This window comes from Hymenobacter daecheongensis DSM 21074 (assembly GCF_900141805.1).
Taxonomy (GTDB): Bacteria; Bacteroidota; Bacteroidia; order Cytophagales; family Hymenobacteraceae; genus Hymenobacter; species Hymenobacter daecheongensis.
In genome coordinates this window covers 115,343-173,013 of sequence record NZ_FQYN01000009.1, presented here as the reverse complement: position 1 = coordinate 173,013, position 57,671 = coordinate 115,343, and the positions used below count along the sequence as shown (strand labels likewise).

General features: G+C 61.1%; 39 protein-coding genes and 2 tRNA genes (2 of these 41 running past the window's edge). 27 read left to right on the top strand and 14 right to left on the bottom strand.

Annotation, left to right across the window (positions count from 1 at the left end):
• Positions 1 to 1,644 carry the 3' portion of a translation initiation factor IF-2 gene (infB, locus tag BUB62_RS16615; RefSeq protein WP_073112034.1) on the top strand. The gene continues 1,461 nt to the left of window position 1, outside the view, so 1,644 of the gene's 3,105 nt are visible here — the last part of the coding sequence; its start codon lies off the left edge, out of view; its stop codon occupies positions 1,642 to 1,644.
• Positions 1,645 to 2,037: 393 nt separating this feature from the next.
• On the opposite strand, the gene BUB62_RS16610 is transcribed toward infB, so the two are convergent.
• The 3 genes from BUB62_RS16610 to mscL all read right to left on the bottom strand — a co-directional run bounded on the left by BUB62_RS16610 (position 2,038) and on the right by mscL (position 4,041).
• Positions 2,038 to 2,469: a hypothetical protein gene (locus BUB62_RS16610; protein ID WP_073112032.1), complete on the bottom strand. Its 432-nt coding sequence runs from the start codon at positions 2,467 to 2,469 to the stop codon at positions 2,038 to 2,040.
• Between the two features lie 106 nt (positions 2,470 to 2,575).
• Positions 2,576 to 3,544, bottom strand: coding sequence for a DUF3078 domain-containing protein (locus BUB62_RS16605; protein ID WP_073112030.1), 969 nt, complete (start codon positions 3,542 to 3,544; stop codon positions 2,576 to 2,578).
• Positions 3,545 to 3,621: 77 nt separating this feature from the next.
• The gene (mscL, locus tag BUB62_RS16600; protein WP_073112028.1) at positions 3,622 to 4,041 is read right to left on the bottom strand and encodes a large conductance mechanosensitive channel protein MscL; all 420 of its coding nucleotides are present in this window, start codon (positions 4,039 to 4,041) and stop codon (positions 3,622 to 3,624) included.
• A gap of 249 nt (positions 4,042 to 4,290) precedes the next feature.
• On the opposite strand from mscL, the gene BUB62_RS16595 reads away from it, so the two are divergent.
• From BUB62_RS16595 to BUB62_RS16565, 7 genes are all read left to right on the top strand, one after another.
• The gene (locus tag BUB62_RS16595; RefSeq protein WP_073112026.1) at positions 4,291 to 5,079 is read left to right on the top strand and encodes an enoyl-CoA hydratase/isomerase family protein; all 789 of its coding nucleotides are present in this window, start codon (positions 4,291 to 4,293) and stop codon (positions 5,077 to 5,079) included.
• 111 nt (positions 5,080 to 5,190) lie between these two features.
• Positions 5,191 to 6,699, top strand: coding sequence for a lipopolysaccharide biosynthesis protein (locus tag BUB62_RS16590; RefSeq protein WP_073112024.1), 1,509 nt, complete (start codon positions 5,191 to 5,193; stop codon positions 6,697 to 6,699).
• A 91-nt stretch (positions 6,700 to 6,790) separates the two neighbouring features.
• The gene (gene dut / locus BUB62_RS16585) at positions 6,791 to 7,225 is read left to right on the top strand and encodes a dUTP diphosphatase (RefSeq protein WP_073112022.1); all 435 of its coding nucleotides are present in this window, start codon (positions 6,791 to 6,793) and stop codon (positions 7,223 to 7,225) included.
• Positions 7,226 to 7,373: 148 nt separating this feature from the next.
• Positions 7,374 to 8,384, top strand: a complete 1,011-nt coding sequence (locus BUB62_RS16580; RefSeq protein WP_073112021.1) for a sugar phosphate nucleotidyltransferase — start codon at positions 7,374 to 7,376, stop codon at positions 8,382 to 8,384.
• A gap of 120 nt (positions 8,385 to 8,504) precedes the next feature.
• The gene (locus BUB62_RS16575; protein ID WP_234988793.1) at positions 8,505 to 10,298 is read left to right on the top strand and encodes a tetratricopeptide repeat protein; all 1,794 of its coding nucleotides are present in this window, start codon (positions 8,505 to 8,507) and stop codon (positions 10,296 to 10,298) included.
• Positions 10,291 to 11,058, top strand: a complete 768-nt coding sequence (locus BUB62_RS16570; RefSeq protein ID WP_073112019.1) for a lipoprotein insertase outer membrane protein LolB1 — start codon at positions 10,291 to 10,293, stop codon at positions 11,056 to 11,058. Before BUB62_RS16575 ends, BUB62_RS16570 begins: the two co-directional genes overlap by 8 nt.
• On the top strand, positions 11,042 to 12,463 hold the full coding sequence (locus tag BUB62_RS16565; RefSeq protein ID WP_073112018.1) for a murein hydrolase activator EnvC family protein: 1,422 nt from the start codon (positions 11,042 to 11,044) through the stop codon (positions 12,461 to 12,463). Before BUB62_RS16570 ends, BUB62_RS16565 begins: the two co-directional genes overlap by 17 nt.
• A 240-nt stretch (positions 12,464 to 12,703) precedes the next feature.
• Here the strand turns inward: BUB62_RS16565 and BUB62_RS16560 are convergent, their stop codons facing one another.
• Complete coding sequence (locus BUB62_RS16560; RefSeq protein WP_073112016.1) at positions 12,704 to 13,666, bottom strand: GAF domain-containing DNA-binding protein; 963 nt, start codon at positions 13,664 to 13,666, stop codon at positions 12,704 to 12,706.
• 330 nt (positions 13,667 to 13,996) lie between these two features.
• On the opposite strand from BUB62_RS16560, the gene BUB62_RS16555 reads away from it, so the two are divergent.
• The 10 genes from BUB62_RS16555 to BUB62_RS16510 all read left to right on the top strand — a co-directional run bounded on the left by BUB62_RS16555 (position 13,997) and on the right by BUB62_RS16510 (position 31,226).
• Positions 13,997 to 14,218 carry a Sec-independent protein translocase subunit TatA/TatB gene (locus BUB62_RS16555; RefSeq protein WP_073112014.1) on the top strand — a complete coding sequence of 74 codons (222 nt, stop codon included), beginning with the start codon at positions 13,997 to 13,999 and terminating at the stop codon, positions 14,216 to 14,218.
• Between the two features lie 14 nt (positions 14,219 to 14,232).
• On the top strand, positions 14,233 to 14,610 hold the full coding sequence (locus tag BUB62_RS19765; RefSeq protein WP_073112012.1) for a Sec-independent protein translocase subunit TatA/TatB: 378 nt from the start codon (positions 14,233 to 14,235) through the stop codon (positions 14,608 to 14,610).
• A gap of 6 nt (positions 14,611 to 14,616) precedes the next feature.
• Positions 14,617 to 16,053, top strand: coding sequence for an Asp-tRNA(Asn)/Glu-tRNA(Gln) amidotransferase subunit GatA (gene gatA, locus BUB62_RS16545; protein WP_073112010.1), 1,437 nt, complete (start codon positions 14,617 to 14,619; stop codon positions 16,051 to 16,053).
• Positions 16,053 to 18,023 (top strand): LysM peptidoglycan-binding domain-containing protein, encoded by a 1,971-nt coding sequence (locus BUB62_RS16540; RefSeq protein WP_073112008.1) that lies wholly within the window; start codon positions 16,053 to 16,055, stop codon positions 18,021 to 18,023. The genes gatA and BUB62_RS16540 overlap by 1 nt, the downstream gene beginning before the upstream one ends.
• A gap of 157 nt (positions 18,024 to 18,180) precedes the next feature.
• A complete protein-coding gene (locus BUB62_RS16535) occupies positions 18,181 to 20,445 on the top strand; it encodes an NADP-dependent malic enzyme (protein ID WP_073112006.1) in 2,265 nt (754 codons plus the stop codon).
• 331 nt (positions 20,446 to 20,776) lie between these two features.
• Positions 20,777 to 21,382: a Holliday junction branch migration protein RuvA gene (gene ruvA, locus BUB62_RS16530; RefSeq protein WP_073112004.1), complete on the top strand. Its 606-nt coding sequence runs from the start codon at positions 20,777 to 20,779 to the stop codon at positions 21,380 to 21,382.
• A 33-nt stretch (positions 21,383 to 21,415) separates the two neighbouring features.
• Positions 21,416 to 28,912: a T9SS outer membrane translocon Sov/SprA gene (gene sov / locus BUB62_RS16525; RefSeq protein WP_234988792.1), complete on the top strand. Its 7,497-nt coding sequence runs from the start codon at positions 21,416 to 21,418 to the stop codon at positions 28,910 to 28,912.
• Positions 28,913 to 29,078: 166 nt separating this feature from the next.
• Positions 29,079 to 29,459 carry a glycine cleavage system protein GcvH gene (gene gcvH / locus BUB62_RS16520; protein WP_073112002.1) on the top strand — a complete coding sequence of 127 codons (381 nt, stop codon included), beginning with the start codon at positions 29,079 to 29,081 and terminating at the stop codon, positions 29,457 to 29,459.
• A 14-nt stretch (positions 29,460 to 29,473) separates the two neighbouring features.
• Positions 29,474 to 29,881, top strand: coding sequence for a VanZ family protein (locus BUB62_RS16515; RefSeq protein WP_084539145.1), 408 nt, complete (start codon positions 29,474 to 29,476; stop codon positions 29,879 to 29,881).
• Positions 29,882 to 29,903: 22 nt separating this feature from the next.
• Complete coding sequence (locus BUB62_RS16510) at positions 29,904 to 31,226, top strand: M28 family metallopeptidase (protein ID WP_084539144.1); 1,323 nt, start codon at positions 29,904 to 29,906, stop codon at positions 31,224 to 31,226.
• 473 nt (positions 31,227 to 31,699) lie between these two features.
• Here the strand turns inward: BUB62_RS16510 and BUB62_RS16505 are convergent, their stop codons facing one another.
• Together BUB62_RS16505 and BUB62_RS16500 are read right to left on the bottom strand one after the other, a co-directional pair.
• Entirely contained in the window at positions 31,700 to 32,242 is a 543-nt protein-coding gene (locus BUB62_RS16505) for a hypothetical protein (protein WP_073111998.1), read from the bottom strand.
• 310 nt (positions 32,243 to 32,552) lie between these two features.
• Positions 32,553 to 33,443 carry a YicC/YloC family endoribonuclease gene (locus BUB62_RS16500; RefSeq protein ID WP_073111996.1) on the bottom strand — a complete coding sequence of 297 codons (891 nt, stop codon included), beginning with the start codon at positions 33,441 to 33,443 and terminating at the stop codon, positions 32,553 to 32,555.
• 149 nt (positions 33,444 to 33,592) lie between these two features.
• Between BUB62_RS16500 and BUB62_RS16495 the strand changes: the two genes are divergently transcribed.
• Both BUB62_RS16495 and BUB62_RS16490 read left to right on the top strand, forming a co-directional pair.
• Complete coding sequence (locus BUB62_RS16495; protein WP_159437483.1) at positions 33,593 to 36,361, top strand: TonB-dependent receptor; 2,769 nt, start codon at positions 33,593 to 33,595, stop codon at positions 36,359 to 36,361.
• 131 nt (positions 36,362 to 36,492) lie between these two features.
• Complete coding sequence (locus BUB62_RS16490; protein WP_073111992.1) at positions 36,493 to 38,223, top strand: T9SS type A sorting domain-containing protein; 1,731 nt, start codon at positions 36,493 to 36,495, stop codon at positions 38,221 to 38,223.
• 110 nt (positions 38,224 to 38,333) lie between these two features.
• On the opposite strand, the gene BUB62_RS16485 is transcribed toward BUB62_RS16490, so the two are convergent.
• Positions 38,334 to 39,743, bottom strand: coding sequence for a lipopolysaccharide biosynthesis protein (locus BUB62_RS16485; protein WP_073111990.1), 1,410 nt, complete (start codon positions 39,741 to 39,743; stop codon positions 38,334 to 38,336).
• Positions 39,697 to 40,260 (bottom strand): acyltransferase, encoded by a 564-nt coding sequence (locus BUB62_RS16480; protein WP_084539142.1) that lies wholly within the window; start codon positions 40,258 to 40,260, stop codon positions 39,697 to 39,699. The genes BUB62_RS16485 and BUB62_RS16480 overlap by 47 nt, the downstream gene beginning before the upstream one ends.
• A gap of 372 nt (positions 40,261 to 40,632) precedes the next feature.
• Between BUB62_RS16480 and BUB62_RS16475 the strand changes: the two genes are divergently transcribed.
• Positions 40,633 to 43,359 carry a T9SS type A sorting domain-containing protein gene (locus tag BUB62_RS16475; RefSeq protein ID WP_073111986.1) on the top strand — a complete coding sequence of 909 codons (2,727 nt, stop codon included), beginning with the start codon at positions 40,633 to 40,635 and terminating at the stop codon, positions 43,357 to 43,359.
• A gap of 178 nt (positions 43,360 to 43,537) precedes the next feature.
• Here BUB62_RS16475 and BUB62_RS16470 read toward each other — a convergent pair whose 3' ends face one another.
• Positions 43,538 to 44,539, bottom strand: a complete 1,002-nt coding sequence (locus BUB62_RS16470; protein ID WP_073111984.1) for an AAA family ATPase — start codon at positions 44,537 to 44,539, stop codon at positions 43,538 to 43,540.
• Between the two features lie 116 nt (positions 44,540 to 44,655).
• Here BUB62_RS16470 and xrtX point away from each other — a divergent pair, with 116 nt between their 5' ends.
• Positions 44,656 to 45,210 carry an exosortase X gene (xrtX, locus tag BUB62_RS16465; RefSeq protein WP_073111983.1) on the top strand — a complete coding sequence of 185 codons (555 nt, stop codon included), beginning with the start codon at positions 44,656 to 44,658 and terminating at the stop codon, positions 45,208 to 45,210.
• Entirely contained in the window at positions 45,203 to 45,703 is a 501-nt protein-coding gene (locus tag BUB62_RS16460; protein ID WP_143164235.1) for an XrtX-associated membrane protein, read from the top strand. The genes xrtX and BUB62_RS16460 overlap by 8 nt, the downstream gene beginning before the upstream one ends.
• A 57-nt stretch (positions 45,704 to 45,760) precedes the next feature.
• Here the strand turns inward: BUB62_RS16460 and BUB62_RS16455 are convergent, their stop codons facing one another.
• From BUB62_RS16455 to mutS, 5 genes are all read right to left on the bottom strand, one after another.
• Positions 45,761 to 47,293 carry a hypothetical protein gene (locus BUB62_RS16455; protein ID WP_073111979.1) on the bottom strand — a complete coding sequence of 511 codons (1,533 nt, stop codon included), beginning with the start codon at positions 47,291 to 47,293 and terminating at the stop codon, positions 45,761 to 45,763.
• Between the two features lie 133 nt (positions 47,294 to 47,426).
• Positions 47,427 to 47,510, bottom strand: a tRNA-Leu gene (locus BUB62_RS16450).
• The gene (locus tag BUB62_RS19175) at positions 47,496 to 47,975 is read right to left on the bottom strand and encodes an HNH endonuclease signature motif containing protein (protein ID WP_073111977.1); all 480 of its coding nucleotides are present in this window, start codon (positions 47,973 to 47,975) and stop codon (positions 47,496 to 47,498) included. The genes BUB62_RS16450 and BUB62_RS19175 overlap by 15 nt, the downstream gene beginning before the upstream one ends.
• A 134-nt stretch (positions 47,976 to 48,109) precedes the next feature.
• A tRNA-Gly gene (locus tag BUB62_RS16440) sits at positions 48,110 to 48,182 on the bottom strand.
• 195 nt (positions 48,183 to 48,377) lie between these two features.
• On the bottom strand, positions 48,378 to 51,086 hold the full coding sequence (gene mutS / locus BUB62_RS16435; RefSeq protein ID WP_234988795.1) for a DNA mismatch repair protein MutS: 2,709 nt from the start codon (positions 51,084 to 51,086) through the stop codon (positions 48,378 to 48,380).
• 253 nt (positions 51,087 to 51,339) lie between these two features.
• Here mutS and BUB62_RS16430 point away from each other — a divergent pair, with 253 nt between their 5' ends.
• From BUB62_RS16430 to BUB62_RS16415, 4 genes are all read left to right on the top strand, one after another.
• Positions 51,340 to 51,879 (top strand): RNA methyltransferase, encoded by a 540-nt coding sequence (locus tag BUB62_RS16430; protein ID WP_073111975.1) that lies wholly within the window; start codon positions 51,340 to 51,342, stop codon positions 51,877 to 51,879.
• 240 nt (positions 51,880 to 52,119) lie between these two features.
• Positions 52,120 to 53,205, top strand: a complete 1,086-nt coding sequence (locus tag BUB62_RS16425) for an efflux RND transporter periplasmic adaptor subunit (protein ID WP_073111973.1) — start codon at positions 52,120 to 52,122, stop codon at positions 53,203 to 53,205.
• Positions 53,206 to 53,335: 130 nt separating this feature from the next.
• The gene (locus BUB62_RS16420) at positions 53,336 to 56,527 is read left to right on the top strand and encodes an efflux RND transporter permease subunit (protein ID WP_073111972.1); all 3,192 of its coding nucleotides are present in this window, start codon (positions 53,336 to 53,338) and stop codon (positions 56,525 to 56,527) included.
• On the top strand, positions 56,520 to 57,671 hold the 5' portion of the coding sequence (locus tag BUB62_RS16415) for an efflux transporter outer membrane subunit (RefSeq protein ID WP_073111970.1). The gene runs 300 nt beyond the window's last position; 1,152 of the gene's 1,452 nt are visible here — the first part of the coding sequence; the start codon lies at positions 56,520 to 56,522; its stop codon lies beyond the right edge, outside the window. Before BUB62_RS16420 ends, BUB62_RS16415 begins: the two co-directional genes overlap by 8 nt.

Below are 57,671 nucleotides of genomic sequence, written 5' to 3'. Positions count from 1 at the left end.
GTTTCCATCAACCAGCGCCTCGACGCGGAAGCCATTACCGTGGTGGCCGATGAGTTCGGCTTCGACGTAGAATTCCTGTCGGCGGAGGAAGAAGACGGCGACATTGCCATCGAGGACAACGAGGAAGATCTGGTTTCCCGCGCCCCGATTGTGACCATCATGGGTCACGTCGACCACGGCAAAACTTCCTTGCTTGACTATATCCGCAATGCGACGGTGGCCAAAGGCGAAGCCGGCGGTATCACCCAGCACATCGGGGCCTACGACGTGATGACGGCTTCCAACAAGCGCGTTACGTTCCTGGATACTCCGGGTCACGAAGCCTTTACGGCTATGCGGGCCCGCGGTGCCAAGGTCACCGACATTGCCATCATCGTAATTGCGGCTGACGACTCCGTGATGCCGCAGACACGGGAAGCCATCAACCACGCGCAAGCGGCGGGGGTGCCCATCGTTATTGCGATGAACAAGATCGACAAGCCGGGAGCCAACTCCGATAAGATCCGCGAGGAGCTGTCGGCGATGAACATCCTGGTGGAAGAATGGGGCGGCAAATACCAGTCGCAGGAAGTATCGGCCAAGTCGGGACTCGGCGTGGAAGACTTGCTGGAAAAGGTATTGCTGGAAGCCGAATTGCTGGAATTGAAAGCCAACCCCGACCGCAAGGCTGTGGGCACGGTTATCGAAGCCATGCTGGACAAAGGCCGCGGCTACGTGACCACCGTGCTAGTGCAAACCGGCACGCTGAGCGTGGGCGACATCGTGCTGGCGGGTCCGCACTACGGCCGCGTGAAGGCCATGACTGACCACCGCGGCAAGAAGATGAAGCAAGCTGGTCCGGCCACGCCGGTGCAGGTGCTCGGTCTGACCGGCGCACCCCAGGCTGGCGACAAGATTCAGGTGATGGATACGGAGCGCGAAGCCCGCGAATTGGCTACGCAGCGCCAGCAGCTCTCGCGTGAGCAGAGCATGCGCACCAAGAAGCACATCACTCTGGACGAAATTGGTCGTCGTTTGGCTATCGGCTCGTTCAAAGAGTTGAACGTCATCGTGAAAGGCGACGTGGATGGCTCAGTAGAAGCTCTCTCCGACTCGCTGCTGAAGCTGAGCACGCCGGAAGTGAAGGTGAATATTCTCGCCAAAGGCGTGGGGGCCATCTCCGAATCGGACGTACTGCTGGCTTCGGCCTCCGATGCCATCATCATTGGTTTCCAGGTGCGGCCCTCGCAGAGTGCCCGCAAGCTGGCCGAGCAGGAGCAGATCGACATTCGCCTCTACTCGATTATCTACAATGCCATCAACGAGGTGAAGGACGCCATGGAAGGCATGCTGGCCCCAACGGTGCAGGAAATCGTGGTGGCCAATGCCGAGGTGCGGCAGGTGTTCAACATCACCAAGGTGGGCACCATTGCCGGCTGTATGGTCACGGAAGGCTCGTTCGTTCGCCGCACCCGCGTGCGGGTGGTGCGCAACGGCATCGTGGTGTACTCGGGCGAGATTCAGGACCTGAAGCGCTACAAAGACGACGTGTCGGAAGTACGCCAGGGCTATGAGTGCGGTATCTCGGTGAAAGGCTTCAACGACCTGCAGGAAGGTGACAACATCGAAGGCTTTGAAGAGAAGGAAGTGAAGCGGACGCTGTAACGGCAACGCGGATTAAACTGCTAACAAAATGCCCCAACCACAGCTGGTTGGGGCGTTTCGCGTTTAAACGCGGCTGTTTTGGCCCGGTCGGGCAACTCACATCATCATGCTATTGGTTCGGAAAGCGCTATGTACTACTTTTGCATTCGGTCATGAATAATTTTAATTTATACAACAAAAATATATCAGCAGATAGATAATCACTCTGGAAACGCATGTTCTGCCAATGCCTTCCGGGATGAGCTTATAGCCTGATAAAGCAGCAGCCAGGTGATGCCGCTGCCAGTAGAGCTTCTTTAGCAAGCCGGGGGCGAACGGTGGCCTCGGACTGCTAGAGACGCAAAAAGCCCCGAAGCTCTGCTTCGGGGCTTTTTTTATTGGATCTGGAAAGCTTTAGAAAAGCAGAAACCGCTTCTTCTTTTTGTGGGTCAGGGGCTTACCTTTAGGGTCGATGCCGCCGGCGGGGCGACTGAGGCCGCGCTTCTGCAGCGCCGTGCCGCGCTTGTCTTTGAACTTGAGCACTGAAAAGCCACCGCTGCCTTTTTCCAGCTGCCGGGCCGGGCCGGCTGAGCGGCCGAAGCTGGTGTTGGCGGTGCCACCGCCGGCGCGGGCTTCCAGCACTTCCATTTGCTGGTCGCGCTTGGCCTCGTCGGGGTTCATGCTCATGCGCTGCTGCATGCGGGCCATATCCTCGCCCGAGACTTTGCGCGAGCGAGCCTGCTCAGCTTTGCGGCCCTTGCCTTGCTGCCCATTCACCTGGGCCTGGGCGGGCTGCACAAACAGCGCGGGAGCGACCAGCAGCAGTACGGCAATCAGCTTTTTCATGCGAAAACAGAAAGAAGAAACGAAGAGGAGAAAGCCGGCGGAAAAAATCCTACCGCTGGGCGAAGTCGGCCGGAAAACCGGGTGTCGGCGAAGATAGTTCAAATTGCTAAAACTTGTAGGTGAGCCCGATACCCAGGGTTTCCTTGAACTGAATGCGGCGGCCGCGACCATCGGGCACGCCGTCGCCGTTGCGGTCGAGGGGCACCAGTACGTCGTCGTCGTACACCAGATTGGTGGCAATGCTGCTGCTGATGAACTTGTTGACTTTGAAGCTGATGAGGTTTTCCCAGTTCACGTCGATGTTCTGCGGGTTGTGCAGGTAGTTGCTGAACAGGTCGAGCTTGGTCTGAAACACCACGTTTTCCCAGAGCGGCTTGCGGTACTTTATGTTCAGATACGCCCCCAGCTCGCTCCGAAACCGCTGGCCCGAGCCCGCAAGGGGGCGGCCATCGGGGCCGCGCCGGGCGGCCTCTACGCCGAACGCGCCGGCATCGGCCAGCGTCTGGTTGGCTACCACGGTAAACTTGCCGGTGATGGGCGACAGAAACACCGAAAGCTGGTCGTTGGGCTTGTAGTCGATGCCGACGGAGGCCAGAATGAAGGCCGGCGCGAAGAAGGCCGACAGCAGCGAGTCGGGCTTCTCAATGGCTTTGGTGGGCGTGAGCTGGGTTTTGACGTTGACCTGGGCGGCGTAGTAGAGCACCTTGGTAAACTGGTGGCCGTACTTGGCGTTGTATTCGAGCTTATCGTCGTTTTTGCGCATGCGGGCCTTGCCGGCTTTCAGCGTGCCGTAGAGCAGATCCAGGGACGTATCGAAGGTATTGTCGCCGCGGCGGTGGTGGGCAAACACGTTGCCGAGGGCCAGCACCGAGAGCGAGCTTTGGCCGCCCGGAGCCCAGTTCACCAGGCTCACCTGACTCAGGTTGAGCGTGCCCACGCCGCCGCGCCGCCAGCCCTGAGCGGTATCGGGGGCGGCAGCGGTGGTTTCGGAGGTTTGGGCACGGCCGGCCAGCGGCACCAGCAGCAGTATAACCAGAAAGCGCAGACAAAGGGAAAGTGCGTAGCGTTTTTTCATGGGGAAGGGAGTAAAATAAAGCCGGCCCGACCTCCGAAAAGAAGGCCGGGCCGGCTAAACTACTACGCTTGGCGCAACTAGCGGGTGCGCAGCGCGTCGCGGATTTCCATCAGCAGCGCCTGGTCTTTGGTGGGGGCCGGGTCTACTACCACCACTTCCGCCGGTTTTTTGAAACGGTTAGCGAATCTGACGATCAGGAACACGCAGAAGGCAATGATGAAGAAATAGATGACGGCGTTCAGAAACAGGCCGAAGTTGAGCGTGGCCGCGCCGGCCGCTTTGGCCTTCTCCATCGTGTCGTAGCTGTTGCCGTCGAGGGCATAGAACCAGTTCTTGAAATCGAGCCCGCCGGTGGCCAGGCCGATGATGGGCAGCAGAATGTCCTCCGTGAGGGAAGTCACGATTTTGCCGAAAGCGCCTCCGATAATGACACCCACGGCCAGATCGAGGACGTTGCCTTTGGCAACAAATTCTTTGAACTCAGAGGCAAATCCCATGTTCTCGCGGTGGTTTTAGTGAAAAAAAAGATTGACAGCGGGGGTAAATATATACATTCACCGATACGAAAGTCTGCCAGTCCGAACAAAAGTAAGTCAGGCACTTAGGAGCTGGCCGCTGGTTTCGACCAGCAAAGTATTAAACCGGGCTAATACTTATTTGGGGCCGACCAAACGCCCGCGCTGGCCCACCGGCACGGCTGCGGTTTTGCGCTATCTTTGCGCCCGTTCTTTCACGCTCCCGCGCTCATGGCCACTTTCGAAAACCTGCTCTACGCCCCCGACGCCGCCTCCGGCATCCTCACCATCACCCTAAACCGCCCCAGCAAGCTCAACGCGCTGAACGCGGCCACCATCGCCGAAATCCGGCAGGCCATGCAAGCGGCGCTGGACGACCCGCAGGTGCGCGGCATCATCATCACGGGTAGCGGCGAGAAGGCCTTCGTGGCCGGGGCCGACATTTCGGAGCTAGCGGCGCTGAACGACATCAGCGGGCGGCGGGCCGCCGAGCAGGGCCAGGAGGCGTTCTGCCTGATTGAGGAAAGCACCAAGCCCGTCATTGCGGCCGTGAATGGCTTCGCGCTGGGCGGCGGCTGCGAGCTGGCCATGGCCTGCCACCTGCGCGTGGCCTCCGACAACGCCCGCTTCGGCCAGCCCGAGGTGAATCTGGGCCTGATTCCGGGCTACGGCGGCACCCAGCGCCTCACCCAGCTCATTGGCAAAGCCAAAGCCCTGGAGCTGCTGCTCACCGCCGACATCATCAAGGCCGACGAGGCGCTGCGCCTGGGCCTGGTGAACCATGTAGTGCCCCAGGCCGAGCTGCTCGACTTCTGCCGGCAGCTGCTGGCCCGCATTCTCACCAAGGCTCCGCAGGCCGTGGGCATGGTGATTGACTGCGTGAATGCCTACTACGACAAGGAGCGCCACGGCTTCCAGACCGAAGCCAACCTGTTCGGCCGCGCCTTCGGCACCGAAGATTTCCGCGAAGGCACTGCCGCCTTTTTGGAGAAGCGCCCGGCGGCTTTTAAGGGCAATTAAAAGTTGAGAATTAAAAATTAAAAAGGTGGAGAGGGAGGAGTAGCAAACAGCCTGATTTCTCGGGCAGGTGGGCATTTTTTCCTTTTTAATTCTCAATTTTTAATTGAAAACATGAGTATTGCCAAAAAACTGGCGGGCCAGACCGCCGTGTATGGCGTGAGCAGTATTCTGGGCCGCGTGCTGACGTTTCTGCTGGTGCCGCTGTATACGAGCAAGTTTGCGGCCGCCGAGTATGGCGTGGTCACGGAGCTATTTTCGTACGTGGCATTCCTCAACATCCTGTTTACCTACGGGATGGAAACCACTTATTTCCGCTTCGCCCACCAGCCCGGTGCCGACCGGCAGGCGCTCTATAACAAGGTGTTCAGCCTGCTGCTGCTAAGCAGCGCGGTGCTCAGCGGGCTGCTGCTGCTGCTGGCCGGACCCATCACGCGGGTGCTGCACTATCCGCCGGGGCAGGAGCAATACATTGTGTGGCTGGCGCTGGTGATGGGCGTAGACGCGGCCACGGCCATTCCTTTTGCCCGGCTGCGGCTGGAAAACAAGGCTAAAAAGGTGGCCGCGGTGCGGTTTCTGAACATTCTGGTGAACGTGGGCCTGAACCTGTTCTTCATCGTGCTCTGCCGCGACGTGCACGCGGGCCAGTACCTGCCGCATCTGCGCCCGCTGGTGGCGGCCGTGTACAATCCTGATTTAGGCGTGGGCTATGTGTTTCTGGCCAACCTGATAGCCAATACCTTATACATTCCGCTGCTGTGGCGCGAACTGAGCGACTTCCGCTTCCGGCTCGATTTCGGAGTGCTGCGGCCGATGCTGAAGTATGCCTACCCGCTCATGCTGATGGGCCTGGCCGGCATGGTAAACGAGACGCTGGACCGGCCGCTGCTCAAGTACTGGCTGCCCGAGGGCTTCTACCCCGGCCAGTCGAACATGACGGCGGTGGGCATCTACGGGGCCTGCTATAAGTTTGCCATGTTCATGACGCTCGTCATTCAAGCCTTCCGCTACGCGGCCGAGCCGTTCTTCTTTGCTCAATCGACGGAGAAGAACTCGCCGGCCACGTTTGCCCTCATTCTGAAGTGGTTCACGCTGTGCTGCGCGTTTATTTTCGTGTTCGTGAGCCTGAACGCGGAGGATTTCGCGCGGTTTCTGCTGGGCCGGCCCGAGTACCGCGCCGGGCTGGATATCGTGCCCGTGCTACTGCTGGCCAACCTGTTTCTGGGCATGTACTACAACCTGGCGGTGTGGTTCAAGCTCACTGACAAAACCTATTTCGGCACCTACATCAGCTTCGGCGGCGCGGCCCTCACCATTCTGCTCAACTTTTTCCTGATTCCGCTCATCGGCTACATGGGCTGCGCCCTCACCACGCTGGCCTGCTACTTTATGATGGCCGTAGTGTGCTGGGTGCTGGGCAATAAGCATTACCCCATTCCGTACCCGATGGCGCGGCTGGGCCTGTGGCTGGCGCTGGCCGTGGCTGTAGTGGCCGTGGGCTGGCTGCTGCCCGTGCCGGACTATTGGCTGCGGCACGCTTTTCACCTGGGCCTGTGCACAGTCTTCGCCGGCCTCATTTTTCTGGTGGAGCGGCCCCGTAAGGCCGGATTGCCGGTGGCGTGAGGGCGAATCGGCCTTTCCAATCATACTTCGCCTTTCCAAAACCCTATCCCCGCGCGGGTTATCTTTGCTCGCCCAAACTGCCTTGTTGCCGATGCACATTCCCGTCCTGAACCGCTCCCGCCACCCGCTGCCCGAGTATCAGACCGCCCACGCCGCCGGCCTGGATGTACGGGCCAACCTCGCGGAGCCCGTTACGTTGAAGCCCCTGCAGCGCGCCCTCATCCCGACGGGCCTGTTTCTGGAAATTCCGGTGGGCTACGAAATGCAGGTGCGGCCCCGCAGCGGTCTGGCCTATAAGCACGGTATCGGCATCGTCAACAGCCCCGGCACCATCGATGCCGACTACCGGGGCGAGTTGAAGGTGCTGCTGGTTAATCTCTCCGATCAGGAATTCGTAGTGCAGGACGGGGAGCGAATCGCGCAGCTGGTGGTAGCCCGGCACGAAACGGTGCAGTGGCAGCCCGCCGAAACGCTAACTGAAACCCAGCGCGGCACCGGCGGCTACGGCAGCACCGGCGTGCAATGAAATGTTGAATTTTGAGGGTTGAATGTTGAATGAACAAGACGGAAATTTAAAGCAAACAGGGCCGGCAGCTCATCCAACACTTAAAACTCAACACTCAACGTCCAGCGTTTCCCCACATTCAACATCCAACATCTAAAATTCAACATTCATGAAGATTATCGTCCCGATGGCCGGCATGGGCAAGCGCATGCGCCCGCACACGCTCACCGTTCCCAAGCCCCTGATTCCGATTGCCGGTAAGCCCATCGTGCAGCGCCTGGTGGAGGATATTGCCAAGGTATGCGGCGAGCAAGTGGACGAAGTGGCGTTCATCATTGGCCGCTTCGGCGAGGCCGTGGAGAAAAGCTTGGTGGCCATTGCCGAATCGGTAGGCGCGAAGGGCACCATAGTGTACCAGGATGAGCCGCTGGGCACGGCCCACGCCATTTTGTGCGCCAAAGAGTCGCTCAGCGGGCCGCTGGTGGTAGCTTTCGCCGATACGCTGTTCAAGGCTGATTTCGTCCTCGACAGTTCCGCTGCCGGCACCATCTGGGTGCAGCGCGTGGACGACCCCAAGCCGTTCGGCGTGGTGAAACTCGATGCCCAGGGCCAGATTACGGACTTCGTGGAGAAGCCCCAGGAATTCGTTTCCGACCTTGCCATCATCGGCATCTACTACTTCCAGGACGGCCAGTACCTGCGCGACGAGCTGCAGTTCCTGCTCGACAATAACATTATGGACAAAGGCGAGTACCAGCTCACCAACGCCCTGGAAAACATGAAAAACAAGGGCACCACCTTCGTGCCCGGCCGCGTGACGGAGTGGCTCGACTGTGGCAACAAGGACGCGACGGTGTTTACCAATCAGCGCTACCTCGAGTACCTGCAGGAACGCGGCGAGGAGCTGGTGGCCACGTCGGCCAAAGTGACCAACAGCGTGCTGATTCCGCCCGTGTACATCGGTGAAGGCGCCATTATCACCGATTCGGTGGTGGGGCCGCACGTTTCGCTGGGCGCGCAGAGCAACGTGCGCAGCTCGGTGGTGTCTAATTCCATTGTGCAGCAGTCGGCTACGCTGCTGCATGCCAACGTGACCAACTCGATGGTGGGCAACCACGCCACCGTGACCGGCACCCCCAACGACTTGAGCCTGGGCGACTACAACACACTGCGCGTGTGATATTTTTCCGGCTCCGGATGTTAGCAGTAGCGCGGGTATCTGTCCGCAGAGTTGTTTCTTTGGGGTAATTCCTTTTTCAAACGGCGGCTTGTCGTCCGTGCTACTGCTTCCATGAGTCGAGTGAGGGTTCTTTTTTTCTTCGTGCTGAGCCTGCTGCTGGCCGCGCCGGGGTATGCCCAGCAGCCCGTGCCCGAGGCCTCTGCCCCCAAGCCGCTCCGGCTAACCCGGCGCGAGCGGAAGGAGCTGGCGCGGCGGGCCGAGCTGGATATTGCCCGCCAGCAGGTGCGCGTGCTTTCGGAGAAAGACCGTGAGATGAGCGAGGCCTTTTTTGTGGAGGGCGTGAAATTTGTGCTGCTCGAAGACTACAACAAGGCCCTGGAGCGGCTGCTGAAAGCCTACGCCCTGAACCCGACCAACGCGGCCATCAACTACAAGATTGCCGAAACCAACCTGCTGAGCGGCAACCTGAAAGATGCCACCAACTTCGCGCTGGTGGCCGTGAAGCTCGACACCAAAAACGCCTACTATTACCTGCTGCTGGCCCAGATTTACGCATCCCAGAAGCAGTACGACCAGGCCGCCAAAGTCTACGCCAGCCTGATCCGGGACGTGCCCGACTCGGGCTACTACCTTTTCAACCTGGCCGACCTGTATATGGCCCAGGGCAAGCTGAATGAGGCGCTGGCCACGTTTGAGCAGGCTGAGAAGCAGTTTGGGCCCCTGGATGAGGTGTCGTTCAAGAAGCAGCAGATCTACCTCAAGCAGAACAACCTCGACAAGGCCCTGCAGGAAGGCGAGGCGCTGATAAAGGCCAACCCCGACGAGGTGCGCTACGTCATTGCGCAGGCCGAGATGTACGCCTCCAACAACCGCCTGCCCGATGCCATTCGGGTGGCCGAGCAGGCCCTGCGTCAGGACTCCGACAACCCCCAGGCCCGCATGATTCTGGCCGATATTTACCGGCAGCAGGCCAATCCGGCCGAGTCGGAGAAGCAGATCAAGCTGGCCTTTGAGAGCCCCGCCCTGGACATCGACGAGAAGGTGCGCATCCTGCTCGACTACATTAAGCAGCTGCCCAACCCCGCGCTGGGCCAGACGGCCCTGGAGCTGGCCGCCATTACCACCCGCGTGCACCCGAAGGAGGCCAAGGCCTTTTCCATTGCCGGCGACATTCAGACCCTGACCGACCACAAGAAGGACGCGCGCGACTCCTACTTGAAAGCCATCCGGCTGGATAACTCCAAGTTTCAGATCTGGCAGCAGGTGGTGCTCATCGATGCCGAGCTGAACCAGGTAGACTCGCTGCTGCGCCACACCGACCGGGCCCTGGAGCTGTTTCCGAACCAGGCGCCGCTGTGGTACTACAACGGCGTGGCGCTGATGATGAACAAGCAGACGGCCAAGGGCATCAAGGCGCTGGAATACGGCCGCAAGCTGGCCCTCGACAACCCCGAGCTGCTGGTGCAGATTGACACCCAGCTCGGCGATGCCTACCACGAGGTGAAGGAGCACGCCAAGTCGGATGCGGCCTATGATGCGGCGCTGGCCTTCGATGCCAACAACGCGCAGGCCCTGAACAACTACAGCTACTTTTTGTCGCTGAGGGGCGAAAAGCTGGACAAGGCCAAGGAAATGTCGGGCAAGCTGGTGAAGCAGTTCCCCGACAACGACACCTACCTCGACACGTATGCCTGGGTGCTATATAAGCTGAAGGACTACGCCGGGGCGCGTACCAACTTGGAAAAAGCCCTCAAAACTACCTCCGACGGCACCGTAATCGAGCACTACGGCGACGTGCTGTTCCAGCTGGGCGAAACTGATCGGGCGCTGGCGGAGTGGCTGCGGGCCAAGAAAACAGGCGGGGCATCGAATCAGATTGACCGCAAAATCAAAGACAGTAAGCTTTATGAATAAGTGCTTTTTGCTGGTCCTGCTGTGGCTGGGCGTGGTACTGGGGGGCTGTAGCCCCAAAATTGTACCCGCCAATACCGGCCGGATGACCCCAGCCAAAGCCGCCGAAATGGTGAAGGCCACCAACGTGGACTTCCGGTATCTGAAGGCCAAAGGCAAGATAAAAGTGGACATGCCCGGCGTGCAGCAAACCGCCAACCTGAGCCTGCGCATGCGCAAGGACAGCGTGATCTGGCTGTCGGTGTCGTTGGGCATTGAGGGCGTGCGGGCCTACATCACCCGCGACTCCATTCAGGTGCTCAACTACCTGCAGCGCGAATACTACGCCGGCAATTTCGACTATCTGAGCAAGCGCCTGAACGTGCCCGTCACGTTTGAGCAGGTGCAGGCCGCGCTGCTGGGCAATTACATCACGGCCCCGGCCGGCTCCACGCCCACCGTGCTGACGGAAAATGCCAGCCAGAAAGTGCAGTTCAATCAGGCCAGCGTGCTCATTACCCAGCTCATCGAGCTGGCCCGCGGCCGCATGACCCAGCTCTCGGTAGTAGACTCGGCCACGCAGAACCGGTTTTCAGCTGATTATTCCGATTTCCGGGCCCTGGAAAACTCAATGGTGCAGTTTGCCTACGGCACGGTGGTGAAGGCGCAGCCCACCAAGGGCGCAGCCTCCACCCTCACCATCAACTACCGCAACGTCGACGTGGACAAAGAGCGGCTGGCCTTCCCTTTCTCGGTTCCCAAAGGCTATGTGCGCAAAAAGTAGCCGGGCGGTAGCCTCCCTGCTGGTGGTCCTGCTGGTGTTGGTTGGTCAGGGCGAAGCGACGCTGGCCCAGCAGCGCCAGCGCGCTAAAACCACCACCAGCCCCAAAAAGAGCAAGGCCCAGCTGGAGCGCGAGCGGCGGGCCAATCTGCGCCGCATCCGCGAAACCAGCCGCATTCTGGAACAGACCCAGAAGCAGAAACAGGCCTCGCTGGGCCAGCTCAACGCGCTGAAGGAAAAGCTAACGGTGCAGAAAAGCGTCATCAAAACCATTTCCTCCGAGCTGCAATATATCGAGTCGGATGTGCGGCAGACGGCCACGCAGGTGCAGCAAACCCAGCAGAGCCTGGCCCAGTTGAAAGCCGAGTATGCCCGGCTGATTTACGCCTCGTCGAAAACGGCCAATAGCTATAACCGCATCATGTTTCTGTTCGCGGCCGACTCGTTCAACCAGCTCATGCTGCGGCTGCGCTACATCCGGCAGTACTCGGAAGTGCGCCAGAAGCAGGCGGCCCAGATTGCCAGCACCCAGCAGCACCTGAGCCACCAGCTCAGCGGCCTGACGGTGAAAAAGCAGGAAAAAAGCTCAATGCTGACCACGCAGGTGGCCGAAAGCCGCAACCTGCTCACGCTCAAAACCCAGCAGGATCAGGTCGTGACGAAGCTCAGCCAGCAGGAAGAAGGCCTGCGCCGGGAGCTGGCCGAGCGCCAGCAGGCCGTGAGCCGTCTCGATAATCTGATTGCGGACCGCGTGCGGGAAGAAATTGCCCGCGCCGCCCGCGTGGCGCGCGCCAACGCGGCCCGCAAAGCCGCCGCCCGCGCCGCGGCCGCCCGCGAAAGCACGGCCGGCACCACCCCGCGCCGCCCTACCGAAACACCCAACCGCGCCAATGCCGGCACGGCCGCTGCCCCCGCTGCCGAAGCTCCGGCCGAAGAGGCCCCCGCCGAGCGCACCGACCGCGTGACGCTGACCCCGGAAACGGCGGTGCTTTCCTCCTCATTTGCCGACAATCGGGGGCGGCTGCTCTGGCCCGTGGGGCGCGGCTTCATTTCTCAGCGCTTCGGCCGCCACGCGCACCCGGTACTCAAAAACGTCATCGTTGAAAACCGGGGAGTGGATATTCAGACCAGCGCCGGGGAGCCCGTGCGGGCTATTTTTGATGGCAAAGTACTGACCGTGGCCAGCATTGCGGGCATGAACAACATCGTCATGATCCAGCACGGCGAGTATTTCACCGTCTATGCCAAGCTGCGTAGCGTGAGCGTGAGCGAAGGCCAGCAGGTGCGCATGCGCCAGCCCATTGGCACCGTATATACCAGCGCAGAAGGGACCTCGGAGCTGCAGTTTCAGGTGTGGCGCAACAGTTCCAACCTGAACCCGGAAAACTGGCTGAGCCGCAACCGCTAGGCAATAAAAAAGCACCGTACAGCGTACGGTGCCTTTCTGAGCTATGAAAACAAACTTAGCTACTGGCATATGCCCAAAACAGCACAACCCTGAGGCGTACTGCTAAGAATAGGACATTTCCCGATAGCATAATTTAAAGATAGGCTGTAGCCACTCTGATTACTATCAATTTTCGCCGAAAGCCGGCTTTTTCTCGGTGAAAAGGCCGTTTTGTTCCGCTGCCGCCTTTCGGTCTGCTAATCAGACTAGGTTGAGGCGGCTCAGCAGAGTTGCTTTGTAGGAGTTGCCAATCGGAATGGCCGTCAGGTTGCTGGCTGGCTCCCTGGTCCGGCCGTTGTCCACCATGGCTATATCGGTTTCAATGGCCGCTATCCGGTCGAGGCGCACAATGTACTTGCGGTGTACGCGGGCAAAGTCGCGTCGGGGCAGCTTGCTTTCCAAGTCCTTCATGGTGGTATACACAGTGTATCGCTCCTGGCTCGCGTAGATGTTCACATAGTCGCCCAGCGCCTCCACGTAGCGAATATCCGCCGTATTCACGCGCACCAGCTTGTGGTCTTGCTTAACAAAAATCTCGTTGTGGCTGACCGAATACAACGATTCAGCCGTCTCGTTGGCCATGCGCAGCAGCCCTTCAAGCTTGACTTTTTCCTGCTCCAGCAGCAGGCGGGCCCGCCGCAACTCCAGATGCGCTACCACCTCGCGGGCCAGAATGCGCAGCGCCTTCCGCTGGCCTTCCGTGAGGCGGTGCGGCACCGTATCGATAGCGCAGATGGTGCCAATGGCAAAGCCCTCGGGCGTGACGAGCGGCACGCCCGCATAGAACCGAATTTGCGGATCGTTGGCAACAAACGGGTTGTGCCGGAAAAAGGCATCCTTGGATAAGTCCTCTATTTCCATAATATCCTCGGACATCATGCCGTAGTGGCAAAACGACACATGGCGGGGCATACTCCGCACGTCGCCCGTCCCAACCGAAGCCTTGTACCATTGCCGGTCGGCATCAATGATGGATACCATGGAAATCGGCGTGCCGCAAATGAAGGCGGCCAGCTCGACCAGATCGTCGAACACGTCTTCCGGCGGAGTATCCAGAATATGGTAGCTGCGTACGGCCTCCAGGCGCGCGAACTCATCGTCGGACTGGGGCGAGGTATCCCTAACCGGATGATGGATAGCCGACTGGCGCGTTTTTGTAGGCATAAGCAATAAAAAGATAAGCGCGGCTGGATGAAAAGCTGCGGAGCGCAAGGGTAACTTGGGCCTTCAAAGTACGTCTTCCCAAAGGTGGGGCTCCACCCTTATCCGACAGAACGCCTTTCCGGCTCGGCAGGCTGACTTATGCAACCGGTGAACAAGGATAATGTTTGGTTAACAGCTATTTGCATCCAGCCGGAGCAGAAGCGGGGAAAGCCGGTTAGCGCCCCCTACGGAACCGTTTTGAAAATTATCGGGTATCTTTACCAATCCTGATCTGCGCTGCTCCGCGTATACTAGCCTTTGCACTCATAAAACGGCCTCAGGCCATTTCCAATGACACTTGCCTCGCTTTTTCTGATCGGCAACTTCGGCACCACCGAAATTCTGCTGATCTTGTTTGTAATCATTCTGCTGTTCGGGGCCAAGCGCATTCCGGAGCTGGCCAAGGGCCTGGGCAAAGGCATCCGCGAGTTCAAGGATGCCTCCAAAGACGATAAGCCCGAGTTTCATGACCGCCCCGTGAACCCGAACGACCCGAATCAGAACCGCTTGTAATTTCCCTTTCAGCCATGCAGACTCCCCTCTTTCTATTTCTAGGCGACCTTGGCGGCGGCGAAATCATGCTGATCATGGTCGTTATCCTGATCTTCTTCGGCGCCAATAAAATTCCCGAGTTGGCCCGCGGCCTGGGCAAAGGCATCCGTGAGTTCAAGGACGCTTCCAGCGAAATCCGCAGCGAGTTCGAAAACGCCGGCCGCCAGCAGCCCCAGCCGCCTTACTCGGCTACTCCGGCCCAGCAAGTACCGGCCGCGCCAGCTCCCACCGCCACCAATTATGCCCCGGATGCCCATTCCGAGGCTGCTACCCCTCTTGCATCGCCTATGAACGGCGGCACTACGCCGACTCAGCCCGAGCGGCCCCGGTTCGATCAAATGACTAACGAATAGCACCTCTTGAGACGGTTCAATTCTCTTACGGAAGTTCGCAGCGAGCTGACGGCAGGCACCACCACCTGTCGTCAGCTCGTGGAGTATTACCTGGATAACATCCAGCGCAAAAGCCACCTGAATGCTTTTCTGGAAGTATTCGCCGACGAAGCCCGCGCCCAGGCCGAGGCAGTAGACGCCAAGCTGGCGGCCGGCACGGCCGGCAAGCTGGCCGGTATGGTTATCGGGCTAAAGGATGTGCTGGCCTACAAAGACCACGCCCTGCAGAGCAGTAGCCATATTCTGGACGGCTTCCGCTCACTCTATACCGGCTCGGCCGTGCAGCGGCTTTTGGATGAGGACGTCATCATCATCGGGCGGCAGAACTGCGACGAGTTTGCCATGGGTGCTTCCAACGAAACGTCCTATTTCGGGCCGGTTCGCAATGAGATTGATCCGGAGCGTGTATCCGGGGGCTCCTCGGGGGGCTCGGCGGTGGCCGTGCAGGCTGATCTGTGCCTGGCTTCCATCGGCTCCGATACGGGCGGCTCGGTGCGCCAGCCGGCGGCATTTTGCGGCATCGTGGGCTTCAAGCCCACGTATTCGCGCATTTCCCGCTACGGGCTGATTGCCTACGCCTCCTCGTTTGACCAGATTGGCACGCTCACCCGCTCGGTGGAAGACGCAGCCTTGCTGCTCGAAGTAATGGCTGGCGCCGACGATTTTGACAGTACTGCCAGCCAGCAGCCCGTGCCGGCTTATAGCAACCTGCTCACGCCCGCCCCGCACTACCGCATCGGCTACATCCGCGACACGATGGAGCGGCCGGGCCTGAACCCGGAAATAAAATCGGCCGTGGAAGGCATGCTCGACTCATTGCGCGACCAGGGCCACGTGGTAGACGCGGTAGACTTTCCGTATCTGGATTTCATGGTGCCGACCTACTACATTCTGACCACCGCCGAAGCCAGCTCCAACCTGAGCCGCTTCGACGGGGTGAAGTACGGCTACCGCGCCCCGGATGCCACGGATCTGGAATCGTTGTATAAAAAGACCCGCGCCCAGGGCTTCGGCCCCGAGGTGCAGCGCCGTATTCTGCTGGGCACGTTCGTGCTGTCGGCCAATTATTACGACGCTTATTATACCAAAGCCCAGCGCGTCCGGCGTTTGATTAAGGAGAAAACCGACGAGCTGCTGCGCCAGTACGATTTCCTGGTGCTGCCCACCACGCCCACCACGGCGTTCCGCATCGGCGAAAACGAGAAGGATACGCTGGCTATGTACCTGGCGGATATCTTCACGGTACAGGCCTCGCTGGCGGGCGTACCGGCCATTTCGGTGCCGGCCGGCACCGATGCAGCAGGGCTGCCCATTGGCGTGCAGATGCTGAGCGGCGCGTTCCGCGAGGAGCATCTGCTGGCTTTCGCGAAGTCTGTAACGGAAACCCTAACCCCCGCGATGTGATGAAAAGGTCGTTGGCTCAGGTTGCTTTTCTGCTGCTGCTGGCAGCCGGTGCCTGCCCCGTGGCGGCTCAGACCCAGCCCGAGCTGACTACCGACCCGGCCAACGACACCACTCATGTGCAACTGCTGCCGCCACCCGATTCGCTGGCTGCCGCGCCGCTGCCCACCGCCGCCGACTCGGCCCGCCTGGTATGGTTGCAGACGCCGCCCGAAGTAAAGGACCTGGTGGCCGACCGCGTGAACTGCTTCGACACTGACGTGCCGCACGTGTTCAACAACACGGTGATGAGCTTCGTGACCTACTTCACGGTGCGCAACCGGGCCTATACCCAGCGCATTCTGGAGCGGCAAAACCTGTATTTTCCGCTGTTTGAAAAATATCTGGCCAAATACCACCTGCCCCAGGACCTGAAATACCTGGCGGTGGTGGAGTCGGCGCTGCTGCCCACGGCCCGCTCGCGGGTGGGCGCGGTGGGCCTGTGGCAGTTTATGGGCCCTACGGCCGGCGACCTGCGGCTGGTGCGCAACGAGTACATTGATGAGCGCATGAATCCGGAGAAGTCGACGGAGGCGGCGTGCCGGTTTCTGCGAGATTTATACCGGCAGTTTGGCGACTGGGAGCTGGTGCTGGCGGCCTACAACTGGGGTAGCGGCAACGTGCAACGGGCCATCAAGCGCAACGGCACCCGCAATTTCTGGGCGCTCTACCCCTCGCTGCCGAAGGAAACGCGCAACTACGTGCCCACCTTCACGGCCCTGCTCTACACGATGCAGTATGCTAATGAGCACCAGCTGCACTCCGAGGGGCTGAACTACCAATACCCGGAGCCGACCGATACGCTGCTCATTTCCGGTCGTAGCCTGGACCTGCGCAAGTTCGCGGCCCAGTTCGGGCTGGACTCCAGCGCCATTCTCAAGCAGAATCCGGAAATCTGCAAAACCTACCTGCCCGCCAGCATCCGCAACTACGCTCTGACCGTGCCCAAGTGCGTGAGCGTGGAAATGGCCGCGCTGGACCGCACCACTGTGCTGGATTTCTGCCAGGTAGCCCTGCCCCCTCCGGTTCCCCTCGCGCCCCTGGCCCCGGCCCTGCCCGGCACTGATTCGACCGGCACGCAGCTGGCTGCTACCGAAACTGCGGCTCCGGAAAAGGTCCGGCTTCGTCGCCTGCGCCACACCGTGCGGCGCGGCGAAACCGTGGCCGCCGTGGCGGAGCGCTACGAGGTGACACCCGCGCAGATCCGGCGCTGGAACGAGCTGCCGCGCAAAAAGGCGCTGGTGCCTCGTCAGCAGCTGGTGCTGTTTGTGCCGGTTGAAACACCAGAAGCCGCCCCGACCGTAGCCGTAGCCGCCGCGCGCAAGCCGCGCATTCCGGCCAAGCTGCCGCTGCCCGCCGAAAAGGCTGCCGTGACCATGAACACGCCGCCGAAAGCAGCCGCGGATAGCGAAGCCGTGGCTGAACCCGTAGTGGCCAAAGTGCTGACCACCCCGCGCGGGCTGAAAGCCGCACGAGAGGCTGCCGCAACGGCTACGGCCGCCAACAGTGCCGCGCCCGCAGTGGCCGACGACACGCTACCTGCCACCTACACCGTGCGCAAGGGCGACTACCTGACCAAAATTGCCCGGGAGCGAGGTCTGACGGTTACTCAGCTGATGGCCTGGAACAAGTTAAGCGCCGAAACCGTGGTGCCCGGCCAGAAGCTGTTATTCGCGGCTCCCGCCGAAACCGAGGCCGGCGCACTGGCGCAGGAAGTGGCCCCGCCGCCCGGCAAAGCCCGCCGCACCGCCGCACCGGCCCCGGCTGTCCCCCAAGTTTCGCGGCCCAAAACCCACCTCGTGCAGCCCGGCGACACGCTCTACAACATCTCCCGCCGCTACCAGGGCGTGACAGTGGACCAGTTGCGCCGGCTCAATAACCTCAAAACGGATGAGGTGAAGCCGGGGCAGAAGCTGGTGATTGTGCAGAGCTGATTTCGTTGTTTCACGCTCGAATTGCGCCCCGTGCCCAACTGGTACGGGGCGCTTGCTTTTTAGGCGGCAGGCTCTCTAAACTTTGATTCCGGGCAAATTCGCCCCAACTTGCTGAATAGAGCGCCCCCGCGCCTAGCCCACCTACTGCTGCTACTCCATGCTTAAAATAAACAAACAGGAAGCCCTCGACTACCACTCCCAGAGCCCGGCCGGCAAGATTGAAGTGGTGCCCACCAAGCCCGTGAGCACCCAGCTGGATCTGGCCCTGGCCTACTCGCCCGGCGTGGCCGAGCCCTGCCTGGCCATTGCGGCCAACCCCGACGACGTATATAAGTACACCGCCAAGGGCAATCTGGTGGGCGTAATCAGCAATGGCACGGCGGTGCTGGGGCTGGGCAACATCGGCCCGGCGGCCTCCAAGCCCGTGATGGAGGGCAAGGGCGTACTGTTCAAGAAGTTCGCGGGCATCGACTGCTTCGATATTGAGATTGACGCCACCGACCCCGACGAGTTTATTCGCATCGTGAAGTCGCTGGAGCCCACGTTTGGGGGCATCAACCTGGAAGACATCAAGGCCCCGGAGTGCTTCGTGATTGAGAAGGCCCTGCGCGAGCAGATGAACATCCCCTTGATGCACGACGACCAGCACGGCACGGCCATCATTTCGTCGGCGGCCCTGCTAAACGCGCTGGAAGTGGTGGGCAAGCGCATTGAAGACATCCGGCTGGTAGTGAGCGGGGCGGGTGCCGCCGCCATTTCGTGCCTGCGCCTGTACCGGGAGCTGGGCCTGCGGCACGTCATCGTATTCGATAAGGACGGAGTAATTAATAAGCAGCGCACCGATCTGGCCGAGCTACAGATGCAGTTTGCCACCGACTCGCCCATTACTACGCTGGCCGAGGCCATGCGGGGCGCGGATGTGTTTCTGGGCCTGTCGGCGGCCAACGTGCTGCCCGCCGAACTGCTGCTGCTGATGGCCGACAACCCGATTGTCTTCGCCTTGGCCAACCCCAACCCCGAAATTGCCTACGACGTGGCCATGGCCACCCGCCCCGACCTGATTATGGCCACCGGCCGCTCCGACCACCCCAATCAGGTGAACAACGTGCTGGGCTTTCCCTACATTTTTAGGGGCGCTTTGGACGTGCGGGCCACCGAGATAAACGAGGCCATGAAGCTGGCCGCCGTGCAGGCCCTGGCCGAGCTGGCCAAGGAGCCGGTGCCCGAAATGGTGAACAAAGCCTACGGCGACAACACGCTGGCGTTTGGCCGCACCTACCTCATCCCCAAGCCCCTCGACCCGCGCCTGATCATCACGGTGAGCACGGCCGTGGCCAAGGCGGCCATCGAGAGCGGCTCGGCCCGCCGGGTCATCACCGATTGGTTTGCCTACGAAGATGAGCTGCGCAGCCGTCTGGGCGTGAACCAGAAGCTGATGAACCGCATCACCTCGGCCGCCAAGGCCAACCCCAAGCGCGTGGTGTTTCCGGAAGCCGACAACTACAAGATCCTCAAGGCCGCCCAGATTCTGCACGACGAAGGCATTGCCCGGCCCGTGCTGCTCGGCAACCGCGAGAAAATCGACGCCATCGTCCGCGCCAACTCCCTCGACCTGGAAGGCTGCGAGATTATCGACATTCTGAAGGAGGATGCCAAGCGCGAGGAGTACGCGGCCCTGCTGTTTGAGAAGCGGCAGCGCCGGGGCATCACGCTCTACGAAGGCCGCCGCCTGCTGCGCGAGCGGAACTACTACGGCTCCATGATGCTGGAAACCGGCGAAGTGGATGCTTTCATCACCGGCCTCACCAAGGATTATGGCAAGTCCATTGTGCCCTCGCTGCAAGTAATTGGGGTGGAAGACGGCGTGCAGCGCGTGGCCGGCATGTATATTATTCAGCACAAGAAAGGCCCGTACTTCTTCGCCGATACCACCGTGAACATCGACCCCACGGCCGAGGAAATGGTGGATATCATCGGCCTGACGGCCCGCGCCGTGCGCTTTTTCGATGCCGAGCCGCGCATTGCCGTGCTCAGCTACTCCAACTTCGGCTCTAACGCCGGCGAGCTGCCCAGCAAGGCCCGCAAAGCCACCGAGCTGGCCAAGCAGCGCTACCCCGACCTGATTCTGGATGGCGAGATGCAGGCCAACACGGCCCTGAGCCCCCAGTTGCTGCGCGAGCATTACCCTTTCAGCGAGCTGGCCGAAAAAGGGGCCAACACCCTGATTTTCCCCAACGTGGTGTCGGGCAACATCGCCTACAAAGTGCTCCAGGAAATCGGCGGGGCCGAGGTGATTGGGCCGGTGTTGATGGGCATGCGCAAACCGGTGCACATTCTGCAGCTGGGCGCCACCGTGCGCGACATCGTGAACATGACCGCCATTGCCGTGGTGGATGCCCAGACGTACGGGCGGGCGCTGTAGGTAGCCCCCCCCTTGCCCAATGCCGCCGGTCATGCTTGATCTGGCGTCCGCTTGTCGAAGCATCTCGCCCGCTTCGTCGTAATCTCACCCCCAACCCCTCTCCATAAGAGAGGGGAGCCGGACAAAGCGAGCGAGATGCTTCGACAAGCGGACGCCAGATCAAGCATGACCGGTTAGGCGCGTGAAATCTGCCGGCTGCTGCTTTTCTTTTTTCTCTTCAATTTATTGGCCTAAAAGCCAGTACTTTTGGAATTGTAACCCCGCCCGCGCGTGTTGGCCCTCTGCCGCCAACCACTCCCTTGCGGCGGTTTCTGCTCCCCTATTCCAGCCTATGATTGCCTACATCGACGGTAAGCTGGCCCACAAAGACCCCACCATGGCCATTATGGACGTGAGCGGGGTGGGCTACGAGATTAAGATTTCCCTGGCCACCTATTCCAAGCTGCCCGCCGAGGGCGAAAAGGCCAAGCTCTTCACGTTTCAGCACATCAAGGAAGACGCGCACACGCTCTACGGGTTTCTCGACCCCAATGAGAAGGCCATGTTCATGCAGCTCATTTCCGTGTCGGGCATCGGGCCGGGCACGGGCATTATGATGGTGAGCAGCATGAGCGTGGGCGAAATCCGCCACGCCATTGTGCAGGAAGACGTGCGCACCATTCAGAGCATCAAGGGCGTAGGCCCCAAAACGGCCCAGCGCGTGATTCTGGAGCTGCGCGACAAGCTGCGCAAAGACGAGCTGCTTGCCAAGGCCGGCGTAGATACCGTGCCCATGGCCAAGGCGCACAATACCAACCGCGCCGAAGCGTTAGCCGCCTTAGTGACCCTGGGCTTCGCGCGCGCCGCGGCCGAAAAAACGCTGGACCAGATCCAGCACAAGCACGGCAACGACCTGAGCGTGGAGGGTTTGATTAAGTTTGCTCTTAAGTCTCATTAGATTTTTACGCGGCTCGCCGCTTGATTGCGCCCTTTGAACTCTGGTAAGAAGTTACTCACTGCCTCTGTCGTTGTTATCACGTCGCTGGTGGCCTGGTGGTCGCAGGCTTCCCCGGCCGCAACCCAGCCCTTTGCCCTGCGCCAGCTGTGGGCCTGGCTGCCCGCAGCCGGCCGCCCGGCCGCGCTGGCCCTGGCGCTGGCGCCGGATACCGCCCGCACGGCCCGCTCCGATACCAGCCGCTACCGCCCCGGCCGCCGCCCCAAAGTAGCGCCCACCGACCGCGCGGGCACGCCGTTTTCGCCCCAGCGCCGCCGCTCGCCGCTCATTCTGGGCCTGCCCGGCAACGTGAACCTGAACGTGACGCCTGACGACAGCCTGGAGTACTTCGACATCCGGGAGCGGGTGGGCCAGGAAATCGACTACCGCGACCCGAGCCGCATGACCTTTCAGGAGTACTCCGAATGGCAGCAGCGCGAGGCCATTCGCAGCTACTTCCGCAGCAAGTCGGCGGGTGGCGTGGCCGGCGACCCGGAGTCGCCCACGGCCAAGCGCCTGATTCCCAAGATCTACCTGGGGCCGATGGCCGACCGGATTTTCGGGGGCAGCTACGTAGATATCCGGCCCAACGGGGCCGTGACGCTGCGCATGGGTGCCCGCTTCAACCGCAACGAAAACCCCACGCTTACCCTACGCCAGCAGCGCGTCGGCGACTTCCAGTACGACCAGACGATGAACCTCAACCTCACCGGCCAGATCGGGGAGAAATTGCGGCTCACCTTCAATTACGACACCAAAGCGGCCTTCGACTTCGAGAACAACATGAAGCTCGATTACACGGGCTTCGAAACCGAAATCATCCGCAAGATTGAGCTGGGCAACGTGAGTCTGCCCATCACCAACTCGCTGATTCAGGGCGGGCAAAACCTGTTTGGGGTCAAAACGCAGCTACAATTCGGCAAGCTGGCCGTGACGGCCGTGGCCAGCACCCTGCGCGGCACCGCCGACGAGGTGCGGGTGCAGAACGGCGCCCAGAGCCGCAACTTCGAGCTGAAAGCCAGCCAGTATGAGCGCGACCGGCACTTTTTCCTGTCGCACTTTTTCCGCGAGCGGTACGATGCGGCTCTGCTCAACCTGCCCACCATCCGGTCGGGGGTTGAAATCCGGCGGCTGGAAGTATACGTGACCAACGACAACCGCTCGGCCGAAAACCTGCGCAATGTGGTGGCGCTCCAGGATCTGGCCGAGCCCGTGCGGGTGTACCGGTCGCGGTTCAGCGCCAACCAGCGCCGCGCCGCCGCCGACAACAAGATCAACTCTGAGTTTGCCACTCTCATTCAGGGCGGCAACGACGCCCGCGACGAGCAGCGCGTCGATAACTTTCTGCAGAACCCAGCCGGCCTGCGCCTGACCAAAACCGTAGACTACGAGCGGGTACGGGCCCGCAAGCTCGACCCGCGCGAGTACACCTTTAACGCGCAGCTGGGCTATATCTCCCTGAACACCACACTGCTGCCCGAGCAAGTGCTGGGCGTTTCCTACGAGTATCTCTACAACGGACAGACCTACAAGGTGGGCGAGATGCAGGAAGACTACGGCAAGGTGGGCTCCGATCAGGTGATTTTCCTGAAGATGCTGAAGGCCACCAACCCCGGCGTGGGCCTGGTCGACCTGACCGACCCGACCGTGAGCCAGACGAACCTGAACCTGCGGACCCGCAACCTGCCGACGTGGGATCTGATGATGAAAAACATCTATCCGCTGAACGCCAACCAGCTCAACCGCGACAATTTTCAGTTGCAGGTAGTCTACAAGGACGACCAGACGGGCGTCGATCTGATTTCGCTGAAGGAAGGCGAGAAGCTGCGCAACCGGCCGCTGATTGAGGTGCTGAACCTCGACAACGTGAACCCCAACAACGACCGCAACCCCGACGGCAACTTCGACTTTTTCCCCGGCACCACCATCGACCCCGACTTGGGCAAGATTATCTTCCCGGTGGTGGAGCCCTTCGGCGGCTACCTGCGGGCCCAGTTTGACACACTGGGGGCCAATGCCGCCACCGAGCGCCTGCTGGCCGCCAAGTACGTGTATCAGGCGCTCTACAACCAGACCCAGAGCGACGCGCAGCAGATTCAGGAGAAGGACAAATTCTTCCTGCGCGGCCGGTTTCAGGCCACCACCTCCGACGAAATCAGCCTGCCCGGCATCGGCATTGCCGAGGGCTCGGTGCGGGTGCGCTCGGGCAGCACATTGCTCGAAGAAGGCCGCGACTACCAGGTTTTCTACGATCAGGCGAAGGTGAAAATCCTGAACCCGAGCTACCTCAACTCGGCCAACGAGCTGCGCGTCGAGTTTGAGAAAAACGCGCTGGTGCAGGTGCAGCCGCGCCGCCTGCTGGGCGCGCGGTTTGATTACCGCCTGAACCAGGACGTGAACTTCGGGGCCACGGTGCTGCACCTGCGCGAAAACCAGGCCCCCGGCATCAACCGCGTAAACATCGGCGACGAGCCGGGCAACAACACCATCTACGGCCTCGACGTGAATGCCCGACGCGAGTCGCGGGCCCTGACCAAGTACCTGGATATGCTGCCGCTGATTTCGACCAAGGAGCCGTCGTCGGTGGCCTTTAGCGGCGAAATTGCGCAGCTGGTGCCCGGCAAGTCGCAGCTGGGCCGCGGCGAGAATGGCGTGTCGTACATCGACGACTTCGAGAATGCGCGCACGCCCTATTCGCTGGGCGGGCTGAACTCGGCCATCAGCTGGCGGCTGGCCACCACGCCCCTCACGGTGCCCGGCGGCACCAAAAAAGACCTATCCTACGCATTCAACCGCGCCAAGCTGGCCTGGTACACCGTCGATCAGAGCTACTACACCAACGGCAGCAACAAGCCCGGCAACATCTCCGACGGCGACCTGCGCAACCACTACACGCGGGGCGTGAAGCGCACCGAAATATTCCCGAACCGCGACGTGGGCGCGACTGGCAACGGCTTCGAGTACACCCTGGACCTGTCGTATTTTCCGCAGGAGCGCGGCCAGTATAACTACAACCCGGCCGTATCGGCCGACGGCAAATTCCTGAACCCGGCCAACCCGAACCTGAACTTCGACAACTACGGCGGCATCAGCCGCGAAATTACCTTCGATACCGACTTCGACAACGCCAACGTGGAGTACATGGAGTTCTGGCTCATGGACCCCTTCATCAAGAGCGTCAACGGCCAGATCAACGACTCGGAAAATCCGCCCGTGAACAACACCACCGGCGGCGAGCTGTATCTGAATCTGGGCTCGATTTCAGAAGATGTGCTGCGCGACGACAACCAGCACGAGTTTGAAAACGGCCTGCCCGACGGGGCCAGCATCACGGCCCAGGATGTGCGCGAAACCATCTGGGGCCAGGTTACGAAGCAGCAGTTTCTCACCGATGCCTTCAGCGCCTCGCCCGACGGCCGCAGCCGCCAGGACATCGGCCTCGACGGCCTGAACGACGACGAGGAAAAGGCCTTCTTCGCCCGCACCAGCCCGCAGTACGCGGGCATCGCCGACCCCTCGGCCGACAACTTCCGCCACCACCTCGACGGCGGCTACGACCAGACCAACACCAAGATTCTGGGGCGCTACAAGCAGTACAACGGCATGCAGGGCAACTCGCAGGCCAACAGCCAACAAAGCTCCACGGCCTTCCCCGACAAGGAAGACCTGAACCGCGACAACGTCATTTCCGACACGGAGCGCTACTACGAGTACAAGATTTCGCTGAAGCCCGGCGAGCTGACCGTGGGCCAGAACTACATCGTGGACCGGGTTACGAACAACATCAACGGCGACGCGGTGTCGTGGTATCAGTTCCGCATTCCGGTGCGGCAGCCTTCGGCCGTGCGCGGAGCACCCACCGAGTTCGGCTTCAAGTCGATTCGCTTCGTGCGCATGTACCTCACCCACTTCGAGGAGCCGGTGGTGCTGCGCCTGGCCCAGCCGCAGTTTGTGGCCAACCAGTGGCGGCGGCTCTTGAGCCCGATTACGGAAGGCGGCCGCCCCTGCGTGGGCTGCGGCCCCGACCTGACCCCGTTCACCATCTCGACGGTGAGCCTGGAGGAAAACGGGCTGGCCGCCGTGGCCGGCAAGGGCGCTATTCCATACGTGCTGCCGCCCAACATTGAGCGCGACCGGGAATACGGCTCGGGCACCGTGAACCGCCAGCAGAACGAGCAGTCGTTGCGCCTGTGCGCCGACAATCTGCTCGACGGCTTCGGCAAGGCAGCTTATAAGAACGTGAACATCAACATGCTGCGCTACAAGCAGCTGCGCCTGTTTCTGCACGCCGAAAGCGAAGAGCGCAGCGTGCGCGACGGCGACGTGCAGGCTTTCATCCGCATCGGCACTGACTACACCCAGAACTACTACGAGTACGCGCTGCCGCTGCGCATCACGCAGCCGGGAGCCACTACGCAGGGCGAAATCTGGCCCGCCCAGAACGAGGTGCAGATTGCCTTCCAGGATTTCATCGATGCCAAATCGGAGCGCAATAAGTCCGGCAACCCCGACTTCCTGCGGCCCTACATCAAGACGCTGCCCAACGGGGCCACCATCAAAGTGGTGGGCAACCCCGATTTCAGCGCCGTGCAGGGCGTGCTGATCGGGGTGCTAAACCCCGGCGACGACGGCAACGCCAAGTCCTTGTGCCTGTGGGCCGATGAGTTCCGGGTGTTCGACTTCGACCGCGAAAGCGGCTGGGCAGCCACGGCCCGCTTCAACACCAAGCTGGCTGATCTGGCCAACATCACGGCCACCGGCAGCTTCACCTCGGTAGGCTTCGGCGGCTTGCAGGACAAGCTGGCCCAACGCTCGCTCGACAACATTCTGCGCGGCGACCTGAACGCCACGGTGGCCGGCGACAAGCTGCTGCCCGAGAAGCTGGGCCTGCGCGTGCCGGTGCTGCTGCAAACCGGCCACGAAAGCCGCTCGCCCCGCTACGACCCGCTCGACCCCGACACCCGTCTGAGCCAGTCGTTGGAGAAGTTTGAGAAGGCCTCGGACAAAGCCGCTTACCGCAAGGCCGTCATTGACCAGACGAACAGCCGCAGTATCAGCCTGCTGAACGTGCGCAAGGAGCGCACCAACACCGAGCGCAAGCCGCGGCCCTACGACATCGAAAACCTGGCCCTAAGCTACACGCTCACGGAGCGCGAGCACACCGACATCCGGACCCGCAGCGACTTCACCAAGACCTACAACGCGGCGGTGGCCTACCTCTACCAGACCACGCCCAAAAACTACACCCCGCTGGCCAAAGTGAAGGTGCTGGACTCGCCGTACCTGAAAATCATTCAGGACCTGAACTTCACGCCGCTGCCCAGCCGCTTCTCCTTCCGCGCCGACATTGACCGGCGCTACAACGAGCGGTTTCTGCAGCGCACGCTCACGCCCGGCCAGCTGCCGGTGTCGGCCGGCCCCGGCATTTTCCAGAAGAGCTTCTTCTTCAACCGCATCTACGACCTGAAGTGGGACCTGACCAAGAGCCTCATTTTCGACTACACCGCCAACAACCGCGCGGTGGTGGATGAGGGCGTGGGCCGCACCATCGGCAACGGCGACACGGCCCGCACCAACCGCCAGCTGCTGCGCAACAACCTGTTTCAGCGCGGGGGCCGCACCACCAACTTCAACCAGACCGTGGCCCTTACCTACCGCCTGCCGCTGGATAAGTTTCCGCTCACCGACTGGCTATCGGCCGATACGCGCTACGCGGCCAACTACACTTGGGAGGCGGCCTCTACGGCCCTGCGTGCCCCGCTCAACCCAACCGACGTCAACGACACGACCACCACCCGCCTCGACCTGGGCAACACGATTCAGAACAACCGGGAGGTAAGTGCCAATGGCAAGATTGATCTGGTGAAGCTCTACAACAAAGTGCGCTTCCTGAACATCATCAACAACGCCCCGCCGCCCGGCCAGGAGGCCAAATCGGCCCAGGGTGGCCGCAAAGGGCAGCTGCTGGATATGGAAGGGCCCAAGCAGGCCGGCGTGGCCGGCGAAGCCGTGGCGAAGAAAGACTCGGTGAAAGGCCCCGAGCTGCGGGCGCTGAAAGCCGTGCTTCGCTCCCTGATGACGGCCCGCTCCCTGAACTTTACCTACACCCGCAGCGCCGGCACGCTGCTGCCCGGCTACCTGCCGCGCACCCGCCTCTTCGGCCTCGACAGCGACTTCAACGCGCCGGGCGTGCCCTTCATCCTGGGCCAGCAGTCGGACCTCGACGGCCTGTTTGACCGCGCCTACAACAACGGCTGGTACACCCGCAACAGCGACTTTCTGAACACGCCGCTCAGCTCGCTGCTCACCGAGGCCCTCACGCTGCGCACCGCCCTGGAGCCCTTCCGCGACTTCAATATTCAGCTCGATGGCCGTCGCAACGTGGTGCGCAACCGGGAAGTATTCTACCGCCTGCCCGTGGATACAGCCACGCTGGCGGCGGTGCCCGGCAGCATTCCGCGGGCCAGCCAGCCGCTGGGCAATGGCTCGTTCAGCACGTCCATCATCACCATCCAAACCTATTTCGGCGACCAAAGTGCCAACGGCTCCATCTCGAAGGCCTTCAATCAGTTCGTCGATAACCGCGTAATCGTGCGGGAGCGGCTGAAAGCGGCCAACCCCACCGGCGGTGAGTTTGGCTACGGCTACAACTCGCAGGACGTGCTGCTGCCCGCTTTCCTGGATGCCTACCGCGGCAAGTCGTCGAATGGCTACAAGGCCAAGCGGTTCGACCCGTTTGCCCTGCTCCCGATTCCGAACTGGACCATCAACTACAACGGACTGGCCGAGCTGCCCTTCGTGAAGCGCTATTTCCGCTCCATCACGCTGAATCACGCCTACGCGGCCAACTACAACGTGGCCAGCTACACCACCTCCACCCAATACAACCGGGTGCCCGAAGGCCCAACCGAGCTTTCCAGCATTCTGAACGAGAGCGGGCAGCTGATTCCGTACTACGTTATCGGGCAGGTGAGTATTGCCGAGCGGTTGTCACCGCTCATCGGGGTCAATTTCCAGACTTTGCAGAAGGTGACCGGCCGCGTGGAATACCGTACCGAGCGGGCCGTGGGCCTAAACACCACCAATGCCCAGGTGACGGAGCTGCACACCCAGGAGCTAGTTATAGGCTTCGGCTACGCCACCAACCGCCTGAAAATTCCGTTCCGCATCGGCGGCGAGCAGAAGGTGCTGCGCAATGAGCTGACGGCCCGCCTGGACCTGTCCATCCGCGACAACTCCTCCATTCAGCGTACCATCGAAGAATCCGTGGACCCGGCCCCGAACGTGGTGGGCAACCCCGGCCGCGCCCGCGGCCTGACCACCAACGGCACCCGCCAGATGCAGCTGCGCCCCACCATCGACTACGTACTGAACCAGCGCGTGAACCTGCAGTTCTTCTTCTCGCGCACCGTCACCGATCCGAAAGTGGAGAACTCCTATAAGAACTCGGCCACGGAAGGCGGCATTCAACTGCGCTGGAGCCTTTCGCAGTAACAAAAAGCCCCTAGGCGGGTTAGAAAAGGCCGGTGCTGCTGCGCGCCGGCCTTTTCTTTTGGCCCCGGCCAATTGCTCCGCTAGCCGTTTAGCCATTTACCGCGCCAACGCGTACTTTTGAGCGCAGTACGCTTGCCTATCCTTTCTCTTCCCCCAAAATCACCCCATGAATCTTCCTGCCAACCTGAAGTACACCAAAGAGCACGAGTGGATCCGCGTGGAAGGCGACGTTGCCTACATCGGCATCACCGACCACGCCCAGAAAGAGCTTGGCGACATTGTGTATGTTGACATCGACACGCTGGACAAAGACGTAGCGCAGAACGAGGTTTTCGGTACGGTGGAAGCCGTAAAAACCGTCTCCGACCTGTTCAGCCCCATTACGGGCACCGTGCTCGAAGTAAATGAGAAGCTCGATGGCAGCCCCGAAACCGTAAATTCGGACCCCTACGGCGACGGCTGGATGGTAAAAATGGCCATTACCAACCCCGCCGAGCTGGAGGCCCTGCTTTCGGCCGAAGCCTACGGCGAGCTGGTTGGCGCATAGCTGATTTGCCGGTCGTGCCGCTTACCGCGCCGCCCTCGTCCCGCCGCCGGGCCCTCGTGGTCCTGCCGCTGGCGTGGGCGGCGCTGGTGTTGGTACTCACCCTCACGCCGGCCCAGGACATGCCCCACACGCCGCCCTGGGAGCTAGTTTCCTTCGATACGGCCGCGCACGCCTTCGTCTTCTGGGTGCTGGCAGTCCTGAGCTACTTCTCCGCCCGGCGGCAGCGGCGGTTTCCGCGGGTGCGGCAGCACGCCTTCGCCCTGGTGCTGCTGAGCGGCCTTGCCTTCGGCGCCCTCATCGAGCTGCTGCAGATGCGCATGGCCCTGGGCCGCCACGGCGAATGGTCCGACGTTATCAGCGACGGTATCGGCACCGGCGCGGGGCTGCTCAGTATGTGGGCGTTGCGCCGCTGGTGGGACTGAGGCTGGCTTTGCTCCTTTTCTTATGCGACTTCTTCCTGCTGCTTCCTGGTCCGTCATCCTGCCGCTCAGCCTGAGTGTAGGCTTGCTCGGCGCGGCGCTACCGGGCCGGGCGCAGGATATGGGTCTGGTGCGCGAAACCATTACCACGCTGGCCGCGCCCGCTATGCACGGCCGCGGCTACGTGCGGCACGGCTCCGGGCGGGCGGCCAGCTACCTGGCGCGGCGCTTCAAGGCGCTGGGGCTGCGCTCCTTCACGCCCGGCTACGCGCAGCCGTTTGCTCTCACCGTCAATACCTTTCCCGGTGCATTTGCACTCCGGCTCGATGGGCGGCCGCTCCAGCCCGGCTTCGACTTCATTGCCGAGCCTGCTTCCGGCTCCGGCCGCGTCACCGGCCCTCTCCTTCCACTCGACAGCCTGATTTTCACCAATGAAGCCGCCGGCCAACGCTTTCTGACCCAACCCCTGAGCGGCCGGATAGTGGTGCTGCGCCAGCGCGATGCTGAGCGCCTGCGCACCCTGCCCGATGCGTTTGCCGAGCACCTGAACCAGGCCGCGGCGCTCATCACGCTTGTGCCCACCAAGCTCACGGCCTCGCTGGCCGCCACGCAGCACGCCCAGCCCCGCCTGCAGGTGCTGGCCAGCCGTTGGGCCAACTACCCGCAACAGGCCACGGTGGAGGTAACGGCCCGGCTGGAGCCCGACTACCCCACCCGCAACGTCATCGGCTACGTGCCGGGCCGCGTGCAGCCCGATTCCTTCCTGGTAGTCACGGCGCACTACGACCACCTGGGCCGCATGGGCAAAAAAACTTTTTTTCCGGGGGCCAACGACAATGCCAGCGGTACGGCCATGCTGCTGGCGCTGGCCGAATACTACGCCCAGCCCGAAAATCAGCCGGCTTATTCCGTGGCTTTTATGGCTTTCGGTGCGGAGGAGGCCGGGCTGCTGGGCTCGCGCCATTACGTGGCGCACCCGCTGTTTCCGCTGAGCCGCATCCGGTTCCTAATCAATATGGATCTGCTGGGTACGGGCGAAGAGGGAATGACGGTGGTAAACGGTAAGCTGCTGGATTCCCGGTTTCAGCAACTCATGCGGCTAAACGAGGCCGGCCGCTTCGTGCCGCAACTGGCCGCACGGGGCCGCGCCGCCAACTCCGACCATTTTCCCTTTTCCGAACAGGGTGTGCCGGCGTTCTTTTTTTACACCCGCGGCGGCCCCACCGCCTACCACGACGTGCACGACCAGCCCGCCACCCTGCCCCTAACCGCTTTCCGGGGAGTTTATCAACTCACCATACAGTTTTTGAACCTGCTCGGTGCGCGGCCAGCCACCCCACCACGGTAGGCCACCCGTTCGAGCGCGGCCCCCAGCCGGCATTAGCACGGCCTTGCAGCGCCACCATCTACCTGGGAATCTGAAGCAGCTTTCAGGCAGTGGTACGCGAAGTAGTGCGGAAATCCGTTCCGCGACGAGCGAAGCGAGTTCCCACGCGCCTAGGCTGGAGAACAGCCATGCTTGACAGAAAAGCCGTGTAGGGGTGACAGAACCGCCTGAACGGCTCTGTCACCCCTACGCGGCTTGTTCCTTTTCCCTATCTGGTTGCTATAAACCTGTCGCCGCGCTGCGGCTCTTTCGACCGTTTTACAGTAAGCCGGCCGCCTCACTACAGTTATTCCGCAAGCTGCAGAATGTAATGCCCGGATAAACTATTGAACGGCAATCCAAATCGACAGAACGCAATAAACCCGAAATTGTCGGCTCGGGAGCAAACAATTCCGGGTTTGTTATACATTCCAGGGAACCTGGAAAGAAGTCTGCTACCCGTTGGTTTTGAACGAGTTCATGATCTGCTTGGCAACCGTTTCCCACTCCGGCTTCTGACGGTCGGCGCAGGTGAAGTTGCACATCAGCAGCTTGCCTTCCACGTCAGTGAAGAAAATCAGGTTGTAGACTTCGTGGCCCAGCTCAGGCTTCATCAGCTCCATGTAGCCCACTTTGCGGCCATTGACCTCTTTCACGCCTTTGTTGAACCACTTCGCTTCCTTGTACTGCTTCGAGTACATCTTGTAGAAGTTCTCCGAGTACATGTCAATCATGTCCTGATCGGCCGTGTTGTCGGTATAGGTAAAGGCGATGGAAGCCTCCTTGCTGTTGGTGTAAATAACGCTCGGACGGCTCTGGGCTTTGGCATAGTTAAAGTCCATCTGCTGCTCGCTCATCACCTCGAAGCCTTTGGGAATCAGCACTTCGACACGCTCGCTCAGAACGCGCTTTTTGATCATTTCGACCTCAGCGTATGGACGGAAGGCCATCAGCATCAGCGTCAGGCACAGAACGGGGGCGAGTAAGGCTTTTTTCATAGTTGTAGACTGAAAAAAGGTGGAATTCAAAACGTGAGTAAGTACCAGATTAGAAGAGGGCTTCTGTTCGGATAACACAATTTACGCACAAATTCTAAACCCGCAAGTGTTTGGGGTAAAAATAATTTGCGGGTAACATGCATTAGCCCTAAAAACGGCCTCCAGAGGCGTTCCTGACCATTTACGAAGAACGCTAAAGCTTGGATTGGCTGCGCCTGATTCCTGGCAGCATCAATTCTGTATTAGTAAATTACTATGCCAAATTTCATGGTAAAAATTCAATTTCATCGGGGCTTCAGATCGGTTGCACTCAAAGAATATTGTTGATCTGCTCCTTAATCTTTTCCAGCTCTTCCTTCATCCCGACCACCAGATGCTGGAGGGTAGAATCGTTGGCTTTGGAGCCGATAGTGTTGATTTCGCGGCCTATTTCCTGCGAAATAAACGCTAATTTCTTTCCGCTGTATTCGGGCAGGGCCACAGTTTCGATGAAGTACTGCAGATGGCTGCCCAACCGCACCTTTTCCTCGGCGATATCCAGCTTCTCAATATAGTAGAGCAGCTCCTGCTCGAAGCGGATGGGGTTGAAATGCTCGTTGGCGGAAATCTCGGCCAGGTGCGTTTGCAGGCGCTGCCGCACCAGCTCGATGCGGGTGGGGTCGTAGCGCTCGGCTTCGCTGAGCTGGGCGCGGATGCGCGCCACGTAGCCCAGAATCTCGGTGGTCAGGGTCTGTCCTTCGTCGCGGCGGAACTGGTTGACGCGCTCCAGCGCCTCGTGCACCAGGGGCAGCAGCTCATCCCAGCTCACTTCGGTTTCCTCTTCTACGGCCTCGGCGCTGGGAGTCTGGAGTACGCCAGGCAGGTGCAGGGCGAGGGCAAACAGCTGATCTTTGGGTGCCCCGAGCAAGTCGGCGGCCTGCTCCAGCTCGTTGTAGGCCGCCAGCAGGTTTTCCTGGTTCAGCACCACACCCAGGCGGGCCGCGCCGCGCGGGCGCGTGAAGTCCATCGTGAGGTTCACCTTGCCGCGCACCAGGCTCTTAGTCACCAGGTTGCGAATTTCCAGTTCCCGATCATGCAGGAAGCGCGGGAGCCGTAGGCTGAGGTCGAGGGTTTTGGAGTTGAGCGATTTTACTTCGACGGTAGCGGCGTAGTGGTCGGTTTCGCGACGGGCGATTCCGTAGCCGGTCATGGATTGGAGCATAGGCGGAGATAGGGAAAACGGCCGCAAAAGTAGTGGTTTCTGACAGAATATGAAGGGCTTAGCCAGCGCATAACACAAGCATAATGCTGCCGCAATATTCGCGTAACAGGCTGCGGATAGCTTTGCAAAACGGTTTAAACCACTGGTCTATGCGTCGTTCTGCTCTACTATTTTTCTTGCTCACACTCAGTCATTTGCTGCTGGCCCAACAGGGTTCTATCGGGGGCAAAGTAACGGATAAAAAGACCGGAGAAGGCGTGATTGGGGCTACGGTGCTGGTGACCGGCACCACGCAGGCTGCCCCCGTGGATGTGGAGGGCAATTATGACCTGAAGCTGGACCCTGGCACCTACAGCATTACGATGACCTACATCGGCTACAAGCCGCTGAACTTCAACGGTATCGTAGTGCGGGCCGAGGCCAAAACCACCCTGAACGGGGTGATGGAGGAAAACGCTCAGAACCTGAAAGAAGTGGTGGTGACGGGCCAGAAGCAGACGGGCACCGAAGTGGCCCTGATCCAGGACCTGAAACGCAGCGAAGTGGTGGTGAGCGGAATTAGCAACGACCAGATAGTAAAGTCGTTGGACCGCGACGCGGCCGAGGTGGTGAAGCGGATTCCGGGCGTAACGGTGCAGAGCAACAATTTCATCGTGATTCGGGGTCTGGCCGAGCGTTATAATACGGTGCTGCTGAACGATGCCCTCACGCCCTCAGCAGAAGTGGATACCCGCTCGTTCTCGTTCGATATTCTACCCTCGTCGGTAATTGACCGGGTGCTGATTTTCAAATCCGGCTCGCCGGAGCTGCCGGGTGAGATGGGCGGCGGCGTGGTGAAAGTCTACACCAAGAACTCGGTGCTGGACAATTCGACGACGCTCAGCCTTTCCAGCTGGGCCCGCCACGGCACCACCTTCAATAACTTCCTGAGCAGCAACCGCTCCAAAACCGATTGGCTGGGCTACGACAACGGTCCGCGCCAGTTGCCCACGTCCGGCTCAGTGGAGGAAATTGGCACGCGCCTGCCCAACTCCTGGGAGCCGCGCACGGTCCGCTCGCGGCCGGATATGCGGCTGTCGCTGGGGCTGAACCGCAAATTTGAGATTGGCAGCAAATACCTGAGCAACGTCACGTCGCTGTCGTATTCCAACACGCAGGAGCGCTACAACATCGTCCGCCAGCGCATCGACCTCTACCAGGAAGAAACCCAGGCCCGTAGCGTGCGGTATGACTACAACGATGACCGCTCGCTGGCGGCTACGCGCCTGGGCATTATTCATAACTGGCAGCTGCGCCTGAATAACCGCAACCGCTTGGAGTTTCGCAACTTTTTCAACCAGTATGGCACCGATGAGGTGGTGTACCGGACCGGCGTGCTGAACACGCAGGAGCAGGAGCGTGATGAGTACGCCACGCACTACCAGAGCCGGAGCATCTACTCGGGCCAGCTGCAGGGCACGCACGAAGTGGGCAAGCAGGAGCATACTACCCTGAGCTGGGCCGGCGGCTACAACTACGTGTTCCGCGACGAGCCCGACTACCGCCGCTACCAGAATCAGCGCATAGCCGGCACCACCGACCCGTTCCGGGTGAACATTGTGGCCTCGCCCAACCAGTTTGACGCTTCGCGCTTCTACTCCAATCTGAAGGAGGACACATACATGGCCAGCGGGCAGTGGGAGCGGCGCTGGGCCGGCCGCGACACGCTGAGCGCCAACAAATACAAGTTGCGCATCGGCTTCTACACCGAGCAGAAGGACCGCACCCTTGCTAACCGGTATTTCTCTTATGTGAGCGATGCCAATACTGACCCGTCGCTGCTTAACTCCACCCTTACCGTGGGGCAGCTGTTTTCGGCGGCCAACATCGGGCCGCGCGGCTTCAAGCTGGCCGAGGCCACGTTGCCGCAAGACCGCTACGAGGCTGCCAACACGCTGGTGGCGGGCTACGTGGGCGCAGTGGCTCCCATCTCCGACAAGTTCAACGTGTCGGGCGGTGTGCGGGTAGAGTACAACCGCAAGACCCTGCTCAATGGCGACGGTATCAACTACAAAGAGATTCGCACCATTCCAATGCCCTCGTTCAACGCGGCTTACAACTTCAACGAACGGTCGCTGCTGCGGCTGGGTGGCAGCGTAACGGTGAACCGGCCGGAGTTCCGGGAAGTGGCCAACTATGTTTTCTACGACTTTAGTGCCAACACCGGGGTGCAGGGGAACGACTCGTTGAAAACGGCGACCATCTACAACGGCGACCTGCGCTACGAGTTCTACCCTACCCGCTCGGAAGTGATTTCGGTGGGCGTATTCTACAAGCACTTCCGCGATGCCATCGAGCAGACGATTTTGCCGCTGGGCAGCGAATCCATCAACGTGAGCTATGCCAACGCCCCCACCGCCTACGACTACGGTGTGGAGGTGGAAGTGCGCAAAAGCCTGGCCCAAGCCAGCCAGAACGCTTTTCTGCAGCGTCTCAACTTTGTAATGAACGCTTCCTACATCAAAAGCGAGGTGAATCTGCGCGACGATGAGCGCCAGATTCTGAAGCGCCCGCTGCAAGGCCAGTCGCCGTACGTGTTCAACGTGGGCACGTTCTACCAGGATGATGAGCGGCACTGGCAGGTATCGGCGCAATACAATGTGGTGGGCCCGCGCATTCTGCTGGTGGGCGACCGGAGCAACAACTTCTCCGTGATTGAGCGGCCGCGCAACATTATCGACCTCTCCGTGACGAAGGGCCTGGGGCAGCATTTGGAAATCAAGGCCGGCATTCAGGACCTGCTCAATCAGCCCGTACGCCAGAGCTGGGACCTGAACCGCGACAATAAGATTACGGATGGCACGCCGGAAGCCGACACGCACTTTGGCCGCTACCGCCGCGGCAGCTACAGCACCCTGGGCCTCACCTACCGCTTCTAGACTACACGGAAACGTAACACGCCGCTAACGAAAACATAACGCCCGCTCTGGTCCAGCGGGCGTATTCATTCCGGACCTTCGCCCCACCAACGAACTGCCCCTATCTCACTGTTTTTTTAACCCTTGCTCCGATGAAAAAGCTGTTACTCCCCATCTTGCTGGCCCTGGCTACTGTTTCGACGGTTCCACAAGAGGCACACGCCCAGTCGTCTTGCCCTTCAACACCACCGGCGCCGGTTGTAGTCACGGGTAATATCACGGCCAACACCACTTGGACGCGCAACAACATCTACCTGCTGTCGGGCAACGTGGCCGTGCAGGCCGGTGCCACGCTCACCATCGAACCGGGTACCATTATCAAGGGCGAAAAATCGTCTAAAGGAACGCTCATCGTTGCCCGTGGGGCACGGCTAGAAGCTAACGGCACGGCTTCTCAGCCCATTGTATTTACCTCCAATGAGGCCCCCGGTGCCCGCCGCCGCGGCGACTGGGGTGGCATCATCATCCTGGGCCGCTCGCAAGAAAACATTGCCGGCGACCCGGCCATTGAGGGCGTAACGGGCTATAACTACGGCCCCGGTGTTGGCAACGCGCCCGTGCTGAACGACAACTCCGGCACGCTGCGCTATGTGCGCATCGAGTTTCCGGGCGTGCTGATCTCGACCAACAACGAAATCAACGGCCTGACGCTGGGTGGCGTGGGCTCGGGTACCACCATCGAGTACGTGCAGGTTTCGTACTCCGGCGACGACTCCTTTGAGTGGTTTGGCGGCACGGTGAATGCCAAGTACCTAGTAGCTATGAACGCGCTGGACGACGACTTCGACACCGATGCAGGCTTCGCTGGCAACGTGCAATACGGCCTGGTGCTGCGCGACCCATCATCGGCGGATGCCTCGCAGTCCAACGCCTTCGAATCGGACAACGACGCGCAGGGCACCAACGCGCAGCCCCTGACGGCTCCGGTCTTCTCGAACGTGACGGTAATTCTGCCTCCGCCGGCTGCCGGCCAGTCGCTGAACTCGCTGTACCGCCACGCCATGCACCTGCGCCGCAACACGTCCACCAGCGTGTTCAACTCCGTGTTCAGCGGCTTCCCCATCGGGCTGTATCTGCAGGCCAGCAACAGCCCCGCCCCCTTCCCCACTCCCAACACCGAAACGAACCTGAATAGCGGCGCGCTGGTACTGCGCAACAACGTGCTGGCGGGCAGCACCACGCCGCTGCAGGTGCAGGCCGGCAGCACGCTGGATCTGGCTGCTTATTTCAACGAGGCTAGCCGGGGCAATACCATCTATGCCAACAGCAGCAGCCTGGGCCTGAATGCCAGCAACTTCAACAACGTGGATCCGGCCAACGCCAATGCCACCATCAACAACGTAGCGCCCGACTACACGCTGCCCGCAGCGTCGCCGCTGGTGGCCGGAGCCTCGTTCACGGATGCTAAACTGGCCGGCAGCTTCTTCACAACGGGGATCTATCGCGGGGCTTTCGGCCCGGCCGGCACCGCCAACTGGGCTCAGGGCTGGACTAACTTCAACCCCCAGATTACCTGCTACAACATTCCCGGCCAGGTGCTGGCTGCCAAACCCGCTTCCGCCGATCAGGTACAGGGCCTGAGCGTGGCCCCCAACCCCACGGCCGGCGAGGCGCTGCTTTCGTTTGAGCTGAAGCGGGCCGATGCCGCCACGGTGCGCATCGTAGATGCCGTGGGCCGCACGGTAGCCACCCTAGAGGCCGGCCGTCTGGTCGCGGGCCCGCAGCAGCTAGCCCTGCCGGCTTCGCTGAAAAACGGCGTGTACGTGGCCACCGTGACGACCAGCGAAACCAGCCAGACGGTGCGGTTTGTGGTAGCCAAGTAAGGCGGCACCGCATAGCCGGAAAACCCAGCCGGGCCGGATGTCAGAAGACATCCGGCCCGGCTTTTTTGCGTGGGAAGTGGCGCTGGCTAAATACCACCGCGGGAAGTGACTCAGCGCCGGCGCCGGGCCACCCACAGCAATAGCAGCACCACCGCCCCTACACTGCTGCCCGCAAGCAATAGCGCTGCTTGCGGGGAGAAAAGCCGCCCGAGCACCGCGTGCAGCCCCAGCAGCCCCAGCCCAAACCCCAGCAGCTGGCCCAGCCAGGCCCGCCAGGGCACCAGCTCCGGCCAGCGCACGCGCAGCAGCCGCGCCGTGTGCGCGAGGTAGTAGGCCGCCTGGCAGTAGGTGCTGATGACAAAGGCCAGCGCCACCCCTACCAGCCCCAGCAGCCGGTATAGCGGATACATCAGCACCAAGGCCAGCAGCAAATCCAGCACGGCCCCGCGGGTGATGGTGCGCCCCTGCCCCTTGTGTTGCAGCAGCGCGGTGAAATTGTAGGCCCGCAGCGGCAGCACCAGCACCGAAATAAGAAACAGGGGCACGGCGGCATCGTAGCGGTGCGCAAACACGACGGCGAACAGCTCGTGGCGGAAGAAAAGCAGGAAGAAGAACACCGGAAATACGAGGCCACCGAGCAGCGTGGCGGCCGTTTTCAGGGTAGTCAGCCGCTCGGTGTCGGGTAGGTCGGCTTGGGCAAAATGCAGCAGCAGCGCACTACCGGCCGCGCCCAGCAGCAGGGGCAAAAACGGCACATCCAGCGTTCCGTTGAAGTAGAGGGCAAACAGGGCAGCGGGCAGCAGAAAGTTCAGCACGAACTTATCGACCCAGCGAAACAGCACCTGCACCACTTCATTCAGGGCCGTATGAAACCACAGGCTCCGGACCGTGTGCAGGGCTACGGGCGCGGGAGCCGCCGTGCGGCGGTAGTGCTGCCGGGCCAGTTGAGCCAGGGCCGCCAGCCGTAGCGCATTGCCCACCAGCAGCCAGCTCATCAGCCCGCTGCTGCTCAGCACCTGCGCCACCAGCAAGGCATGAACTGCGCCGAACAGGCCGGCATAAGCTATATTCAGCAACGCCAGAGGCCGCAGCTGCCGCCCCAGCAGCGCGTAGGCTTCGAGCACGGCCACCGGCACGCCCAGCAGCAGAAAAGCGCCCGCCTGCCAGGGCGCAAACAGCGCCCCCGACAGCAGCTGCAACGCCATCAGCCCGCCGGCAGACACCAATAGCCACACCCCCAGCCCCGCCGCCTGCCGCCGCCTGATGCCCCGCACCAGCCCGCTCACCAGCGCCGCCGGGTAGGTGAGCACCAGCGTGGGCAGGCCCAGGCAGGCCACCACGTGCAGCACCTGCCACTGCACCCAGAAGCTCTGGTATTGGCCATAGTGAGCCGGGGCCAGGTGGCGCGACAGCCACACCAGCGCCACCACGCTGGCCAGCGTGGGAAAAAAGCGAATCAGGAAAATATAGGCGCTATTGCCCAGCAGCGTGCTGCTCGTAGCGGCGTTGGGCTTGCGCATGGCATTCGTCTTGGTTCAGGTGTTTCAGCAGCCGGGCCGGGTTGCCCGCCACCACGCAGTGACCCGCCGGGAAGCTGCGCGTGACCACGGCCCCCGCCCCCACTATGGTAAAATCGCCCAGTTCTACGCCGGGCAGCACTACGGCTCCCATGCCCAGCCAGCAGAAGCGCCCGATGCGCAGGGGCGCGGCGGCCACATGGCCGACATTGTTCACGGCATCGTGGTTGGCCGAAATAAGGCCCACCTGCGGGCCCAGGTTGGTAAAGTCGCCGATGTGAATGCCGTTGTCAGCGTTGATGTAGACACCGGGCGAGTCGCCGGGGAAGCAGCCCTGCCCCACCACCAGCCGGTGCGGGCTGCGAATGGTGCTGGTATGATGCACGGCCCACCGCACGCCGGCATTCTGCCGCAGCAGGCGCCGAAACAATACGTCCAGGGCGTAGAAGCTCAGCGGCATCTCGGCCCGCAGCCCGAGCGTGCGGGTCAGCCACTTTTTCACCTGCTGCCGGAGTTGCATAGTGTTTCTTTCGGGGTTCACCGCCCGGCGAGGGGCGTTAGGTGGGTGGCACTGGCCTTGATGCGACTGGCGGCCAGACACCTCGAGCGAAATAGGCGATGGGGTGAGTTCCGGCTAAGGTGCAAAGCTACGCTTCCGCGAATCTTCCCCGCACCGGGCCGGGTTTTGGGTATTTGGCTGCCGAATGGATGCTGCGGCGGGGTTATGTCAGGTTCACTTGATTACCTCTTGGCTGATCTGGGAAGAATCCACACGTAATGATTCGATAATATCATATTTTGTTTGCAGATTTGAGCTTACCTTACCCGCGCTTAACGGCAAAGTTGGTTTCATTCCTCACTTCACTTCATTCTTCACCTTTTCACCCATTTTATGCTCACAACTTTACAAACCCGCCTCAAAAAGGCAGTTCGCTGGCTCCCGGTGGCGCTGCTGCCCTTTGCGACGCAGGCGCAGGCCCAAACCCTGAACTACAGCCCGGCCAACGCAGTAAACGTCGCCGGCACCTTCACCGACATCAGCGCCACGGGCACGGCCATTGCCACCGCCAACACCGACGATGCTAACTCGGCCGCGCAGCCCATCGGCTTCACGTTCAACTTCAATGGCACGGCTTTCACCCAGTTCGTGCTGAACACAAACGGCCTGATTCGCCTGGGTGCCGCGGCTCCTTCGGTGGCCAACCTGTTCTTCACCCAGGACTTTTCGCCTACGCAGACGGCTGTTGACCCCATCGGCAGCACCAACGCGGCTGACCGCAACCTGCTGATTCCATTCAACATTGACCTGGTTTCGGGCACCAGCCCGGCCGAATACAGCGTGGCAACTACCGGCACCGCCGGCAGCCGCGTGTGTACGGTGCAGTGGAAAAACGTGAGCGACAAAGCCGGTACGGGCACCGACACCGCGCCGACCCAGTACAGCAACTTCACGTTCCAGCTGAAGATGTACGAAGGCTCCAACAACGTGGAGTTTGTGTACGGCCCGGCTACGGCCAGCACCGGCGCGGCCACCAGCCGCTTCCCCACCGTTGGTATCAAAGGTGCTAACGCTACCAGCTCCGTATTGGGCAACAAGCCCACCGGCGCCGCTGCCTGGAGCACCACGGTATTCATCAACGGCCCTTACGGCACCAGCACCCACAACTTCCGCAACGCTACGCTGCCTGACGTGGGCCGGACCTACCGCTTCGCGCCAACAGTGCTCCTGAACAACGATGCGGCCGTAACGGCGCTGTATACCCTCGGCAAAGTGTCGAGCACCTATGGCTCGCCCGTAACGGCCCAGGTGGTGGTAAGCAACCTTGGCAGCTCGGCCCAGACGGCCCTGCCCGTGACCCTGACGGTGAGCGGTGCCACGACCTTCTCCAGCACGCAAACGATTCCAACGCTGGCCTCCGGTGCCTCCACCACGCTCACGTTCACGTATCCCGTGACGGGCACTAGCGGCACCAACACCGTAACCGCCGCGGTTACGGCTCCCGATGACCTGGCTACCAACGATTCCAAGACCACCACGCAGACCATTTCGGCTGCCGACATGAGCTATATCGTGGGTACTACCTTCACGGGTGGTGCTGGTGTACAGTCCGCTGGCAACGTCCTTGTGGCACGTTACACAGCCAACGGCTCGGCCGGCCTCAACGTAGTTACGCCTACTTTCGCAGGTGTTGCCACCGCTGGTTCTACCTACCAGGTGGTAGTATATAGCGCCAATGCTACGACTGGTCTGCCCGGCACTGTACTCTACACGTCGCCTTCCCGTCCTCGTCCGACTGCTGCCGCTGGCGCAGTGGTAGCCGATGCCGTAACCCTGCCGAGCATTCCGGTAACCAACACGTTCTTCGTGGGTGTGAAAACCATTGGTGCTGAAAACATCGGCCTTGCCTACCAGACAGAAAGCCCTCTACGGAGCGGAACTTTCCTGTTCACTACCAATGGCACCACGTTCACTGACCTCAGCACTTCTACGCTGCCTGCACGGCTTGCCATCGACGTAACGCTGGGCGCTACGCCAACCTGCGCCGTGGCTACCGGCCTGAGCGTAAGCAGCATCACGGCTACTTCGGCCAGCCTGAGCTTCACGCCCAGCGCCACGGCTACCAGCTACACCGTGACCTACACCGCTGGTACCACTACCACCACCGTAACGCCGGCTCCAACGGCCTCGCCCGTTGCCCTGACCGGCCTCACGCCCAACACGACTTACACCGTAAGCGTGGTGACCAACTGCGCCGGTGGCCAGACCTCAGGTGCCGTTACTACTACCTTCACCACGGCTCCGGCTCCGCCGCCATTCGCTACGCTGCCTTTCTCGGAAAGCTTCGAAGGCCCTTGGATCAACAACCTGGGCACGCGCGACATTCCATCGGCCAGCTGGCGCAACACGCCCGCTACGGGCAATAACTCCTTCCGTCGGAATGATGATGGTGCTTCGGCTACCTGGAGCCTCGCCAGCGGTGGTGCTTACACCCCCGCCAGCAGCGCCGGTACTTACTCGGCCCGCTTCCACACGTACTTCTCTGCTACTGGTACGCAGGGCACGCTGGACCTGTACCTGAACCTGAGCGCTGTCGGCATCAAGCGGTTGAACTTCGACTACATTAACCCAACCGGTGCGGACAAGCTGGAAGTGTTGCTGAGCACCGATGGTGGCAACACCTTCGCCGCCACGCCGCTGTTGAGCCTGGCTACCAACACTGCCTTCTCGGCTAAGCAGGTAACCATCCCCGGCAACTCGGCTACCACGGTTCTGCGCTTCCGGGCCACTTCGGACTTCGGCGACGACGACCTGGGCTTCGACAACGTGCAGGTGAGCATTGTAACGGCTAACCGCAACGAGGCCCTGGCCGCTACTGTGAACCTGTATCCGAACCCGGCGCACCGCACCTTCCAGCTGGACGTACCAGCCGGCAGCCTGCACGCCGCTTCGGCCACGCTCATCAACGCCCTGGGCCAGGTAGTGCAGCAGCGTGAGCTGAACCTGCCTGCCACCGGCGGCACCGCCAGCTTCGACGTAAGCAAGCTCGCAGCCGGTGTTTACTCGCTGCAGCTCAAGACCGGCGAAACGCTGGTTGTGAAGCGCGTAGTGGTTGAATAACCGCTTCGCCCTTCGGGCACAAAAAAAGGGAGGCTGACCGCATGGTCAGCCTCCCTTTTTTGCGGTGAAATAGTGAGATAGTGAGGTGGTGAGTTTGAGGTTCTGGTGGCGCAAGCGGCGCGGTTTGCGTATTTGGCGCAGCCAGAACTTCAAACTCACTATCTCACCATCTCACTGTTTAGCTGATAGGCACTTTGCGCAGGATGGCGTCAATCAGGTCCTGGGTTTTGATGCCGTCGGCTTCAGCTTCGTAGTTGAGCAGGATGCGGTGGTTGAGCACGTCGCCGGCCACATCCTTGATGTCTTCGGGCAGCACGTAGTCGCGCTCATCCAGAAAGGCTACGGCTTTGGCGGCGCGGTGCAGCGCGATGCTGGCGCGGGGGCTCACGCCAAACTGCACGTACTGTTGAAACTCGGCCAGGTCGTAGTCGGCGGGGCGACGGGTGGCGAAGACCAGTTCGATGATGTACTTCTCCAGCGTTTCCGAAATCTGCACCTGATTGATCAGGTTGCGGATGGCGAAGATATCTTCCTTGGTCAGCACCGGGTTTACCTCGCCCACGTAGCTCATGTTGGCCATGCGGCGCATCACTTCCAGCTCATCGGTTTTCTTCAGATAATCGACGTACACCTTCATCATGAAGCGGTCGACCTGGGCCTCGGGCAGCGGGTAGGTGCCCTCCTGCTCCACGGGATTTTGGGTGGCCAGCACCAGAAACGGCAGATCCAGCGGGTAGGTGGTTTCGCCGATGGTGACCTGTTTTTCCTGCATGGCTTCGAGCAAGGCGCTCTGCACCTTGGCCGGGGAGCGGTTTATCTCGTCGGCCAGCACTAGGTTGGCGAAAATCGGCCCCTTCTTCACCTCGAACACCGACTGGCCCTGGTTGTAAATCATGGTGCCCACCAAGTCGGAAGGCAACAGGTCGGGCGTGAACTGCACGCGCTGGAAGTGCAGGTGCAGCACTTTGGATAGTGTGCTAATGGTCAGCGTTTTGGCCAGGCCGGGCACACCTTCGAGCAAAATGTGGCCGCCGGTGAACAGGCCGATGAGCAGGCGGCCTACCATATATTGCTGGCCCACCACCACCTTGCCCACCTCGGCAAATACCTGCTTTATTTTCTGCTGATAATCAGGAGCCTGCGCAGTGGCCGGCGCGGATAGCGAGGAAGAATCGGACATAGCAGCGGAAAAGCCAACGTGATACGCCCAAAGGTAGAAAAAGGCCCGGGATGCCGGGCATCCCAGTTTATGTTCCGGGCTTGGTGACTTGGCAGCGGGCTGGTAACTTGCCGCTTATGGCTGCTACTTCTATCTCCGCCCCTACCGCCCCACCGCTACGCCGCTTCCTGTTGCTGGCCACGGTGCTGTATATTCTATGGTTTGTCGGCTACGAGCAGTGGCTGGCTATCGATGGCCGGCTCGACGCGTTTCTCTCCACCAATATAACGGCTGCCAGCGCCTTGGCCCTGCGCCTGTTCGGCTTCCAAGCCCAGGTAGATGGGCTGGACCCGTACCTGTTGCGGCTCAACGGGCAGCCCATGGTGCACGTGGGGCACCCTTGCAATGGGCTGGTGCTGTATGCGCTATTTGCGGGCTTCGTGCTGGCTTATCCGGGTCCGGTGCGGCGCAAGCTGTGGTATATCCCGTTGGGTATTCTCGCCATCTACCTGCTGAATGTTATCCGCATCGGGGCGCTGGCGCTGAATCATCTCTACTACCATCAGTCGGTAGAATTCAACCATCACTACACGTTCACCTTCGTCGTGTACGCTTGCATTTTCCTGCTCTGGATGCTGTGGGCCCGCCGCCTGGCTGACCAGCCGGCTGTTTCCCGCCCCGCTTATGCCTGATCCGCTCCTGTTGCCACACCCGCGCCGAAGAGCCTCGCTGCTGGTGCGAGGCCTATTGGCCGCCCTGCTGGTGTTCGTTATTTTTGTCCTGGGCATCTATTCCGAGGCGGTGCTGGATTCGGCCGACCACCTTTGGCACGCACTGCTGGAACTGGCCGGGGCAGGCGCGGCACCCGCTTCCCAGCAGCGCGTCAGCGACTTGGTTACGCGCCGCAGCCTGGTGTCGGTAGGCGCTTACTCGCTGCTGTATACCGGCAGCTGCCTGCTGCTGCTCACGTTGGCCCTGCCCAGCCGGCAACGGATGTACCTGGCGCTCCGGTTTTACGCGGCCGTTTTTGTGGCCTGCGCCGGGCTGGTGGTGCTGGGCAAGCTGGCCGGCGATGTCGCCTGGGCATACCGGCTGGCCCGGCGCCTCATCGACTTCATCGTCTCGCCCCTGCCCGTCATCATCCTTATTCCCCTGCTGCGCTGGCAGGGGAGCAAGGAAGAATGAGCAATGAGGCTACGCCTTTCTGCCCGAGCGAGGTTGTCCTAGCTAGCGGCTCATTCTTCATTGCTCATTGCTCATGGCCAGCAGCACTTCGTAGTAGGGTCGGCCGGCAATGCGGGCCCGCAGCCAGCCAAAGAAGCTGAGCACCTGCAGATCCTCGCGCTGCTCGGGCAGGGCGTGCGGCATTTCCTCCACCCGCTGCCGGAACGCCGGGGTTTTTACCACCTCGGGGTTTTCGATGATTTCGCGCACCAGCCGCAAGTAGGTGAAAACGTGGTGGTATGCGCTGGCACCTTCCTCCACCCGCTCCCGCAGGCCCCGCTCAATGGCCCGCACGCGGTTCAGGGCCACGTCGTGGTTGTCCATCTCCAGCTGCACCAGCATCTCGCCCATGTTCTTCATCACCACCCATTCCAGCCCCATCTGCTGCTCGCACCAACGGTCGGAGCGCCCGATCTTCATCAGCACGCGGTTGGTTTTCTGGTATTGGCCTTCGGCAAAATAGTGGAAGCCCAGACCGAGGCGGGCCGTCAGCTCGTCGCGGGGAGCCAAGGCGGTTTCGCGGCCCTTCAGCAAGTCTTCGAGTAACTGAATGCTGTCTTTGTTGCGCCGGAGGAAAGCGTAGTTGGCCGCCAGCAGGAAGGTGTACTTCGGGTAAAAATCGGCGAAGTAGCTGCGCGGCTCCGCGTACAGCACTGTTTTCAACTGCTCCAGGTAGCCAATGGATTCGTCGAAGCGGCGGCTGCGGTAGAGGCCGTGCGCAATCATGTAGAGCAGCCCCAACTGGTAGTAGCGGTGGGCCGGCGTGAAGCCGTGGCGCTTTGCCATAAGGTGGTAGCACCGAATGGCGAAGGGCGTGAAGGACATAAAATCGCCGCGGGCCAGCATGGCGCTGCGCGTGATGGCCAGCAGCCGGTAGAGCAGCGAAGGCCGCCGGGCAAAGGCCTCCTGCAAATCGTACTCGCGCAGCACATCCTGGATGATGGTATTGAACGCCTCGCCGGCCCGGCCGTGCAACCGCGCCTCGCGCAAGCGCCGCCGGATCAGGGCATGAGCCATACCGGCTCGCTCCTCTTCCTCGGCGCACTTCTTGTTCAGGTTGCGGCGACGGATAATGTCGGCCAGGTCTTCGGCATGCTCACTATCAGCTTGAGCAATCTGAAGATTGTACACGGTGTTGAGCAGCTCGTACTGCTCGTGCGCCTGGGCTACCTTTTCGGCTTTGCGCAGCGCGCCCCAGGCCAGCCGGTGCACGCCGGCCTCAAACAGATACTCGGCCAGCGTGAGCTGCCCGCGCACCGAGGAGGCCGCCGTGGGGTCGTGGTGGCGCTGGCGCAGCAGCAGAAAGTCGGTGATGTGGCTCAGCAGGCGCTTGCGCAGGGCGTAGTAGGCCGTGGCGTTGGGCTCATCGTCGTCGGGGTAAAGGCGGGGCAGCAGCTCATCGGTCGTGTACTCGCGCGACTGCAACAGCAGGTCGAACAGGCGCACATCGAGGCGGCCCTTCTGCGCCTTGCCCTGCCGCTGGATGAAACGGCCCAGCTCTTTGCGGTCCTCCGCGGAGAAGGAGAGCAGGGTAGTCCGTAAATCATCCATGAGAATAGCAGCGGATAGAGGTGGTAGCTCTCAAAAATAGGCAAAACCGGCCGCGTTGAGAAATACGAGGCTAACGAAAGAAGCTGGCAGTAAAAAACCCTTCCCGCGGGTGGCGAAAAGGGTTTTTCTGAAGTACCAGAGACGGGAATCGAACCCGTACTTCCTTACGGAAACGGCATTTTAAGTGCCGCGTGGCTACCGGTTACACCACTCTGGCGCGTTGATTCTTGCCTCTATACGTTGGGGTTTGAGCGTGGCAATTTGGGCATAATAACTGTAAATTCTCAATCCGATGGTCATTATTGACGCCATTCAAGTGGTGTAACTCCAGCGGAATCGGCTGGCCCAACCACTCCAATAGGCCGCATACTTCGCACTTTGCTTCCTTGCGTGCTGACTGCAACAGCCGTCGTTTCAACCGGTTGCTGGAGGTGTAAGGAGAGTTTTCGACTAGAATCTCTTCCCAGCCCGCTCGCCGGCCAAAATGCTGAAAGCGGGCACCTGTATTCCATGCCTGGCCCGTGAAGTGCGCCGTGCTCAGCCCTAAGCGGGCAATGCGAGTCTGCACCGTTTTATAGTTGCCACCGGCTGGTATCAAGCCCAACCGCATAATAACCTGCGCCATCGATAGGCTTTGCGCTACCGCTTCACTAAACTCGGCATCAGTCTTTTTGGGCGGCATGTTTCGAGCTGTATTCCCAAATATAGCTTTCCTAGTCAAAAAAAGGAAGACTCGGCTGCATTTTCAAACATGAAATTTTCAAGCTCACCAAAAACAAAAAAAGGATGTTGCCGAAGCAACATCCTTTTTTTCTGAGCGGGAGACGAGGTTCGAACTCGCGACCTCGACCTTGGCAAGGTCGCGCTCTACCAACTGAGCTACTCTCGCTTGAGGTAAGCCACCGGTGTGTTGGTGGCTAATGGTGCGACAAAGGTAAGCACGTTTTCCTTGAAGTCAAGAGGCAGCGCAAAAAAAGCACTTGAAATTTCAGGCAAAAACCGCTTCTACCTCATTGTCAGACACATTATTTTCAGACGTACCCTGGCTGTTTCGCCAATAGCGGCGACGGTTTTCGTACCGCCTCTACCCCTTCCCGCCCAGTGCCAGCTTCAGCTCATTGAGCTTGAGCAGGGCATCGATGGGCGTGAGCGTGTTCACGTCGAGGTGCTGGAGCAGGTCACGAATCTTCTCCAGGGCCGGGTCGGCGGGCTCGAACATGCTGAGCTGCAGGCTAGGGCGGGGCGCGGTGGCTACAGCGGCGGCGGGCTGAGCCTTGGGGGCGCGGCCGTTGGTTTTCGGGGTCTCATCCAGCCCGGCCAGCACGTCGTCAAACTCGGTGGTGACGGCTTCCTCGGTGTTGGTGCGCTCCTGCTCCAGGTGGTGCATGATTTCGTTGGCCCGCAGCACCACCGAGGTGGGCATCCCGGCCATGCGGGCTACATGGATGCCGAAGCTGTGCTCGGAGCCGCCCTTCACCAGCTTGCGCATGAACAGGATGCGGCCGTCGGCCTCGCGCACGGCCACGTTGTAGTTGCGCACCCGCTCGCAGTCGTCGGCCAGCTGGTTCAGCTCGTGGTAGTGGGTGGCGAAGAGCGTCTTGGCCCGGGCCTTGGGGAAGTTGTGCAGGTGCTCCACGATGGCCCAGGCGATGCTGATGCCGTCGTAGGTGCTGGTGCCCCGCCCGATTTCGTCCATCAGCACCAGGCTGCGGTCGGAGAGGTTGTTCAGGATGCTGGCGGTTTCGGTCATCTCCACCATGAAGGTGCTTTCGCCCTTCGAGAGGTTATCGGAGGCACCCACGCGGGTGAAGATCTTGTCGATGACGCCGATGGTGGCCGCGTCGGCGGGCACGAAGGAGCCGATCTGGGCCAGCAGCACGATCAGGGCCGTCTGCCGCAGCAGGGCCGACTTACCGGCCATGTTGGGCCCGGTGATAATGACGATTTGCTGGTCGTCCTGGTCGAGGCAGATGTCGTTGGGAATGTAGGCTTCGCCGGGCGGCAATTGGCGCTCAATGACGGGGTGGCGGCCGGCGCGGATGTCGAGCAGGGTGGAGTCGTTGACGACGGGCTTCACGTAGCGGTGCTGGCGGGCGGTGGCGGCGAAGCTGGCCAGGCAGTCGAGCACGGCCACGGCGCGGGCGTTCTGCTGGATGCGCGGCACAAACTCCAGGGCCGACAGCACCAGCTCATTGTACAGGTTCTGCTCGATGACGAACAGGCGGTCCTCGGCGTGCAGGATTTTCTCCTCGTAGGTTTTCAGCTCCTCGGTGATGTAGCGCTCGGCATTCACCAGGGTCTGCTTCCGGATCCAGGTGGCGGGCACCTTGTCCTTGTGGGCGTTGGTGACTTCGAGGTAGTAGCCAAACACCTTGTTGTAGGCCACTTTCAGGGACGAAATGCCGGTGTTCTGAATTTCGCGCTGCTGCAATTGGAACAGGTAGTCCTTGCCCGAGAAGGCAATGCCGCGCAGCTCGTCCAGCTCCGGGTCCACGCCGTCGTTGAGCACGTTGCCCTGGTTGGTGAGCACGCCGGCGTCGGGGCGGATTTTGGCTTTGATTTCCTCCCGCAGCACGTCGCAGGCGTGGAGCTGGTCGGCCAGCTTTTCCAGAGCCTTCAGCCCCGAGCCGGCCAGCAGCGCCCGGATGGGCCCGATGGCGTCCAGCGCCCGGCTGAGCTGAAGCAGCTCGCGGGGGTTGATGCGGCGCACCGCCACCTTCGAAATCAGCCGCTCCAGGTCGTTGATCTGGCGCAGGTGCTGGCCTATTTCGCCCAGCAGGTCGGGGTTCTGCAGCAGGCCGTCCACGGTGTCGAGGCGGCGCTGGATCTGGACGGGCTCCTTGAGGGGCAGCACCACCCACTTGCGCAGCAGGCGGGCGCCCATGGGCGTCACAGTCTGGTCCAGAATGTCGATCAGGGGCACGCCGCCCAGGTGCTGGGGCTGCACCAGCTCCAGGTTGCGGACGGTGAACCGGTCGAGCCAGACGTATTTGTCCTCTTCAAGGCGGGCAATGTTGGCAATGTGGCCGACCTCGTCGTGCTTGGTTTCGGCCAGATAGTGCAGGATGCAGCCGGCGGCGGTGATGCCCTCGCGCAGCGTCTCGATGCCGTAGCCTTTAAGCGAAGTGGTTTTGAAGTGGCGGGTGAGCGTATCGTGGGCGTAGTCGAAGCCGAAAACCCACTCGTCCAGCGCGTAGTGGCAGTAGTCGGGGCCGAAGTGGCCTTCGAACTGCTGGCGGCTCTGCTTGCAGAACAGCACCTCGGCCGGGGCGAAGTTCTGGAGCAGCTTGCCCAGGTATTCCACGTCGCCCTGCGCTACCAGGAACTCGCCGGTGCTGATATCAAGGAAGCTGATGCCAGCCTCGGTTTTGCCGAAATGCACCGCGGCCAGGTAGTTGTTGCTCTTGCGTTCCAGCACATTGTCGTGAAACGACACGCCGGGCGTGACCAGCTCCGTCACGCCGCGCTTGACCAGGCCCTTGGCCAGCTTGGGGTCTTCGAGCTGGTCGCAAATGGCCACGCGCTGCCCGGCCCGCACGAGCTTGGGCAGGTAGGTATCGAGCGAGTGGTGGGGGAAGCCGGCCAAAGCCACTTCCGACGACGTGCCCGCTCCGCGCTTGGTTAGCACGATGTCCACGATGCGGGCCGTGGTGACGGCATCCTCGCCGAAGGTTTCGTAGAAGTCGCCGACGCGGAACAGCAATAAAGCGCCGGGATACTGCTGCTTGAGCTGGTAGTACTGCTTCATCAGCGGCGTGTCAATCACCGGGGCGGGGCCGGCGGAGCCATGCATCGGGACGGGCTTTTTGGCAGGAGCAGCGGTACTGGATTTCACGGGGCAAACGGGGGAATGGAGCGGAATAAGCAGGTTGGGGCGTCTGTCATCCTGAGCCTGCGAAGGACCTTATGCCAGTTGAATAACCAGCACAACAACGACTCGCACGGATGGGATAAGGTCCTTCGCAGGCTCAGGATGACAAGTATGTTGACCAACAAGGTCAGCCAGCCGGCGCGTTCCTACCTTTGGGCAAAATACCCCCTCCGCGATGCGCAAACGAACCATGGAAGAGCTGAACCGGCTCTCGGTGACGGACTTCAAAAGTACGGATAAATTCCCCCTCACCCTCGTGCTCGACAACGTGCGCAGCCTGCACAATGTGGGTGCCGCCTTCCGCACCGCCGACGCGTTTGCCATCGAGAAAATCTGGCTCTGCGGTATCACCGGGCGGCCCCCGCAGCGCGAAATCACTAAGACGGCGCTGGGCAGCACGGAGTCGGTGGCGTGGGAATACGCAGCTACCACGGTGGCAGCGGTGCAGCTACTGAAGGCCGCGGGCTACCTGCTGGTGGCCGTGGAGCAAACCAACCAGAGCCAGGATCTGACCGGGTTTCAGCCGATTGCCAACCAGCCCTATGCCCTGATTATGGGCAATGAAGTATTCGGCGTGGACGACGAGGTGCTGGCCTTGTGCGACGCGGCCGTGGAGATTCCGCAGTTCGGCACCAAGCACTCGCTCAACGTGAGCGTGGCGGCCGGCGTGGTGCTGTGGGATTTTATCAGCAAGATGCTGGCGGCCCGCCGGTAGCCGCTGCCAGAGCCGATTGGCCAGCGCGCCCCGCAACGAATTCGTTGCGGGGCGCTTTCTTTTTGGCGCTGGGGCAGGCCGGCGGCCCAGCCTGGCGGCGGGCCCGGTTTTCAGGCCGGCCTGGACGCGCCTTCATTTTGGCTTCATGTGAGCGGGGGTTGCTTTGCGTCGTCAACCGCCCTACTCCGACCGAACGCTTTTATGCCTGCCCAACCACTTGCCACATCACCCACGGTTTTTATGAAAAGAGTATTCCTGCTGCTGAGCTGCGGTGTTTTGGTTTGTGCAGCCGGCTGCAAAGAAGAAAAGAAGGAAGCGGAAGCGCCGATTAAGCTACTTGTAACCAGCCCGCTGCAGCGCGACACCACCATTACCAAAGAGTACGTAGCCCAGATTCATTCCTTCCAGCGCATCGAGCTGCGGGCAATGGAGAAGGGCTACCTGGAAAAGATTTTCGTGGATGAAGGGCAGCAGGTGCGGCAGGGGCAGCTCATGTTTCAGATCAAGCCCACGGTGTATCAGGCCGAGCTGAGAAAGTCGCAGGCGGAGGCCAACTACGTGGGGCTGGAATACCAGAACACCAAGCGGCTGGCCGATAAGAACATCGTGTCGGGCAGCGAGCTGGCGCTGGCGCAGGCCAAATTCGACAAGGCCAATGCCGAGGTTTCCCTGGCCCGGACGCACCTGCAGTTCACCACCGTACGCGCGCCGTTCAACGGCATCATGGACCATTTTCAGGGCCGCCTGGGCAGCCTGGTGGATGAGGGCGACCTGCTCACGACGCTGTCGGACAACAGCAAGATGTGGGTGTACTACAACGTGCCCGAAGCCGAGTATCTGGCCTATAAAGCCCACGCCAAGGCCAGCGACAAGGCCGCGCACGTGAAGCTGCGCATGGCCAACAACGAAGAGTTCAACCAAACCGGCATCGTGCAAACCATCGAGGCCGACTTCAACAACGAAACCGGCAACATCGCCTTCCGGGCCACTTTTCCCAACCCCGACGGCCTGCTGCGCAACGGCGAAACCGGCTCGGTGCTGATGACTGTGCCGCTGCGGCACGCCCTGATTATCCCGCAGAAAGCCACGTTCGAGATTCTGGAGAAGAAGTACGTTTTCGTGGTGGATAAGCACAACGTGGTGCACCAGCAGGAAGTGGGCATCGCCTCCGAAATGCCCGACCTGTACGTCATCAGGTCCGGCATCACGGCCACCGACCGGATTCTGCTGGAAGGCCTGCGCAAGGTGAAGGACGGCGACAAGGTGGCCTACGACTACAAGGCCCCGCAGGCCGTCATTTCACACCTGAAAGTGTACAGCGAGTAGGGTCCAGTTGTGAGTTGTGAGTTGTTCGTTGTCAGACCACGAATAAGTAACTGACTAACAACTGATAACGAGTAACTAACAACGAACAACTGACAACTAGCAACGAACAACTGACAACTAATCCCAGCACATGTTCAGTAAATTCATTCGACGGCCCGTTTTTGCCATCGTTATTTCCATCGTCATCCTGCTCATGGGCGGGCTGGCCATCCTGCAGCTGCCCACATCGCAGTTTCCGGAGATTTCGCCGCCGCTGGTGATGGTCAGCGCCTCCTACCCGGGGGCCAGCGCCAAGGTGCTCACCGAGTCGGTGCTGATTCCGTTGGAGCAGGCCGTGAACGGGGTGCCGGGCATGAAGTACATGACCTCCGACGCCGTGAGCGCCGGCGAGGCCAACATCCAGATTGTGTTCAACCTGGGCACCAACCCCGACCAGGCCGTGGTGAACGTGAATACCCGCATTGCGCAGGTGCTCAACCGCCTGCCCCTGCTGGTGCAGCGCGAGGGCGTGGTGGTGAACCGGGTGGTGCCCAACATGCTGATGTATGTGAACCTGTACTCGAAGGACAAGAACACGGACATGAAGTACCTGTTCAACTTCGCCGGGGTGAACATGCTGCCCGAGCTGCAGCGCCTGGGCGGTATCGGGCGGGCTAGCATCCTGGGCAGCCGGCAGTACGCCATGCGCGTATGGCTCAAGCCCGACCGGATGCGGGCCTACAACATCTCCGTCGATGACGTGATGAAGGCGCTGGACGAGCAGAGCGTCATCGGCTCCCCCGGCCGCATCGGCCGCGCCGACGGCAAAAGTGCCCAGTCATTGGAGTACGTGCTCAGCTACCAGGGCCGCTTCAACGACGTGGAGCAGTACCGCAACGTGATTCTCAGGGCCAACGCCAACGGCGAAAGCCTGCACCTGAAGGACGTGGCCAACGTGGAGCTGGGCTCGGAATACTACGACATCTACTCCAACCTGAACCAGTACCCCTCGGCGGCCATCGTGCTGAAGCAGACCTACGGCTCCAACGCCTCCGACGTAATTAAGGAGGTGAAGGCCAAGCTGGAAGAGCTGAAAAAAACCAGCTTCCCGCCCGGCATGGACTACAAAATCACCTACGACGTGTCGAACTTCCTCGACGCCTCGATTGAAAACGTAATTCACACCCTGCGCGACGCCTTCATTCTGGTGGCCCTGGTGGTGTTTCTGTTTCTGGGCGACTGGCGCTCCACGCTGATTCCGGCCCTGGCCGTGCCCGTGTCGCTGGTGGGCTCGTTCTGCGCCATGCAGGCCTTCGGGCTCACCATCAACATGATTACGCTGTTCGCGCTGGTGCTGTCCATCGGCATTGTGGTCGATAACGCCATTGTGGTAATTGAGGCCGTGCATGCCAAGATGGAGGAGGAACAACTTTCGCCCTACAATGCCGTGCGCAAAGTGGTGGGCGAAATCAGCGGGGCCATCATTGCCATTACCGTGATGATGACGGCGGTGTTCATCCCCGTATCGTTCATGAGCGGGCCGGTGGGCATTTTCTACCGGCAGTTTTCCATTACGATGGCCACGGCCATCGTCATTTCGGGCGTGGTGGCCCTCACGCTCACGCCGGTGCTCTGCGCCATGATTCTGAAAAACCACCACGGCCAGCCCAAGAAGAAAACGCCCCTGCAGCGGTTTTTTGACTGGTTCAACCGCGGCTTCGAGAATCTGACCAACGCCTACACCGGCCTGCTGGAGCGCATTGTGGCCAACCGCCTCATCACCTTCGCCATGCTCATTGCCTTTGGATTAGGTATCTGGGCCATCACGGCCAAACTGCCGGCCGGCTTCATCCCGAGCGAGGACCAGGGCCTGATCTATGCCATTGTGCAGACGCCGCCCGGCACCACGCTGGAGCAGACCAACGCCGTGTCGCAGCGCCTGGCCGGCTTGGCTCAGCACGTGCCCGGCATTGCCAACATCTCCTCGCTGGCCGGCTACGAGGTGCTCACTGAAGGCCGGGGCTCCAACGCCGGCACCCTGTTGCTCGACCTCAAGCCGTGGTCGGAGCGTAAGGAGTCCATTGCCGACATCATTGAAAACCTGGAAAAAAAGGCCCACCAGATTCCGGGCGCAACCATCGAGTTCTTCGAGCCGCCGGCGGTGCCGGGCTACGGCGCGGCGGGCGGCTTCCAGCTCCAACTGCTCGACAAAACCAATTCCGGCGACTATAAGGCCCTGGAAAAGGTGAATGCCGAGTTTATGGCCAAGCTGAAAAAGCGCAAGGAGCTGGCCGGCCTGTTCACCTTCTTTTCGGCCAACTACCCGCAGTACGAGCTGAAAATCGACAACGAGCTGGCCATGCAGAAGGGCGTGAGCATCGGCAACGCCATGAACACCTTGAGCATTCTGGTGGGCTCCACCTACGAGCTGGGCTTCATCAAGTACCAGCGTTTTTTCAAGGTGTTCGTGCAGGCTTCGCCCGAATACCGCAAGCTGCCCGAGGACATTCTGAACATGTGGGCCAAGAACGACAAGGGAGAGATGGTGCCGTTTTCGGCCTTCATGAAAATCGTGAAGACCCAGGGGGCCAACGAAATCAACCGCTACAACATGTACACCACGGCCTCCATCCGCGGCGGCGCGGCCCCCGGCTTCAGCTCGGGCGAGGCCATCAAGGCGGTGCAGGAAGTGGCCCAGGATCTGCCCCACGGCTACGACATCGACTGGGGCGGGCTGAGCAAGGACGAGGTGGGCCGCGGCAACGAGTCGACCATCATCTTCCTGATTGTGCTGGTGTTCGTGTATCTGGTGCTGGCCGCGCAGTACGAGAGCTTCCTGCTGCCGCTGGCCGTTATCTTCTCGCTGGTGGCGGGCGTATTCGGCTCGTTCCTGTTCATCAAGATGTTTGGCCTGGCCAACGACATCTACGCCCAGGTAGGCCTGGTAATGCTGGTGGGCCTGCTGGGTAAGAACGCGGTACTGATTGTCGAATTCGCGGCCCTGAAGCACGAGGAAGGCATGAGCGTCCGCGACGCGGCCATCGAGGGGGCGAAAGTGCGTTTCCGCCCCATTCTGATGACTTCCTTCGCCTTCATCGCCGGCCTGATTCCGCTGGTGGTGGCCACCGGCGCGGGGGCCATCGGCAACCGCACCATCGGCTCGTCGGCCCTGGGTGGCATGCTGTTCGGCACCGTGTTCGGCGTGATTATCATCCCCGGCCTGTACTACTTTTTCGGCACGCTGGCCGGCAACAAGAAGCTGATTCGGGACGAAAACGAATCCCCGATTCTCGAAGGCGTGGAGCCCCGGGTGCAACTGGAAGAAATGGAGCCTTATGCGTAAGCAACGACTATATCAATGCCTCGGCGCGGCCAGCCTGGCCCTGGCCGTGGGGGCCTGCAAAACGCCCGAGCTGGTGGTAAAAAATGAAAGCCGCAGCACTCCGGCCAGCTACGCCACCGCCACTGCTGCCGCCACCCCGGCTGACAGCGCCAGCGCGGCCCGCCGGCCGTGGCAGCAGTTTTTCTCCGACCCCGACCTGCAAATCCTCATTGGCAGCGCCCTGCAGCACAATCAGGAGCTGAACATCACGCTCCAGGAAATTGAAATTGCCCGCAACGAGGTCCGCATCCGCCAGGGCGAATACCTGCCCTTCGTGAGCCTGGGGGCCCGCACCGACGTGGAAAAGGTGGGCCGCTACACCCTGCAGGGCGCCACGGAGGAGAACGTGGAGATTCAGGAGGGCCGCCACACGCCCGACCCGCTCACCAACTTCCAGCTCGGCGCCTTTGCCAGCTGGGAAGTGGATATCTGGCACAAGCTGCGCAACGCCCGCAAGGCCGCCGCTATGCGCTACCTGGCTTCGGTGGAGGGCAAAAATTTCATGACCACCAACCTGATTGCCGAAATTGCCACCTCCTACTACGAGCTGCTGGCCCTCGACAACCAGCTGGCCATCGTGCGGCAGAACGTCGGCATCCAAGGCAACGCCCTGGAGCTGGTGAAGCTGCAGAAAGAAGCGGCCCGCACCACCGAGCTGGCCGTGCAGCGCTTCGCGGCCCAGGTGCAGCACTCCCGCGCCCTGCAGTTTCGGCTGGAGCAGCGCATCGTCGAAACCGAGAACCGGCTCAACTACCTGGCCGGCCGCTACCCGCAGCCCGTAGTTCGCCACGACGAGGCGTTCAACAGCCTGCTGCCGCCCGCCGTCCCGGCCGGGCTGCCCGCCCAGCTCCTGGCCAACCGCCCCGATATCCGGCAGGCCGAGCAGCAGCTGGCCGCCGCCAAGCTCGATGTGCAGGTGGCCCGCGCCAGCTTCTATCCCGCCCTGCGCCTGACCGGGGCCGCCGGCCTGGCCGCCTTCACCCCCGGCCTGCTCGTGACGACGCCCCAATCCTTGCTCTTCGGCCTGGGAGCCGACCTAGCCGCGCCGCTGGTGAACCGCAACGGCATCAAGGCACTGTATCTCAACGCCAACGCCCTGCAGACC

Bases quoted from the DNA above. Each gene is read 5' to 3' on its own strand.
- BUB62_RS16560 (WP_073112016.1), bottom strand. From the start codon at position 13,666: ATGCCTACAAAAACGCGCCAGTCGGCTATCCATCATCCGGTTAGGGAT.
- BUB62_RS16495 (WP_159437483.1), top strand. From the start codon at position 33,593: ATGCGTCGTTCTGCTCTACTATTTTTCTTGCTCACACTCAGTCATTTG.
- BUB62_RS19765 (WP_073112012.1), top strand. From the start codon at position 14,233: ATGCAGACTCCCCTCTTTCTATTTCTAGGCGACCTTGGCGGCGGCGAA.
- BUB62_RS16490 (WP_073111992.1), top strand. From the start codon at position 36,493: ATGAAAAAGCTGTTACTCCCCATCTTGCTGGCCCTGGCTACTGTTTCG.
- BUB62_RS16610 (WP_073112032.1), bottom strand. From the start codon at position 2,469: ATGAAAAAGCTGATTGCCGTACTGCTGCTGGTCGCTCCCGCGCTGTTT.
- BUB62_RS16475 (WP_073111986.1), top strand. From the start codon at position 40,633: ATGCTCACAACTTTACAAACCCGCCTCAAAAAGGCAGTTCGCTGGCTC.
- BUB62_RS16605 (WP_073112030.1), bottom strand. From the start codon at position 3,544: ATGAAAAAACGCTACGCACTTTCCCTTTGTCTGCGCTTTCTGGTTATA.
- BUB62_RS16420 (WP_073111972.1), top strand. From the start codon at position 53,336: ATGTTCAGTAAATTCATTCGACGGCCCGTTTTTGCCATCGTTATTTCC.
- BUB62_RS16595 (WP_073112026.1), top strand. From the start codon at position 4,291: ATGGCCACTTTCGAAAACCTGCTCTACGCCCCCGACGCCGCCTCCGGC.
- BUB62_RS19175 (WP_073111977.1), bottom strand. From the start codon at position 47,975: ATGCCGCCCAAAAAGACTGATGCCGAGTTTAGTGAAGCGGTAGCGCAA.
- BUB62_RS16470 (WP_073111984.1), bottom strand. From the start codon at position 44,539: ATGTCCGATTCTTCCTCGCTATCCGCGCCGGCCACTGCGCAGGCTCCT.
- BUB62_RS16570 (WP_073112019.1), top strand. From the start codon at position 10,291: ATGAATAAGTGCTTTTTGCTGGTCCTGCTGTGGCTGGGCGTGGTACTG.
- mscL (WP_073112028.1), bottom strand. From the start codon at position 4,041: ATGGGATTTGCCTCTGAGTTCAAAGAATTTGTTGCCAAAGGCAACGTC.
- BUB62_RS16555 (WP_073112014.1), top strand. From the start codon at position 13,997: ATGACACTTGCCTCGCTTTTTCTGATCGGCAACTTCGGCACCACCGAA.
- BUB62_RS16460 (WP_143164235.1), top strand. From the start codon at position 45,203: ATGCCTGATCCGCTCCTGTTGCCACACCCGCGCCGAAGAGCCTCGCTG.
- BUB62_RS16580 (WP_073112021.1), top strand. From the start codon at position 7,374: ATGAAGATTATCGTCCCGATGGCCGGCATGGGCAAGCGCATGCGCCCG.
- BUB62_RS16565 (WP_073112018.1), top strand. From the start codon at position 11,042: ATGTGCGCAAAAAGTAGCCGGGCGGTAGCCTCCCTGCTGGTGGTCCTG.
- gcvH (WP_073112002.1), top strand. From the start codon at position 29,079: ATGAATCTTCCTGCCAACCTGAAGTACACCAAAGAGCACGAGTGGATC.
- mutS (WP_234988795.1), bottom strand. From the start codon at position 51,086: ATGCATGGCTCCGCCGGCCCCGCCCCGGTGATTGACACGCCGCTGATG.
- dut (WP_073112022.1), top strand. From the start codon at position 6,791: ATGCACATTCCCGTCCTGAACCGCTCCCGCCACCCGCTGCCCGAGTAT.
- BUB62_RS16505 (WP_073111998.1), bottom strand. From the start codon at position 32,242: ATGAAAAAAGCCTTACTCGCCCCCGTTCTGTGCCTGACGCTGATGCTG.
- ruvA (WP_073112004.1), top strand. From the start codon at position 20,777: ATGATTGCCTACATCGACGGTAAGCTGGCCCACAAAGACCCCACCATG.
- BUB62_RS16425 (WP_073111973.1), top strand. From the start codon at position 52,120: ATGAAAAGAGTATTCCTGCTGCTGAGCTGCGGTGTTTTGGTTTGTGCA.
- BUB62_RS16535 (WP_073112006.1), top strand. From the start codon at position 18,181: ATGCTTAAAATAAACAAACAGGAAGCCCTCGACTACCACTCCCAGAGC.
- BUB62_RS16485 (WP_073111990.1), bottom strand. From the start codon at position 39,743: ATGCGCAAGCCCAACGCCGCTACGAGCAGCACGCTGCTGGGCAATAGC.
- BUB62_RS16480 (WP_084539142.1), bottom strand. From the start codon at position 40,260: ATGCAACTCCGGCAGCAGGTGAAAAAGTGGCTGACCCGCACGCTCGGG.
- BUB62_RS16430 (WP_073111975.1), top strand. From the start codon at position 51,340: ATGCGCAAACGAACCATGGAAGAGCTGAACCGGCTCTCGGTGACGGAC.
- BUB62_RS16500 (WP_073111996.1), bottom strand. From the start codon at position 33,443: ATGCTCCAATCCATGACCGGCTACGGAATCGCCCGTCGCGAAACCGAC.
- BUB62_RS16540 (WP_073112008.1), top strand. From the start codon at position 16,053: ATGAAAAGGTCGTTGGCTCAGGTTGCTTTTCTGCTGCTGCTGGCAGCC.
- xrtX (WP_073111983.1), top strand. From the start codon at position 44,656: ATGGCTGCTACTTCTATCTCCGCCCCTACCGCCCCACCGCTACGCCGC.
- BUB62_RS16510 (WP_084539144.1), top strand. From the start codon at position 29,904: ATGCGACTTCTTCCTGCTGCTTCCTGGTCCGTCATCCTGCCGCTCAGC.
- BUB62_RS16590 (WP_073112024.1), top strand. From the start codon at position 5,191: ATGAGTATTGCCAAAAAACTGGCGGGCCAGACCGCCGTGTATGGCGTG.
- BUB62_RS16455 (WP_073111979.1), bottom strand. From the start codon at position 47,293: ATGGATGATTTACGGACTACCCTGCTCTCCTTCTCCGCGGAGGACCGC.